Origin of the sequence: Bradyrhizobium sp. C9 (assembly GCF_002532045.1) — a bacterium.
Taxonomy (GTDB): Bacteria; Pseudomonadota; Alphaproteobacteria; order Rhizobiales; family Xanthobacteraceae; genus Bradyrhizobium.
Genome location: NZ_NWTG01000010.1, coordinates 164,435 through 221,805, shown reverse-complemented (window position 1 = coordinate 221,805; position 57,371 = coordinate 164,435). Strand labels below are relative to the sequence as shown.

The window sequence follows — 57,371 nt, the reverse complement described above, 5'->3', positions numbered from 1 at the left end:
GTCTGGCAGATCTATGTCGCGCATGTCTTCCTGTTCACGATCTTCCTCGCCGAGATCTCCTATGTCGCGACCTCGTTCGAGAACCCGCTCTACTCTGAAGAGATGGGGATCATGGACTTCCTCAAGCAGCCCGACGTCACCATCGTGCAAGCGTTGCTGCTGCGCTTCCGCCCCGTCAACATGGACGTGCTGCCGCTCTACATCGTGCTGATGCTGTTCCTGCCGCTGATCCTGTGGCTGATGAAGTGGAAGCCCGATGTCACGCTCGGCCTGTCGGTCCTGCTCTACGCGCTGACCTGGCAGTTCGATCTTTATCTGTCGGCCTATCCGAACGGCTTCTGGGCGTTCAACCCGTTCGCCTGGCAATTGCTGTTCGTGTTCGGCGCCTGGTGCGCGCTCGGCGGCGCGCGGCGGATGTCGCGCATCCTGTCGTCGAACATCACGATGTGGATCTGCATCGCCTATCTGGTCGCCGCGTTCTTCGTGACGCTGACCTGGTACGTGCCGCAGCTTGGCCACATCATGCCGAAGGTGATCGAGCAGTGGATGTATCCGATCAACAAGACCGACCTGGACGTGTTGCGGTTCGCGCACTTCCTGGCGCTCGCGGCCCTCACCGTGCGCTTCCTGCCGCGGGACTGGCCGGGGCTGAAATCGCGCTGGCTGCGACCATTGATCCTGTGTGGCCAGCATTCGCTTGAGATATTCTGTCTCGGGGTCTTCCTCGCCTTTGCCGGACACTTCGTGCTTGCCGAAGTCTCGGGCGGTGCCGCACTGCACGCCTTGATCAGCGTCTGCGGCATCCTCATCATGTGCGGCATGGCGTGGATTATTTCGTGGTACAAGCACTCCGCCGACAAAGGCGCCTCGAAAAAAGGTGCCGCCGGCAACGCCGATCTGGCGGGAGGGGGAGCATGAAGTCCGCGCGGACGATGCTGGGCCTGATGTTGCTGGCCGCCTGTTTGGCGGCTGCGCCCGCGCGCGCCGGCGATAGCCCCGAGCAGCCTGCACCGGCGCCGCCCTGCGACGTACCGGCCTATCTGCTGGCAAGCGAGAGCTCGCTGCCGAAGGTCACCGACGCGGTGAAGGCCAACCAGCCGCTCAACGTGCTGGTGGTGGGCAGCCGCTCTTCGACCATTCCCGGCAACGAGGCGAGCGCCTATCCGGCCACGCTGCAGGCGGCGCTGAAGGAGGCATTTCCGGCGGCAACCATCGATCTATCCGTAGAATTACAGGGGAAGAGCACTGCCGAGGAAACCGCGGGAACCCTTGTTAAGCTTGTTGAAGCAAAAAAGCCTACTTTGGTGATCTGGCAGACCGGGACCGTCGATGCTATGCGAGCAGTCGATCCTGACGATTTCCGCACCGCCATCAACGATGGCGTTGTTGCGTTGCGGGGCGCCGGGGCCGACGTGGTGCTGGTCAATCTGCAGTACAGCCCGCGTACGGAGACGATGATCTCTGCGCCGCCATATCTCGACAATATCAAGGTGGTGGCGCAGCAACACGACGTTCCGCTGTTCGACCGGTTCGCGATTATGAAGCAGTGGAGCGACGCCGGATATTTTGACCTGTTCAGCACCTCGCACGGTGTCGATCTGGCCAAGAAGGTTCATGCCTGTCTCGGCCGCGCACTGGCGAAATTCGTGATCGATGCGGCCCATCTGGGCCCGGTGCAGCAGAATTAGAGGAAGCCGAGTTGATGCGTTTTGCCTTCCCTTTTCGCTCTATCTCAGGGCGGAGTCTGTGCGCCGTTGCGGCGCTGGTGCTGCTCGCGCCGCTCTCGGTCGTGCCGTTGTGTGCGCAGACCGGCCAGGCCGACCAGCATGCGGCGTTGTCGTCAGGGGCAAAGACTGAAGCCGCCAGGCCGGATGCTGCGAAGCCCGCCGCGGTCGAAGCGGATGCGGCCAATCCGCAGCCGGGCGTCGCCGCCAAGGCGCTCGACAAGGTGAAGCAGGTTGCGAAATCCGCCAGCGACATCTTCCACCGCGTGCCCTGTCATCAGCCTACCGGTGTGCCGAACTCGACCGGCTCGCTGCCGCATGTCGCGGCCAAGCTCGCCGCCGGCAAGCCTGTCGTCATCATCGCGTTCGGCTCGTCCTCGACCCAGGGCTACGGTTCGTCGGCGCCGGAATTCACCTATCCGAGCCGGCTCGCCGCGCAGTTGCGCCGGCAGTATCCCTCCGCCGACATCACCGTGCTCAATCGCGGCAAGGGCGGCGAGGATGCACCCGAGATGATGAAGCGGTTGCAGACCGAAGTGCTCGACATGCATCCCGACATGGTGATCTGGCAGGTCGGCACCAACGCGGTGCTGCGCAACCTCGATCCGTCGGAGACCGCCAAGCAGGTCGAGGACGGCGTCGCGCGCATCCAGGCCGACGGCGCCGATATCGTGCTGGTCGATCCGCAATATTCGCCGCGCGTCACCGAGCGCCCCGAGAGCGCGCGCGGCATGGTGAAGCTGCTCGGCCGTATCGCCGCGCTGCGCCATGTCGGCATCTTCCCGCGCTTCGAGGTGATGCGCGACTGGCACGAGAAACAGGCGATCCCGATCGACGATTTCGTCATCGCCGACGGCCTGCACATGAACGATTGGGGCTATGCCTGCTTCGCCCAGCTGCTCGGCGACGACATCATCCGCTCGGTCGGCGCCATCAAGATCGGCGTCAACGTCCCCAGCGACGTGCGGACCTACCGGCCGATGTGATCGGCGCCGTCCTCTTAGTCCCGTCATCCCCGCGCAAAGGCGAAGCCTTTGCGCGGGGATGACGGGACTGACGGCTGAACGGCACGCCACACGCACCAGCAATCTTGACCTTGCCGCGGTAATCCGCTCCCTTGGCGCCTGTTACGACGCCTAAAGGGAAACGCTCATGTCTTTCGTGCTGGCCATCGATCAGGGCACCACATCGTCGCGCGCGATGGTGTTTCGCAGCGACATCTCCATCGCCGCGGTCGCGCAGCAGGAGTTTCCGCAGCATTTCCCGGCCTCCGGCTGGGTCGAGCACGAGCCGGAGGACATCTGGACCTCGACCGTGATGGTGTGCCGCGAGGCGCTGGAGAAGGCCGAGCTTAAAGCGCGGGACATCGCCGCGATCGGCATCACCAACCAGCGCGAGACCACCGTGGTGTGGGACCGCGCAACCGGCCAGGCCGTGCACCGTGCCATCGTCTGGCAGGACCGCCGCACTGCCGACATCTGCGCCAGGCTCAAGGCCGAAGGCCATGAGCCCTTGATCTCGGCCAAGACCGGACTCATCATCGACCCCTATTTCTCGGGCACCAAAGTCGCCTGGATCCTCGATCACGTGCCGGGTGCGCGCGAGCGCGCCGAGCGCGGCGAGCTGCTGTTCGGCACCGTCGACTGCTACCTGCTGTGGCGGCTCACCGGCGGCCGGGTGCACGCCACCGACGCCACCAACGCCTCCCGCACGCTGCTGTTCAACATCCACACCGGCGCGTGGGACGACGACCTCATCAACCTCTTGCGCGTGCCGCGCTCGATGCTGCCCGAGGTGAAGGATTCCTCCGCCCGATTCGGCGAGAGCACGGCTGATCTGTTCGGTGGCCCGATCGCGATCTCCGGCATCGCCGGCGACCAGCAGGCTGCGACCATCGGCCAGGCCTGCTTCGAACCCGGCATGATGAAGTCGACCTACGGCACCGGCTGCTTCGCACTGCTCAACACCGGCACCACGCCGGTCGCCTCGAAGAACAAGCTGCTCACCACGATCGCCTACCAGCTCAATGGCCAGCGCACCTACGCACTGGAAGGCTCGATCTTCGTCGCCGGCAGCGCGGTGCAATGGCTGCGCGACGGGCTCGGCATCATCAAGCACGCCGCCGAGACCGGGCCGCTTGCCGACAAATCCGACTCGATGCAGAGCGTCTATCTGGTGCCGGCCTTCGTCGGCATGGGTGCGCCGTACTGGAATCCGCGGGTGCGCGGCGCGCTGATCGGGCTGACCCGCAACACCGGCCCGGCCGAGATCGCGCATGCGACCTTGGAGAGCGTCTGCTACCAGACCTTCGACCTCTGGGCCGCGATGCGCACCGACTGGCCGGAGGCCAATGCCGCCAACACCGTGCTGCGCGTCGACGGCGGCATGACGGCATCGGACTGGACCATGCAGCGGCTCGCCGATCTGCTCAACGCACCGGTCGATCGTCCGATGATCCAGGAGACCACGGCGTTAGGGGCGGCCTATCTCGCCGGCCTCGAGGCCGGCGTCTATCCGGAGCCCGCGAAATTCGCCGACAATTGGCGGCTCGAGCATCGCTTCCGGCCGGCGATGAGCGAGGCCACGCGTGAGCGCAAGCTCGCCGGCTGGGCGCGCGCGGTGAAGGGCGTGCTGGCGAGCGACGAGGGGGAGTAGTGAAGCTTGAATCGCTTTGGCGGCAGACACGCTGCACCTCTCCCGCTTGCGGGGGAGGTCGGATCGCATCGTCAGATGCGATCCGGGTGGGGGCTCTCTCCACGCAATGACTGACCCCATCGCTGCGATACCCCCACCCCAGCCCTCCCCCGCAAGCGGGAAAGGGAGCACATCACCGCCGCGGCTGCCAACTTCCAATCAATAACAACCATCGGAGAACAACATGAACACGGATCTCAACCGCGTCGCGAAACTACTCACCGCCGCGCTGTGCACCGCGATGCTCGCAGCACCCGCCATCGCGCGCGAAAAGCCGAGCGCGCTGGTCACGGCGCGCGAGGTCAAGAGCGACGTCGCAGGCCTGAAGGCGCCGGGCCAGATCCTGGTCGATGTCTGGGGCATCCCGCACATCTATGCCGGCAACGAGCACGACCTGTTCTTCCTGCAAGGCTTCAATGCGGCGCGCGACCGGCTCTGGCAGATCGATCTCTGGCGCAAGCGTGGCCTCGGCCTGCTGGCGAAGGATTTCGGCCCCGCCTATGCCGAGCAGGACAAGGCGCTGCGGCTGTTCCTCTATCGCGGCGACATGAACGCGGAATGGGCCGCCTATGGCCCGAAGGCGAAAACCTATGCCGAGGCGTTCGTCGCCGGCGTCAACGCCTATGTCGCCGACGTCAGGGCGGGCAAGCGTCCGCTGCCGATCGAGTTCAGGATCGCGGGGACGACGCCGGACCTGTGGTCGGCGGAGGATGTCGTGCGCGTGCGTAGCCATGGCCTGACGCGCAACGTCGCCTCCGAGGTGAAGCGTTCGCTGGTGGCCTGCGCCGCAGGCCTCGATGCCGATCGCTTCCGCGTCAAGCTGGAGCCGGCCTGGACCACGAAGATTCCCGATGGCCTCGATCCCTGCAGCGTGCCGAAGGGCGTGCTCGCGGCCTACGACCTTGCGACGCGCCCGGTGAAGTTTGCTGCGCCGAAGGACCAGAAGGCCGCACTGGCGCATGATCCCGACAAGTTTTTGGCCGAGGCCGACCAGCAGCGCGACACCATCGGCTCCAACAATTGGGTGATCGCGGCCTCGCGCACCGCGACCGGACGGCCGATCCTCGCCAACGATCCGCATCGCGAGCATTCGGTGCCGTCGCTGCGCTACATCGTCGGCCTCAACGCACCCGGCATCTCCGTGATCGGCGCCGGCGAGCCGGCGCTGCCTGGCATCTCGATCGGCCACAACGACACCATCGCGTTCGGCCTCACCATCTTCAACGTCGACCAGGAAGACCTCTACGTCTACGAGCTCAACCCGGATAATCCGAACCAGTACCGCTACGGCACGGGCTGGGAGGACATGCGCATCGTGCACGAGAAGGAAGCGGTGAAGGGCGAAGCCGACCGCGACCTCGAGCTGAAGTTCACCCGCCATGGTCCGGTGCTCTTCGTCGACGCCGACAAGAAGCATGCCTTCGCCGTGCGCTCGATCTGGTTCGAGCCGGGCACCTCGGCCTATTTCGGCTCGTCCGACTATATGACCGCGAAGTCGTGGAACGGCTTCCTCGGCGCGATGCGGCGCTGGGGTGCGCCGTCGGAGAACCAGGTCTATGCCGACACATCAGGCAATATCGGCTGGGTCGCCGCCGGCAAGACGCCGCGCCGCACCAGCTTCGATGGCCTGATGCCGGTGCCCGGCGACGGCCGCTACGAGTGGCAGGGTTTCCTGTCGCTCGACGCGTTGCCGAAGCAGTACCAGCCGAAGCAGGGCTTCATCGCTACCGCCAACCAGATGAACCTGCCGGCGGATTATCCGGTCAACGAGCGCAGGGTCGGCTTCGAATGGGCCGACAGCGCGCGCTGGCAGCGCATCACCGAGGTGCTGCAGGCCAACAGCAAGGTGACGCTGGCGGACGCGATGGCGTTGCAGAACGACGACACCGGCATGCTGGCGCGGCGCCTCGTCGCACTGCTGAAGCCGCTCACGTCTGACGACGCCAACGTCAAGAAAGGCCTCGATCTCCTGAAGGCGTGGGATGCGCGTGACGCCGAGGACAGCGCCGCGGCCGCGGTCTACGAGGTCTGGATCGCGAACCATCTCGGCCCGGTGCTGCTCAAGACCACGGCGCCGAAGGCGGCCGAACTGATCGTGCCGGAAGCCTCCAGCATCTCCGCCATCGTCGACTATCTCGAAAAGCCCGACGCCGCGCTCGGCAGCGATCCCGCCGGCGGACGTGACCGCGTGCTGCGCGACAGCCTCGGCGAGGCGGTTGCCGACGTCGCCGGCAAGCTCGGGGGCGATGCGTCGACCTGGCGCTGGGGCCGCCTGCATGTCGCCAAGTTCGACCATGCGCTGATGCCGCTCGCCGACAAGGCGACCGCGGCGCAGATGTCGGTCGGTCCGCTCGCCTATGGCGGCGCCGCCAATGTTCCGCGCGCCGCCACCTATCGCCGCTCCGACTATCATCTCACTGCGGGCGCCTCGTTCCGCATGGTGCTCGATGTCGGCAATTGGGATGCGAGCCGCACCATCAACACGCCCGGCCAATCCGGCGATCCCTTCAGCGGCCACTACCGCGACCTCGCGCCGCTCTGGGCCACCGGCCAATATGTCCCGCTGCTCTACAGCCGCCCGGCGGTGGAAGCCGCCACCGCCGAGGCGATCTCGCTGACGCCGAGGTGAGGGCGCGGTAGCGGCCCAAAATTCTATGTCGTCCCGGCGAAGGCCGGGACCCATAACCACCAATGCCAATTGTTCTCGCGTGCTGGGGCCACAGCGCCGTTCAATAACCCAGCCCTGTGGTAATGGGTCCGGCCTTCGCCGGGACGACACGGAGTGTGTGGCGCGCTCCCTCTATCTCTCCTGCTTCTCCTGCACCTCCAGCATCGCGCGCAGCGTGTCGTCGCTGAGCTTGCCGTTCGGAGACGGCGTGCGCCGCTCGACGGTTTCGACCGGGCGCGCATGCTGCGGAAGCACCGGAGCGCTGCGCACCGGTGCGCCGTCCTCGATGTCTACGGCCTCATCAGTAGCACTCGCACCATAAGCGTAGCCGATGGCGCGCCGGCGCCGCGTGGGCTTCGGCTTCGGTGGGGGCGGCGTCATGATGATCGGCGGCAGCGTGTGATGGCGCGACACGATCGTTGCTCCGGTGACCTCACGACATGGAGCGCCTGATTCGCGAAAGCACCGACTGACAAATCGGTAACATTGTTACGCGGCGTTGCATTGCATCTGCCGCGACATGCGGATATTTCCCGCTGTAGTATGGAAACAAAGGTCGCGCGATGCTGCTGCCCGACGGTTATTCCGATATCCCCCACGGCAAGATCGCCGCTGTCGTCACGCATCTGGAAATGACCGAGCGTCCGCCCCTGCGCGACGATCCGCCGGGCGCGTGGCGCCTGCGCAAGGTCGAGCCGCCGGCGCTTGACTGGTACCGCGATCTCTACCGCCGCGTTGGCGAGGAGTGGCTGTGGTTCACCCGCACGGGGCTCGATGACGCCGATCTCGCCGGGCGGATTCACGCGCCCGGCGTCGAGCTCTACGGGCTGATCGTGGAAGGCCACGACGAGGGCCTGCTCGAACTCGACTTCAGCGTATCAGGTGAATGCCAGCTGCTCTATTTCGGCGTCACCGCAAAGCTCATCGGCACCGGTGCCGCGCGCTTCCTGATGAACCGCGCGCTCGAGATCGCCTGGTCGCGCGACGTCAGTCGCGTCTGGGTGCACACCTGCACCTTCGATCATCCCTCCGCGATCGCATTCTACCAGCGCTCCGGCTTCCGGGCGTTCAAGCGGCAGATCGAGGTGGCCGATGATCCGAGGCTCGACGGCAAGCTGTCGCGCGATGCGGCGAGGCATGTGCCGATGGTTGGGTAGCTCATGAGGCAACCGGATCATGATCCGGTTGCAACGCGGCGCAAGCTATCTAGGATGGTGCAAAGTGCAACCTCTGACCCGGCTCGGCCGCCCGACCTTCGAAAGCCCTGCTTTCGCGGCAACGGCCTGCCGCGGCATGACCGACGAGATGACGGATGTTTTTGATCGGCCAGTACGACTCGCCCTTTGTCCGCCGCACCGCGATTGCGTTGCGGCTTTATGGATTGCCGTTCGAGCACAAGCCGTGGTCGACCTTTGGCGATGCGGACAAGGTTGCGGCCTATAATCCGGTGCAGCGGGTGCCGACGCTGGTGCTCGACGACGGCGAGGCGCTGATCGAGAGCGGGGCGATCCTGGATTATCTCGACGAGTCGGTTGGGCCGGACAAGGCGATGATTGCGCGCTCCGGCATCGAGCGGCGCCGGCATCTGCGCATTATGGCGTTGGCGACCGGGCTCGCCGACAAGGCGGTGAGCCTTGTCTACGAGCGGGTGCTGCGCAAGGAGCAGCTCAAGCTGTGGGTCGAGCGCTGCGAGGGGCAGATCTCCCGCGTGCTCGCCGTGCTGGAGCAGGAGCGTGCAGCGGTCGAGACGCCGTATTGGCTGGGCGATCGCATCGGTCACGCCGACATCGCGGTGGCCTGCGCGCTGCGCTTCACCGGCGAGGCGCATCCGCATCTGTTCGACGCGCGCTATCCGGCGCTGCAGGCCCACGCCGCGCGCTGCGAAGCGCTGCCGCCGTTCCAGGAGATCGTGCAGCCGCTGGCGCCGCCGAGCGGTTAGGGGTGGGGTTCGAGGTGAGCTTGCTTCTCCGACTCCCGCAAGGGAGGAGGATAGCCCGCCCACTACTTCGCCCGCATTGCCTCGGGCGTATCCGGCTGCGCTGACGGATGCGCCTTGGCGAACGCCGGCAGCGCCATGGCGGTGTCGTGGATGCGCTTCACGGTCGGCCAGGGCGACAGGCTGATCTGCTGGTTGATTGCCGCCGTGACATGGCCGACCAGGCAGATGTCGGCCAGTGTCGGCGCATCGCCGTGACAGAACTGGCCGGTCGCCTTGTGGCCGGCGAGGTGGCCCTCGAGCGCCGCCAGCGTCTCGACCGTCCAGTGCCGCCGCCAGGCGCTCTGCTGGCTGTCGCGCAGATCGAGCTCGCGGTCGAGATAGCGGCGCAGGCGCGGCGTCAGCAGCGGATGGCCCTCGCAGGCGACGATCAACGCCAGCCCGCGCACCCGGGCGCGGCCGAGCGCATCTGGTGGCAGCAGCGGCGGGCTCGGGTAGGTCTCGTCGAGATAGTCGATGATCGCGAGCGACTGGAACAGCACCGTGCCGTCGTCGGTCACCAGCGCCGGCAGCGCCATCTGCGGATTGATCTTGCGATAGGCATCGGCGCGATGCGCGTCTGCATCGATGTCGACGAACACGGTCTCCGCCGGTACGCCCTTCAGATTGAGCGCGATCCGCACCCGGAAGCTCGCCAGCGATCGCCAGAAGGAGAAGAACTGCATGGTGTGGCCACTCCGCATTTCTTCCCCTCTCCCCTTGTGGGAGAGGGTGGACCCGATGCAATGCATCGCGGACGGGTGAGGGGTCCGTTTCCGCGGATAGGGATCCCTCATCCGGCGTGGACTGCGTCCACGCCACCTTCTCCCACAAGGGGAGAAGGGAAGAAAGAGCTACCCCGCACCCACCTTCTTCTTCCGCCAGGCGAGATGCACCGCGCAGGTGCAGCCCTGCGGATGCGATGCCAGTTCCTCGTCATTGGCGGGCGTCGCGGCGGGCGCGATGGCCTGGCCCTTCGCACCACCGTCCTGCGAGGGGATGTAGTTCAACACCGGCGCGAGCCAGCGCTCGATCTCGGCGACCGTCATGGCCTTGCGCGCGGCATAGTCCTCGACCTGGTCGCGCTCGATCTTGCCGACGCCGAAATAGAAGCTTTCGGGGTGCGAGAAATAAAGGCCCGAAACCGATGAACCCGGCCACATCGCGTAGCTCTCGGTCAGCTTCACGCCGGACGTGTTCTCGGCGTCGAGCAGCGCGAACAGCGTCCGCTTCTCGGTGTGGTCGGGCTGCGCCGGATAGCCGGGCGCGGGACGGATGCCGTCGTATTTCTCGAGGATCAATTCGTCCGCCGAGAACGTCTCGCCGGGCGCATAGCCCCAGAACTCCTTGCGCACGCGCTGGTGCATGCGCTCGGCAAAGGCTTCCGCAAGGCGATCGGCCAGCGCCTTGCACAGGATTGAGGAGTAATCGTCATTGGCGTTCTTGAAGCGGTCCGCGACCGCATCCTCGCCGATCCCGGCGGTGACGACGAAGCCGCCGACATAGTCAGGTACGCCGGTCTCCTTCGGCGCGACGAAGTCGGACAGCGCGGCGTTGAAGCGGCCCTCGCGCTTCTCCAGTTGCTGGCGGAGCGTGTGGAAGGTCGCGATCTTCTGCTTCCGCGTCTCGTCGGCATAGACCTCGATGTCGTCGCCCACGGCGTTCGCCGGCCAGAAGCCGATGGTGGCCCGCGCCGTGAACCACTTCTCCTGGATGATCGTGTCCAGCATCTTGCGCGCGTCGGCATAGAGCGAGCGCGCGACCTCGCCGACCTTGGGGTCGTCGAGGATTGCCGGGAAGCGACCGGTCAATTCCCAGGTTTGGAAGAACGGTGTCCAGTCGATGTAATCCGCGAGCTCGGCGAGATCGTAGGCGTCAAAACTCTTCAGCCCGAAGAAGGCCGGCTTCTTCGGCGGCACTGCCGCAAAGTCGATCGCGACCTTGTTGGCGCGGGCGTCATTGAGCTTCAGCCGCTTCTTGTCGGCCTGGGCGCGGAAATGCGCCGTCGAGATCTTTGCGTATTCGGCGCGCACCTCGGCGGCATAGGCCTGCTTCTTCTCGGCCGACAGCAGCGAGGAGGCGACGCCGACGGCGCGGCTCGCGTCATTGACATGCACGACCGGGCCGCCCGGATAGTTCGGGTCGATCTTCACGGCGGTATGCACGCGGCTCGTCGTGGCGCCGCCGATCAGCAGCGGCACGTTCATGCCCTGCCGTTCAAGTTCGCCGGCGAGGAAGCTCATCTCGTCGAGCGAGGGCGTGATCAGGCCGGACAGGCCGATGATGTCGGCGCCCTCGGCCTTCGCGGTCTCGATGATCTTGTTGGCGGGCACCATGACGCCGAGGTCGATCACCTCGAAATTGTTGCACTGGAGCACGATGCCGACGATGTTCTTGCCGATGTCGTGGACGTCGCCCTTCACCGTCGCGAGCACGATCTTGCCCGCGGCGCTGCGGCCGCCGGTGATGCCGTTGGCGAGGTTGCGCGCCTTCTCCTCCTCCATGAACGGCATCAGATAGGCGACCGCCTGCTTCATCACGCGAGCCGACTTCACGACCTGCGGCAAGAACATCTTGCCGTCGCCGAACAGGTCGCCGACTACGTTCATGCCGGCCATCAGCGGCCCCTCGATGACGTCGAGCGGCCGCGTCGCGTTCTGGCGCGCGGCCTCGGTGTCCTGCTCGATGAATTCGGTGATGCCGTGCACCAGCGCGTGGCTGAGCCGCTTCTCGACCGGCCATTCGCGCCAGGCGAGATCCTGCTCCTTGGTCTGCTTCTCCTTGCCGCGGAATTTCTCGGCAAGCGCCAGCAGCCGCTCCGACGCGCCCGGATCGCGGTTGAGGATCACGTCTTCGCAGGTCTGGCGCAGCTCGGGATCGATGTCGTCATAGACGATCATCTGCCCGGCATTGACGATGCCCATGTCCATGCCGGCATGGATGGCGTGATACAGGAACACCGAATGCATCGCCTCGCGCACCGGCTCATTGCCACGGAACGAGAACGACAAATTGGAGACGCCGCCGGAGATGTGGGCGCCGGGCAGGTTCTGCCGGATCCAGCGCGTCGCCTCGATGAAGTCGACGCCGTAATTGTTGTGCTCTTCGAGGCCGGTCGCGATCGCGAAGATGTTCGGATCGAAGATGATGTCCTCGGGCGGGAAGTCGAGCCGGTTGACCAGCAAGTCGTAGGCGCGCTTGCAGATCTCGGTCTTCCGGGCGAACGTGTCGGCTTGGCCGGTCTCGTCGAACGCCATCACCACCACGGCGGCGCCGTGCCGCTTGGCGACCGTCGCCTCGTGCAGGAATTTCTCCTCGCCTTCCTTCATCGAGATCGAGTTCACGATCGGCTTGCCCTGGATGCATTTCAGGCCGGCCTCGATGACGTGGAATTTCGAGGAGTCGACCATCACGGGCACCCGCGCGATGTCGGGTTCGGCGGCGACGAGGTTGAGGAACGTCACCATCGCCGCTTCGGAATCGAGCAGGCCCTCGTCCATGTTGACGTCGATGACCTGGGCGCCGTTCTCGACCTGGTCGCGTGCGACCTGCAGCGCGGCGGTGTAGTCGCCGGCGGTGATCAGCTTGCGGAAGCGCGCCGAGCCGGTGACGTTGGTGCGCTCGCCGACGTTCACGAAGGGGATCGCGTCGGTCAGCGTGAACGGCTCGAGGCCCGAGAGCTTGAGCCGCGGTTCGATCTCGGGCACCACGCGCGGCTTGTGCGGGGCAACGGCCCTGGCGATCGCTGCGATATGGTCGGGCGTGGTGCCGCAGCAGCCGCCGACGATGTTGACGAGGCCGGCGGCAGCGAATTCGCCGATCAGCCGCGCCATGTAGTCCGGCGTCTCGTCATACTGGCCGAACTCGTTGGGCAGGCCGGCGTTCGGGTAGGCACAGACCAGCGTGTCGGCGACCCGGCCGATATCGGCGATGTGCGCGCGCAGATCCTCGGCGCCGAGTGCGCAGTTGAAGCCGATCGTGATCGGCTTGGCGTGCCGCACCGAATGCCAGAACGCCTCCGGCAACTGGCCGGAGAGCAGGCGGCCGGACTTGTCGGTGATGGTGCCGGAAATCATCACGGGCACGTCGATGCCGCGCTCCTCGATGATCTCGGCGATCGCATACAGCGCCGCCTTGGCGTTCAGCGTGTCGAAGATGGTCTCGACCAGCAGCAGGTCGGCGCCGCCGTCCAGCAGGCCCTTGGCCTGTTCGCCATAGGCCTTGCGCAGATCGTCGAAGGTCACCGCGCGATAGCCGGGATTGGAGACGTCGGGCGAGATCGAGGCGGTGCGGTTGGTCGGGCCGAGCGCGCCGGCGACGAAGCGTTGCTTGCCGTCCTCGGCGCTGACCCGCTCCGCGGCCGCACGCGCCAGCCGCGCGCCCTGCAGGTTCAGCTCATAGGCGAGGTCCGACATGTCGTAGTCGGCCTGCGCGATCGAGGTCGAGGAGAAGGTGTTGGTCGCGACGATGTCGGCGCCGGCACGCAGATAAGCCGCGTGGATGTCCGTGATCGCCTCGGCCTGGGTCAGGATCAGGAGGTCGTTGTTGCCCTTGATGTCGCGGTGGAAGTCCGCAAAGCGCGCGCCACGGAAGGCGGCTTCGTCGAACTGCAGGCCCTGGATCATGGTGCCCATGGCGCCGTCGAGCACCAGGATGCGCTCGCGGGCAGCCGCGAGCAAAGCGTTACGCTTGGGGGAAACCGGTACGGACATCGATCGCTTTCTGGGTCAGGCAGCTTTTTGGGCACCGGTCGGCCGGATGCCGAGCAGGTGGCTGATCGCGAACACGAGGTCCGCGCGGTTCATGGTGTAGAAGTGGAAGGTGTCGACGCCGTGCTTGAACAGCTTCTGCACCTGGCCGGCCGCGACGGTCGCAGCCACCAGCTTGCGGGTCTCGGCGTCGTTGTCGAGGCCATCGAACTTCTCGGCCAGCCAGTCCGGCACGCTGGTGCCGGCGCGGGTGACGAAATTGCGGGCCTGCTTGAAATTGTGCATCGGCATGATGCCCGGCACGATCGGAATCTCGATGCCGCGTGCGCGCACCCTGTCGACGTAGCGATGATAGAGGTCGTTGTCGAAGAACACCTGGGTGATCGCGCGCGTCGCGCCGGCGTCGACCTTGGCCTTCAGCGTGTCGATGTCGGCGTCGAAGTCCGCGGCTTCCGGATGCTTCTCCGGATAGGCGGACACCGAGATCTCGATGTCGGCGTGGCGCTTCTTGATGGCGGCGACGAGCTCGGCGGAGCTCTGGTAGCCGTCGGGATGGGTGAAGTAGGGCGTGCCGATGCCGCCGGGCGGGTCGCCGCGCAGCGCCACGATGTGGCGGACACCGACCTCATGATAGCGGTCGACGATCTCGTCGATCTCGCCGCGCGAGGCGCTGACGCAGGTCAGATGCGCGGCCGGCAGCAGATCGGTTTCGCGCAGGATGCGGCTGATGGTCGAATGGGTGCGCTCGCGGGTCGAGCCGCCGGCGCCATAGGTGACCGAGACGAAGTTCGGCGTCAGCGGCGCCAGGCGATTGATGGTCTCCCAGAGATTGCGCTCCATCTCCTCGGTTTTCGGCGGGAAGAACTCGAAGGAGATTTTCGGCACTTTCGGCGCGCGCTGCCCGTTCGGCAGGGAGGAAATGGTCTCGGTCATGATACGCAAGGGCTCCGTAACTGGAGGGCAGACGTCCGGCCTGGATATGGAGCCTCCAAGATAAGCCAAACCGGTGGGCCAAAATAGCCCATCGAACATGGGAAATTGCCCATTAGCGGCGAATATATGGTCAAAATCAACGATCGAGGATAAACAGTGGGCTGTGGTGACGATTGGTGAAATCTGAGGTTATAATATTGAATTATAATAATAAAATTTGATACTTGAGGCCGCTCGGATATCTGAATCGATTGTGGGCAGGGTGAATTGGCGGCGAATCTTCGTATTTCGTCCCAATGATCGAGATGGCCGACGCCGACTTTCCGGTGCGGGACTGGTCTGCGCGGCCGAGGTCTTTGTCGCCTCGTGACGCCACACTAGGTTGGCGGCCATGATCCCGCTCTCCGTCCTCGACCTGTCCGTCGTCACCACAGGCACCAAACCGGCCGCTGCACTCCGCAACAGCATCGATTTGGCGCGCCATGTCGATGGTCTCGGCTACGTCAGATATTGGCTCGCCGAGCACCATAACCTCGCCTCGGTGGCAAGCCCTGCGCCCGATTTGATGATCGGGCAGATCGCGGCGGTGACGCAACATATCCGCGTCGGCTCCGGCGGCGTGATGCTGCCCAACCACGCGCCGCTGGTGGTTGCCGAGCGCTTCAAGATGCTGGAGGCGCTGTTTCCCGGACGCATCGATCTCGGCCTCGGCCGTGCGCCCGGCACCGATGGCGCCACGGCCTACGCGCTGCGCAGCCGGCTCGATCGCCGCGAGGGAGACGACTTCCTCGAGCGGCTGCATGAGCTGACCCTTTGGGAGACACGCGATTTCCCGGCCGGCCATCCCTACAACAATGTGGTGGCGATGCCGGACGATTCGCCGCTGCCGCCGATCTGGCTGCTCGGCTCGAGCGACTATTCCGCCGAACTCGCCGCGCAGGTCGGGATGGGCTTTGCGTTCGCGCATCATTTTGCCACTCACGACGCAATCGCGGCGATGACGAATTATCGCGCGCATTTCAAGCCGTCGGGCTGGCGTACGGCGCCGCAGGCGATCCTGGCGGTCGCCGTCGTCACGGCGGAGACCGATGCGGAAGCCGAGCAGCTTGCGATGTCGATGGATCTCAACCGGCTGCGCCGCGATCGCGGCCAGTATCTGCCGCTGCCGAGCGTCGAGGAAGCGCAAGCCTATCCCTACACCGACGCCGAGCGCGCCTCGATCGCGCGCAACCGCGCGCGAATTTTCGTCGGCAGCCCCGCAACCGTGATGACCAAGCTCGAGCCGCTGATCGCGGCGAGCCAGGCCGATGAGCTGATGGTGATATCAGCGGTCTACGACCACGCGGCGCGGAAGAAGTCGTACAGCCTGCTCGCGGAGGCGTTCAGGCTTGCAAAGAGCGCAGCCACAGCATGATTGTCGTCCCGGCCTTCGCCGGGACGACGCGTGGAGAGACTGCGCTCGCTCCGCCTAGTCCTGCGTTTCGCTAAAGGTCGCGCGGAACGGGTGGCCGGGATAGACGCCGACGATGCGGAATTCGCGCGAGAAGAATTTCAATTCCTCCAGCGCAAAGGCCAGTCCGCGATCGTCGGGATGGCCGTCGACATCGGCATAGAATTGCGTGGCGAAGAAATTGCCGTCGACCATGTAGCTTTCGAGCTTGGTCATGTTGACGCCGTTAGTGGCGAAGCCCCCGAGTGCCTTGTAGAGCGCGGCAGGCAAATTGCGCACCCGGAAGACAAAGCTTGTGACCAGCGGCCCGGAGCTCTGCGCGGCCCATTTGGCCTCGCGCGCCAGCACCACGAAGCGGGTGGTGTTGTGGGCCTCGTCCTCGATGTCCTCGGCCAGAATGTCGAGGCCATAGATATCGGCGGCGAGGCGCGAGGCGATCGCCGCCACGCTCTTGTCGCCGCGCTCGGAGATGTCGCGGGCGCTGCCGGCGGTGTCGCCGGCGACGATCGGCCGGATGCCGAGCTTGCGGATGATGCGCCGGCACTGGCCGAGCGCGTGGACGTGGCTCTCGACGCTCTTGATGTCGGCGAGCTTGGTGCCCTTCACCGCCATCAGCTGGTGGCGGATCGGCAAGAACCATTCGCCGACGATGAACAGGCCCGAGGCGGGCAGCAGGTGGTGGATGTCGGCGACGCGGCCGGCGACCGAGTTCTCGATCGGGATCATGCCGAGATCGGCCTCGCCGGAGGAAATCGCGGCCAGCGCGTCCTCGAAGGTTGGGCAGGGCATCGGCTCGGCGTCGGGATAGGCCTCGACGATCGCGATATGGGAATTGGCGCCAGGCTCGCCCTGGAACGCGATTTTCAATTTCTTGGTCATGGGTTCTTTCCTGGCGGGCCTTTTAGCACCCGGTCAGGCTTTGGAAAGTATTCTGCGGGCGGTTTCGAGGTCGGCCGGGGTGTCGACGCCGCGGGGAACGGTGTCGACGATGGTGATGTCGATCCGCATCCCGGCCTCCAGCGCGCGCAGCTGCTCGAGCTTCTCCTGCTGCTCCAGCGGCGAGGGCGGTAGCGCTACGAACCGCTCCAGCGCGGCCCGGCGGTAGGCGTAGAGGCCGATATGGTGGTAGCGCGGCCCGTCGCCATAGGGCGCCGTGGCGCGGGTGAAATACAGCGCGCGGAGCCGGTTGGCGCCGATCGGCGAGCCGACCGCCTTGACGACGCTGGGGGCCTGATCCTCTTCCTCGGTATGGATGCGTGAGGCCAGCGTCGAGATGTCGACGGTGGGGTCGGCCAGCGGCGGCATCACGCTCTGGATGGTCTCGGGCGTGATGGTCGGGAAATCGCCCTGCAGATTGACCACGATCTCGGCCACGCCGTCCGGATCGAGGATCGTCATCGCCTCATGGATCCGGTCCGAGCCGGACGGATGGTCGGGGCGGGTCATCACGACCTCGCCGCCGGCAGCCTGCACCGCGGCTGCGATCTCGGCCGTGTCGGTCGCGACCGCGACCCGGCCGATCCCGGCCGCCTCGGCCCGCCGCAGCACATGGACGATCATCGGCGCGCCCGCGATGTCGAGCAGCGGTTTGCCGGGGAGCCGCGTGGCGGCCATGCGGGCCGGAATCAGCACCAAGGTACGGGGTTGGGTCATGGGTGTCGGGGCCCGTCCGGCCTGCGGAAATTGGCGGGGAGGAGGTTGAATTCGGCGCGTTTATACGGGTTGCCAGAGCGCGGGCAAACCGATATCTCAACCCTGCCTGGGGGAGGCACGAAAGGTCGATTCCCGGGTCTTTCCCCGCGGCCGTATTCCCGGCCTGAAGTCGACATTCAAGGCCCGGAGCCTGACCGAAATGGACTCCTTCGAACTCAACAAAATCCTCGGTGCGGTTCTCGGCACCTGCATCGTCGTCCTGGTGATGAGCTTTACCGCCGGATCGGTCTTTTCGGCCAAGATGCCGGAGAAGCCGGGTTTTGAGATCGCGGTGAAGGAAGAGTCCCATGGCGGTGGCGGCGAGGCCGCTGCGGCCGCCTCCGAGCCGATCGAGAAGCTGCTGCAGACCGCCTCCGCCGAGAAGGGCGCAGCCGCCGCCAAGAAATGCCAGGCCTGCCATACCTTCGAGAAGGGCGGCCCGAACCGCGTCGGTCCGAACCTCTACGGTATCGTCGGCGAGAAGAAGGGCGAGGGCCGTGGCTTCAATTTCTCGGCCGCGATGAAGGGCAAGGGCGGCGACTGGTCGTTCGACGACCTGAACAAGTTCCTGACCAACCCGAAGGGCTTCGTCCCGGGCACCGCGATGGGCTTCGCCGGCGTGCCGAAGGACAGCGAGCGCGCCGACATCATCGCCTATCTGAATTCGAACTCGGAGCACCCGGCTCCGCTCCCGACCGCTTCGAAGTAACGAATTGCTTCGCGCAAGCATGTGGATGAAACGGCCAGGCACTGCCTGGCCGTTTTCGCATGGGGAATCCGCTGTCGCGGGGTTGTTATCGGGACGTTTCGCCGCACCGATATTGTTCCCGGGCCAATATCATGAGGAAAAAGCAACGTAATTTGTCGAACCGTTGCCTTATATTGGGTCCCATGTAACCGGGGCCGCAAGCAGGAAGAGCGAATTTGGCGATCACCCGACGACACCTCCTTCAAGGCAGCGCACTGGCGGCACTCGCTCCGGCGCTCGGATTCAACTCCAGCCTGTCGGCGATCACGCCGGCCCTCGCCGACGACGCCCCGAACGGGCTGAAATGGCGGCACGGCCTCTCCACCTATGGCGAAATCAAGTACCCGGCCGACTTCAAGCGCTACGATTACGTCAAGCCGGATGCGCCGAAGGGTGGCGTGGTGCGGCTGTTCCAGCCCGGCACCTATGACAGCTTCAACCTGGTCGTTGCGGGATTGAAGGGCACGGTCGCCGCGGCGGTCACCCGCATTTACGACTCGCTGATGGAAGCCTCGCTCGACGAGCCCGATACCTACTACGGCGAGCTCGCCGAGGGCGCAGCCTTCCCCAACGATTTCTCCTACGTGATATACCGCCTCCGTCCCGGGTCGCGCTGGCACGATGGCAAACCGGTCACGCCTGAAGACGTGATCTTCTCCTTCGAGGCGCTGAAGGCGAACAGCCCGATGTTCAGCGCCTACTACCGGCATATCGCGAAGGCCGAGAAGATCGGCGATCGCGACGTCAAGTTCACCTTCGACAGCCCGGGCAACCGCGAGCTGCCGATGATCACCGGCCAGCTCATCATCCTGCCCAAGCATTGGTGGGAAGGCACCGACGCGCAGGGCAAGAAGCGTGACATCACCGCGAGCACGCTTGAGCCGCCGCTTGGGTCGGGCCCCTACAAGATCAAGGAGTTCGTTGCCGGACGATCGGTCGTGCTTGAGCGCGTCAAGGATTACTGGGGCAAGGACATTCCGATCGCGATCGGACAGAACAATTTCGATGAGCTGCGCTACGAGTATTTCCGCGACGACACCGTCGCGCGCGAGGCGCTGAAGGCCGACGGGTTCGATTGGTACAACGAGCGCAGTGCCAAGGAATGGGCGTCGGCCTATGACGTTCCCCCGGTGCGCGAGAAGCGGCTGCTCAAGGAGCTCTTCACCGTCCGCAATCAAGGCCGGATGCAGGGCTGGGTATTCAACCTGAGGCGTCCGAAATTCGCGGACCCCAGGCTGCGCCGCGCCTTCAACTACGCATTCGATTTCGAAGAGATGAACCGCGTGCTCTCGACCGGGGAGTACCATCGCGATTCCAGCTATTTCGACGGCATCCCCGATCTGATGGCGACCGGCCTGCCGGAGGGCAAGGAGCTCGAGCTCCTGGAGACGGTGCGCGACAAGGTGCCGCCGGAAGTCTTCACCACGCCCTACACGAACCCGGTCGGCGGCACGCCGGAAAACGTCCGCGCCAATCTGCGCGAGGCGACGCGGCTGCTGAAGGAAGCCGGCTTCGAGATTCGTGATCGCAAGCTGGTCGATTCCTCGGGCCAGCCGTTTACGGTCGAGATCCTCGGCAACAGCGGCGATTCCGGCATGGAGCGGATCACGCTGTTCTACAAGCCGAGCCTGGAGCGCCTCGGCATCACCGTCAATTTGCGTGCCGTCGACACCGTGCAGTACCAGAACCGGGTACGCGATTTCGATTTCGAGATGGTCACCCAGGTGTGGGGACAGTCGATCTCGCCCGGCAACGAGCAGCGCGACAATTTCGGTTCGCAGGCTGCCGACCGGCCGGGCTCGAACAATCTTCCCGGCATCAAGAATCCGGCCGTCGATGCCATCGTCGAGCGCATCATCTTCGCCAACAGCCGCGCCGATCAGATTGCGGCCGCCAAAGCGCTGGACCGGGTTCTGCTCTGGAACTTCTATTGCGTTCCACACTTCAACTACGACAAGCAGCGCTATGTCTATTGGGATCGCTTCAGTCATCCCGATCCGCTGCCGAAATATGCAGTTTCAGGATTCCCAAATCTTTGGTGGTACGACGCCGACAAGGCGGCCAAGCTCAAGCGTTCATAAAGCTCAAGGATCCGCGCATGGCGCTATTCTCCCGTCGGCACGCACTCGGCCTCGGCATCGGTGCGTTGGGTGCTGCAGGCATGCGTGCTGCACCGGCGGCAGCCGACAACGGAACCGAGATGCACGGCATGTCGGTGTTCGGCGATCTGAAATATCCCGCGGATTTCCAGATTTTCGACTACGTCAATCCGAAGGCGCCGAAAGGCGGCGCCTTCTCGGTGATTCCGTGGGTGCGCGCCTACAACCAGTCCTACTACACCTTCAACTCGCTGAACGCCTATGTCCTGAAGGGCGAGGGCGCGCAGGGAATGGACATGACGTTCGCGGCGCTGATGTCGCGCGCCAACGACGAGCCAGACGCGATGTACGGCTTTGCCGCGAAATCGGTACAGATCTCGCCGGACAAGCTGATCTACCGCTTCACCATGCGCCCCGAAGCGCGCTTCCATGACGGCTCGAAGCTGACCGCGCAGGACGTCGCCTTCTCGCTCAATACGCTGAAGGAAAAGGGCCATCCGCTGATCCAGGTGCAGCTCCGCGACTTCGTCAAGGCCGAGGCGCCGGACGATGCAACCGTGGTGGTGACCTTCGCGGCGGGGCGCGCGCGCGACGTGCCGCTCTATGTCGCGAGCCTGCCGATCTTCTCCAAGGCGTACTATGCGACGCGCTCGTTCGAGGAATCGACGGTCGATGCGCCACTCGGCTCGGGGCCGTACAAGGTCGGCCGGTTCGAGGTCAATCGCTACGTCGAATACGACCGCGTCAAGGACTGGTGGGGCGCCGATCTTCCGGTCAATCGCGGCAGCTACAATTTCGACACCGTCCGCTACGAATTCTATCGCGACCGTGACGTGGCGTTCGAGGGCTTCACCTCGAAGAGCTATCTGTTCCGCGAGGAGTTCACCGCGCGGGTCTGGGCGACGCGCTACGATTTCCCCGCGGTCAAGGACGGACGGGTCAAGCGCGAGACGCTGCCCGACGACACTCCGTCCGGTGCGCAGGGCTGGTTCATCAACATGCGCCGCGACAAGTTCAAGGATCCACGCGTGCGCGAGGCGCTGATCTGCGCCTTCGACTTCGAGTGGACCAACAAGACCATCATGTACGATGCCTATGCGCGCACCGTCTCGCCGTTCCAGAACTCGGACATGGTGGCGGAGGGGCCGCCTCCGCCGGAGGAGCTTGCGTTGCTCGAGCCGTTCCGCGGCCAGGTGCCCGACGAGGTGTTCGGCCTGCCGTTCGTGCCGCCGATGTCGGACGGTTCCGGTCAGGATCGTGCGCTGCTGCGCAAGGCGGTGCAGCTGCTCAACGAGGCCGGCTGTGTCATCAAGGACGGCAAGCGCGTGCTGCCGAACGGCGAAGCCCTGACCATCGAGTTCCTCAACGACGAGCCGTCGCTGCAACCGCACCATGGGCCGTACATCAAGAATCTCGGTACGCTCGGCATCGACGCGACATTCCGTCTGGTCGATGCAGTGCAGTATCGAGCCCGGGTCGAGGACTTCGATTTCGACATGACTATGGAGCGCTTCAGCGCCTCGGCGACGCCGGGCGACAGCATGCGTCCGTTCTTTTCCTCGCAGGCGGCGAAGACCAAGGGCTCCTACAATCTCGCAGGCATTTCCAATCCCGCGATCGATGCGTTGATCGAGAAGATCATCGGCGCCAACAGCCGCCATGAGCTGACGGTCGCTTGCCGCGCCTTCGACCGCGTGTTTCGCGCCGGTCGCTACTGGGTGCCGCAATGGTACCGCAACACGCATCCGATCGCCTATTGGGATCAGTTCGGACACACCGAGAAGCTGGCAAAGTATACCCAGGGCGTCGGAGCGCCGGAGAATTGGTGGTACGATGCGGCCAAGGCCGCGAAGCTCGAGCAGGCGAAGTAGATGAGCGCCTATATCGCCCGACGTATCCTGCTGATGCTGCCGACGCTGCTCGGCATCCTGTTCGTCTCCTTCGTGGTCGTGCAGTTTGCTCCCGGCGGTCCGGTCGAGCGTGTCATCGCGCAGATCAACGGCGCCGACACCGGCGGCACCTCGCGCGTCTCGGGTGGTGGCGGCGATTTCGGCGCGCAGCGCGGCCAGGGCGGCGGCGCAGCGGGCGGTGCGATCAATTCGAAATACCGTGGTGCGCAGGGGCTCGACCCCGACTTCATCAAGAAGCTCGAGGTGCAGTTCGGCTTCGACAAGCCGGCGCCGGAGCGGTTCGCGCTGATGGTCTGGAATTTCGCGCGGTTCGACTTCGGCGAAAGTTATTTCCGCAGCGTCAGCGTGCTCCAGTTGATTAAAGAGAAGCTACCGGTCTCGATGTCGCTCGGGATCTGGATGACGCTACTGACCTATCTGATCTCGATCCCGCTCGGCATCCGCAAGGCGGTGAAGGACGGCTCGCGGTTCGACACCTGGACCTCGGCCGTGATCATCATCGGCTTTGCGATCCCGGGCTTCCTGTTCGCGATCCTGTTGATCGTGCTGTTCGCCGGCGGCTCGTTCCTCAATATCTTCCCGCTGCGCGGCCTGACCTCGGACGGCTGGGCGCAATTCCCCTGGTATTGGAAGATCATCGACTATTTCTGGCATCTGACGCTGCCGCTGGTGTCGATGGCGCTCGGCGCCTTCGCGACGATGACCTTGCTCACCAAAAACTCGTTCCTCGACGAGATCCGCAAGCAATACGTGATGACCGCGCGCGCCAAGGGCTGCAGCGAGCGCCAGGTGCTGTACGGCCACATTTTCCGCAACGCGATGCTGATCGTGATCGCGGGCTTTCCGGGCGCGTTCATCCACGCATTCTTCTCGGGCTCGCTGCTGATCGAGACCATCTTCTCGCTCGATGGGCTCGGCCTGCTCGGCTTCGAGAGCGTGCTGAACCGCGACTATCCGGTGGTGTTCGGGACGCTGTTCATCTTCTCGCTGGTCGGACTGGTGGTCAATCTGCTGTCCGACCTCGCCTATATGTGGATCGATCCGCGGATCGACTTCGAGGCGCGGGAGGTCTGATGACGCTGCTCGCGCCCCAGCCGGTCGAGACCTCGACGCAATCGCCGATGGGCGAGGCGGTGCCCGCCACCCGCCACGCCTTCGCGCCATCGCCGCTCAACCAGCGACGCTGGCAGAACTTCAAGGCGAACCGCCGCGGCTACTGGTCGTTCTGGATCTTCCTCGTGCTGTTCGTGCTGTCGCTGTTCGCCAATTTCATTGCCAACGACAAGCCGCTGCTCGTGAAGTATGACGGCCATCTCTACTGGCCGGTTGTGGCCAGCTATGCCGAGACCACCTTCGGCGGCGATTTCGAGACCGCCGCCGACTATCGCGACCCCTATCTGCAGAAGCAGATCGCCGCCAAGGGCGGCAGCATGATCTGGCCGCCGATCCGCTATTCCTACGACACCCACAATCTGGATTTGCCGACACCGGCGCCGTCGAAACCGACCTGGATGCTGACCGAAGAGCAGTGCAAGGACGTGGTGCAGAAGAAGGGCCTGACCGGCTGCCGCGACCTCGAATACAACTGGCTCGGCACCGACGATCAGGGTCGCGACGTCGTGGCGCGGTTGATCTACGGCTTCCGCATCTCGGTCTTGTTCGGCCTGACGCTGACCATCCTGTCCTCGATCATCGGCGTTGCCGCCGGCGGCGTGCAGGGCTATTTCGGCGGCTGGATCGATCTCGGCTTCCAGCGATTCATCGAGATCTGGACCGCGATCCCTTCGCTCTATCTGCTGCTGATCATCTCGGCGGTGCTGCCGCCGGGCTTCTTCATCCTGCTCGGCATCCTGCTGTTGTTCTCATGGGTCTCGCTGGTCGGCCTGGTCCGTGCCGAATTCCTGCGCGGCCGCAACTTCGAATACATCCAGGCGGCGCGCGCGCTCGGCGTCTCCAACCGTGTGATCATGTTCCGCCATCTGCTGCCGAACGCGATGGTCGCGACCATGACGTTCCTGCCGTTCATCGTCTCGTCCTCGGTGATGACGCTGACGGCGCTGGATTTCCTCGGCTTCGGGCTGCCGCCCGGCTCGCCCTCGCTCGGTGAGTTGCTGTCGCAGGGCAAGGCCAATGTGCAGGCGCCGTGGCTCGGTCTCACCGGCTTCTTCTCGGTCGCGATCATGCTGTCGCTCCTGATCTTCATCGGCGAAGCCGCGCGCGACGCCTTCGATCCGCGCAAGACGTTCTCGAAGGGCTGACGCATGGACGCGACCAACCAGCCCCTGCTCGACGTCAGCGACCTCTCTGTCGCCTTCGGCCGCTCGCTTGCGGTCGATCGCGTCTCCTTCTCGATCAAGCGCGGCGAATGCACGGCGCTGGTCGGCGAATCCGGCTCGGGAAAATCGGTCAGCGCGCTGTCGGTGTTGAGGCTGCTGCCCTATCCGGCCGCCTCGCATCCCTCCGGGGCGATCCGTTTCAAGGGCCGCGACCTCCTGGGATCGTCGGAACGCGAGATGCGCGGGATCCGTGGCAACGACATCTCGATCATCTTCCAGGAGCCGATGACCTCGCTCAATCCGCTCCACACCATCGAATCCCAGATCGGCGAGATCCTGTCGCTGCACAGCGGCATCAGCGGGGCGGCGGCGCGGGCGCGGACGCTGGAATTGCTCGGCCAGGTCGGCATCCCCGAGCCGGAGACGCGGCTCAAGAGCTATCCGCATCAATTGTCCGGTGGCCAGCGCCAGCGCGTGATGATCGCGATGGCGCTTGCCAACGAGCCCGATCTCTTGATCGCGGACGAACCGACCACGGCGCTCGACGTCACCGTGCAGGCGCAGATCCTGGCCCTGCTGGCCGAGATCCGCGCGCGGCTCGGCATGAGCCTGTTGTTCATCACCCACGACCTCGGCATCGTCCGCCGCATCGCCGACACCGTCTGTGTTATGAACAACGGCAAGATCGTCGAGCAGGGCCCGGTCGAGCAGGTCTTCACCGCATCGAAGCACGCCTATACCAAGGCGCTGCTGGCGGCCGAACCGAAGCCTGATCCGGCCCCGCCGCAGCCGGGCGCGCCGGTTGTGATGTCGACCGACAATCTCAAGGTCTGGTTTCCGATCAAGCGCGGGCTGATGCGCTCGACCGTCGGCCACATCAAGGCGGTCGATGGCGTCAGCCTCGCCGTGCGCAAGGGCGAGACGCTCGGCGTCGTCGGCGAATCCGGCTCCGGCAAGACCACGCTCGGGCTGGCGCTGCTCCGGCTGATTTCGTCCGATGGACCGATCGTATTCCTCGGCAGGGACATCCAGGGCCTGCGCTTCAAGCAGATGCTGCCGTTCCGCCGCGACATGCAGATCGTATTCCAGGATCCATTCGGCTCGCTCAGCCCGCGCATGTCGGTCGCCGACATCATCGCCGAGGGACTCGAGGTGCACCAGAAGCAGCTGTCGCGCGAGGAGCGCGAGGTGCGGGTGATCAAGGCGCTGAAGGACGTCGGGCTCGATCCGGAGTGGCGCTTCCGCTATCCGCACGAATTCTCCGGCGGCCAGCGCCAGCGCATCTCGATCGCGCGAGCGGTCGTGCTGGAGCCGAACTTCGTCGTGCTGGACGAGCCGACCAGTGCGCTCGACATGCTGCTGCAGGCCCAGATGGTCGATCTGCTGCGCGACCTGCAGCGCAAGCGCGACCTCACCTACATGTTCATCTCGCACGATTTGCGCGTGGTGGCCTCGCTCGCCAGCCACCTGATCGTGATGAAATCCGGCAAGGTCGAGGAAGAGGGGCCGGCCTCCGAGCTGTTCAAGAATCCGAAGAGCGAGTACACCCGCGCGCTGTTCGCCGCCGCGTTCCACATCGAAGCGGCCGGCGACGGGACGGCGGCGACGTAATCCACTCATGTCGCCCCCGTCATCCCCGCGCAAAGGCGACGCCTTTGCGCGGGGATGACGGGGATGGATCTGCTACAGCCGCTTGATCGCGGCGACCTCGCTGCCGGCGGCCTTGATCCGCGCGATTGCAGCCTGCGTGTTTTCCACCACTGTTGCCATGTGATGCGCGTTGGCGTGCACGATCGTCGTCGCATCGCGCACGATGGCGACATGGCCCTTCCAGAAGATCAGGTCGCCGCGCTGCAGATGCTTTGCTTCCGCCGGCGTCAATTCGCGGCCGAGCCCGTCCTGCTGCATGTCGCTGTCGCGCGGGCAGCCGGTGCCGGCGGCGGTCAGCGCGATCTGCACGAGGCCCGAGCAATCGATGCCGAGGCTCGACTTGCCGCCCCAGAGATAGGGCGTGCCGACGAACTGCTCGGCGATGGCGACGAAATCCTGCGCCATCGTATCGAGAGCGGCGAGATGCCGGCGCGGCAGGTGCCAGCCCTCGCGGGTCAGCGCGAAGGGACCGTCCTCGCGGGTGATTGCGAGCTTGGTCCCCATCGTCAGCGCGTCGACCGGCGGCAGCTTGATCGACGGTCCCGGAAACGCCAGCGTGCGCAGCGCCGTCACCTTGTGCGTCGGCGCCGCGCCGGGCGTTGTCAGGGCGGCCTCGGCTATCCAGCCGACATAGCCGTCATCGGCGAGCTGGCCCCAGGCCCAGCCTTCACCGTTGCGGTCGTACACCGTGACGCGCTCGCCCCGGAGTGCCTGCGTCATCTGCTCGGCATCGGCCGCCGGCGCCCGGCGCAGCGGCGCGATGGCCTCAAAGACCTCGAAGGTCTCGCCGTCGACGAAGCGCGTCGCCTTCACCTTGCCTTCGAGATATTTCGCGGCGAGGTCGGCGCGGGCCGGCGTCAGTCTGGCATCATGCATAGCGCTGGCTCAGCAGTTTGTAGATCGCGCGCGCCGCCTGGCACTCGCCGCCCTCGGGGCGGCCGGGCTTCGCCGACGGCGTCCAGCCATAGATGTCGACATGCAGCCAGCTCCTGGCGTGCTCGACGAAGCGCTGCAGGAACAGCGCACAGGTGATCGAGCCGGCGAAACCGCCCGACGGCGCGTTGGTGATGTCGGCGGTCTTGGAGTCGAGCCAGGCATCGTAGGCCGGCCACAGCGGCATCCGCCACAACGGGTCGTTCTCGCTCCTTGCATATGCTGCGACGTCGCCGGCGAGCGCCTCGTCATTGGTGTAGAACGGCGGCAGATCCGGGCCGAGCGCCACGCGCGCCGCGCCGGTCAGGGTGCCGAGATCGACCAGCAGGTCCGGGGTCTCCTCGTCGGCCAGCGCCAGCGCATCGGCGAGCACCAGCCGCCCCTCGGCGTCGGTGTTGCCGATCTCGACAGTGATGCCCTTGCGCGACTTGAAGATGTCGAGCGGGCGGAACGCATTGCCGGCAACCGCGTTCTCGACCGCCGGGATCAGCACGCGCAGCCGCACTTTCAGCTTCGCGTCCATCACCATCTGCGCCAGCGCCAGCACGTTGGCGGCGCCGCCCATGTCCTTCTTCATGATCAGCATGCCGCTCGACGGCTTGAGATCGAGCCCGCCGGTGTCGAAGCAGACGCCTTTGCCGACCAGCGTCACCTTCGGATGGGCCGGATCGCCCCAGCTCAGATCGATCAGCCGCGGTGCACGCGTCGATGCCATGCCGACGGCATGGATCAGCGGGAAATTCTGCGCGAGCTCGTCGCCATCGATGCAATTGAAGGCGGCGCCGAACCGCGCTGCGAGGTCGCGCGCGGCCTCGGCGAGCTCGGCCGGGCCCATGTCGTTGGACGGCGTGTTGATGAGGTCGCGCGCCAGCGCCGCGGCATCCGCCATCCGCGCGATCTCGGCCGTGTCGACGCCATCGGGCGGCACCAGGCGGACCTCGGGAGCCTTGTTTTTACGATAGCGGCCGAAGCGGTAGCAGCCGAGCGCGAAGGCGAGCGCGGCAAGCCGCGTGTCGTGTGGCGCATTGGCGAAGCGGTAGACGCCCGGCGGCAGCAGGCCGGGCAGGGCGCCGGCACGGAACGGATCGCGCGCCTTGTGGTCTGCATCCTCCAGTCCGAACAGCACCTGCGCGATGCCGCCGTCGGCTGCTGGCAAAGCGAGGGCCTTGCCGGGCTTGGCCGCAAAGTCATTGGCTTCCGCGAACTGGCGCGCCGGCGCCGGCAGCTCGCTCCGGATCGCGTCCCATGTCGCCTTGGTGACGAAAGTGATCGGCGTGACGGCGGTCGTGGGTGCTGTCTCGAACACGGATGGCATGCGGCTCTCGGCTGTTCTGGCGTCGTTGCTGGTGACTAACACGGCTTTCGCGGTGGATGGTAGCGCGCCCGCGGTTGATGCGACCCGCGGCGATTGGAACCGGCGCGCCGGTTGCGGGTGCCGCCAGTTAACCAGACGTTAGGGTTAACAGTCTATTGCTGGCACGCTCGGCTCGATCCATTTGCCCGATTTCGTGAGTCACAGTGCCATGCGTCGACAGTCCATTTTGACCCGGCATCTTACGTCCGCAGCCCTCGTGGCGGTCCTCGCCGCCGGGCTTGGCGGTTGCCAGACCATGTCCGATGTCACCGGATCGATCGCGTCCCGGTCCGATCCGGTGCCGGATGATCCGCGCCGCAATCTCGATGTCTATGGCGAGCGCTATCGCAAGAATCCCAAGGATGTCGACGCTGCGATCGCTTACGGCCAGGCGTTGCGCATGTCCGGACAGCGTTCGCAGGCCTGCGCCGTGCTGGAGCAGGCCACGCTCGCCAACCCCGGCAGCAAGCCGCTGCTCGCCGCCTATGGCCGTGCGCTCGCCGACAACGGCAATTCGCAGGCCGCATTCGACGTGCTGAGCCGCGCGCACAGTCCGGACAATCCGGACTGGCGGATCCTGTCGGTGCAGGGCACCACGCTCGACAAGTTGAACCGGCACGACGAAGCGCGGCGCTATTACGCCAGTGCGCTTCGACTGGCCCCGGACGAGCCCTCGGTACTGTCCAATCTCGGCCTGTCCTACATGCTGACCAAGGAATTGCCGAAGGCGGAAGAGACGCTGCGCAAGGCCTATGCCAGCGCCCGCGCCGACACCCGGATCCGGCAGAACCTTGCGCTCGTCGTCGGCCTGCAGGGCCGTTTCGCGGAGGCCGAGACCATCGTCAAGGCCGACCTGCCGGCGGATGAGGCGGCGGCCAATGTCGCCTATCTCCGCGACATGCTGAACCGCAAGGACGGTCCGCGGATTTCCTCGCGCGCCGCGCCTGTCGTCGCCAAGGACGACTAAGCCGACACGGCAGATCCAAACGTCCCTTGAAAAGCGGAGGCCGCTTTGCTCGCCGGAGCAAAGCGGGTGGGGATCTGCTCTCTCCACATGAAGCGTCGTCTGCGGTTGATCTCCATCCTGACCTTCCCCCTTTCAGGGGGAGGAGGAGGCCGACGCGGCGGCGCGGCTCAATGCATCGTGGCGATCTTGATGTAGGACGGCCCGAGGATCACGATGAACAGGCAGGGCAGGAAGAACAGGATCATCGGCACGGTCAGCTTGGGCGGCAGCGCCGCCGCCTTCTTCTCGGCCTCGTTCATGCGCATGTCGCGATTTTCCTGCGCCATCACGCGCAGGCTCTGGCCGAGCGGCGTGCCGTAGCGTTCGGATTGCTGCAAGGCCATGCACACCGACTTCACGCCCTCGAGCCCGGTGCGGCGCGCCAGGTTCTCGTAGGCGGACTTGCGGTCCTGCAGATAAGACAGTTCCGCGGTGGTCAGCGCGAACTCCTCCGACAGCGCGATCGACTGTCCGACGATCTCGTTGGCGACCTTGCGGAACGCGACTTCGACCGACATGCCCGACTCGATGCAGATCAGCAGCAGGTCGAGCGAATCCGGGAAGGCGCGCTTGATCTGGAGCTGGCGCTTGGAGATCGCGTTCTTCAGGAACAGCATCGGCGCCTGCAGGCCGGCATAGGTGGCACCGACGCAAATGCCGATCTTGAGCGTGAGCGACCAGTTCGCGCCCGCGATGAAGAACGTATAGACGATGGCGCCGAGCAGCAGCACGATCGGCGTCACCGCGCGGGCGAACAGGAAGGTGACGTAGGGGGCGTGACCGCGATAGCCCGCCATCACGAGCTTCTCGAGCGCCGCTTCCTGGGCGAGCCATTTCGTGAGGTTGAGATCGTCCACCACCCTGGAGACGACCTGCTTCGGGGTCTGCCGCAGCGCCACCTTCTCCGTCTTGGCAAGACGATCGCGCTCGCGCTGCCGGAGACGCTCGCGCTCGCTGGCGACCGCCTTCATACGCTTGTTGAGGTCGCCGCCGGCGAGCAGCGGCATCACCAGCGTGTAGACCGTCGCGCTTGCCGCGATGAAGGCAAGCAGCATCGTCATGAACCTGACGTCGTGGAGCTTGGAGACCAGAATATCAATCATGCCGCACCGTCAGAAATCGAAGTTGATCATCTTCTTCATCACCAGCACGCCCATCGACATCCAGACGGCGCAGGCAACCAGCATGAGCTGGCCCATCGAGTTCGTCCACAGCAGGGCGATGTAGTCCGGCGTCGTGAGGAACACGAGGATCATCACGATCGGCGGCAGCGAGCCGATGATGGCGGCGGAAGCTTTCGCTTCCATCGACATCGCCTGGATCTTCTCAGCCATCTTCTTGCGGTCGCGCAGCACCCGCGACAGGTTGCCGAGCGCCTCCGACAGGTTGCCGCCGGACTTCTGCTGGATCGCGATCACGATGCCGAAGAAGTTCGCCTCGGGCAGCGGCATGCGTTCGTAGAGCCGGGCGCAGGCCTCGCCGAGCGGCATGCCGATCGCCTGGGTCTCGATGATCGCAAGGAACTCGCTGCGCAACGGCTCAGATGCGTCGTTGACGACCGCCTTGAGCGATTCGAACAGCGGCAGGCCGGCCTTGATGCCGCGCACGATGACGTCGACGGCGTCGGGCAGCGCCTTCAGGAAGGCCTTTTCCCGCCGCTTCTTCAGGAAGCCGAGCAGCCAGCGCGGCAGGCCGAGACCCATGGCAAAGCCGATGCCGGCAGCGCCAAGCAGGCCGCCGCCGACCAAGAATGCCATGCCGAACCCGAACAGGCCGAGCGCGCCGGAGATCATCCAGAATTTCTGCTCCGACCACTCCAGCCCGGCCTGCGAGATGCGCACGCCGAGCGAGACCTTCTTGTCCTTCTGCCGACGCGCCTCGAGCTCCTTCAGCGATCCTTCGACTTGCTCGCGGCGGGAGCGCTGCGTGCGGTCGGTGGTTCGCGTCGTCGACGGTTCGCTGCGCGCCACCGATGCGCGGCGCGACTCGGCTTTCTTTTCCCCCGAAAGGTAGGGATAGAGGAAGACCCAGGCGATGCCGCCCACGGTGACGGCGGCGAGGAAGGCCAGGGCAAGGGTTTGCGTCTGCATCCTGAGTTTCCCTAGACCGGCGCCGGCGAGTCGGAGGCATCCAGCGCCGCCGCAAGCCGCTTCTCTTCATTGTAGTAGCGCGCACGCTCCCAGAAGCGCGGCCGGCCGATGCCGGTCGAGCGGTGCTTGCCGATGATCTTGCCGTTGGCATCTTCCCCGACCACGTCGTAGAGGAAGATATCCTGGGTGATGATGGTGTCGCCTTCCATGCCCATCACCTCGGTGATGTGGGTGATACGGCGCGAGCCGTCGCGCAGGCGCGCCGCCTGCACGATGATGTCGACCGAGGCGCAGATCATCTCGCGAATGGTGCGCGAGGGAAGCGAGAAACCACCCATGGTGATCATGGATTCGCAGCGCGACAGTGCTTCCCGTGGATTGTTGGCGTGCAGCGTGCCCATCGAGCCGTCGTGACCGGTGTTCATCGCCTGCAACAGGTCGAATGCCTCGGGCCCGCGGACTTCGCCGACGATGATGCGCTCGGGGCGCATACGCAGGCAGTTGCGGACCAGTTCGCGCATCGTGACCTGGCCCTCGCCCTCGATGTTCGGCGGCCGGGTCTCCAGCCGCACCACATGCGGCTGCTGCAGCTGAAGTTCGGCGGCGTCTTCGCAGGTGATGATGCGTTCGTCGTGCTCGATATAGTTGGTCAGGCAGTTCAGCAGCGTTGTCTTGCCCGAGCCGGTGCCGCCCGAGATGATCACGTTGCAGCGGACACGGCCGATGATCTGCAGGATGGTCGCCCCGTCCGGCGTGATCGCGCCGAACTTGACGAGTTGCTCCAGCGTCAGCTTGTCCTTCTTGAATTTGCGGATGGTGAGCGCGGGCCCGTCGATCGCCAGCGGCGGCACGATGGCGTTGACGCGCGAGCCGTCGGCGAGGCGAGCGTCGCAGATCGGCGAGGACTCGTCGACGCGCCGACCGACCTGGCTGACGATGCGCTGGCAGATGTTGAGCAGCTGCTGGTTGTCGCGAAAGCGGATGCCGGTGCGCTGGATCTTGCCGGCGACTTCGATGAACACGGTACCGGCGCCGTTGACCATGATGTCGGCGATGTCGTCGCGCGACAATAGCGGCTCCAGCGGTCCGTAACCGAGGACGTCGTTGCAGATGTCGTCGAGCAGCTCTTCCTGCTCGGCGATCGACATCACGATGTTCTTGATCGCGATGATCTCGTTGACGATGTCGCGGATTTCCTCGCGCGCCGATTCGCTGTCCAGCTTGGCGAGCTGGGCAAGGTCGATCGCCTCGATCAGGGCGCCGAAGATCGTCGCCTTGACCTGGTAGTAGTTGTCCGAGCGGCGGGCTTCGACGGCGGGAGCAGGCGGTGGCTTGGCAGGGGCCAGCGGCGGTGACGATATCGTCGGCGCGGCGGACTCGCGCGCGATCGGCGACGAGCCGGCAGGCTCCGGCGTCTGAAAGGCGGGCTTGGGTGCCCGCATATCCCCATCGTTTCCGCTACGCTTACCAAACACGACGACTTGACTCCACGCGGACCACTATTTGGACCGCAGCTTTTCGAGCAGGGGCGACAGGAAGGACCCCCTCGGCTTCTTGGTTTCGCCGCGGCCTGTCAGCCGCTGCGCCATCTGCAGAAACATCTCGACCGCCCGGTGATTGGCGGAGATTTCCGCGATCATCTGGCCGTTGTTGGCGGCCGAACCGAAGATCTGCGGATCGAACGGGATGGCGGCGATCGGCGGGCTTTCGATCGCCTTGGCGAATTCGCTCGCCGCGATCTCCGGCCGCTTCGGCACGCCGACCTGGTTCAGGCAGTACAGCGGCGCGCGGTCGTTCGGCCGTGATGCCTTCAAGAGGTCGAACATGTTCTTGGCGTTGCGCAGATTGGCGAGGTCGGGCGCCGCCACGATCAGGATGTCGTCGGCCGCGATCAGCGCGCGCTTGGTCCAGCCGGACCATTGATGCGGTACGTCGAGCACGATGCAGGGCATCGTGGTGCGCAGCGTATCGAAAATCGCGTCGAACGCCTCGGCGCCGAAATCGTAGACCTTGTCGAGCGTGGCCGGTGCCGCCAGCAGGCTCAGATGGTCGGTGCATTTCGACAGCAGGCGGTCGACGAAGGCGGTATCGACGCGGTCCGGCGAGAACACCGCATCCGCGATGCCTTGCGCCGGATCCTGGTTGTAGTTGAGGCCGGCGGTGCCGAATGCGAGGTCGAGATCGGCGACCACGGAATCGAGCGCCAGATCGCGGGCGATCGCCCAGGCGATATTGTGGGCAATCGTCGAGGCGCCGACGCCGCCCTTCGCGCCGACGACGGCGACGACGCGGCCGACCGCCTTGGCTTCCGGCGCCGAGAACAGGTTGCAGACCGCGCGCACCACGTCGATCGCATGTGCCGGCGCAATCACGTAGTCGCTGACGCCGCGGCGCACCAGCTCGCGATACAGCGTGACGTCGTTGACCCGGCCGATCACGACCACCCGGGTGCCGGCGTCGCACACGGTGGCGAGCTGGTCGAGCCCGGCCAGAATGTCGCTGCGGCCCTCGGTCTCGAGGATGATGACATTGGGCGTCGGCGCCGAGCGATAGGCCTCGATGGCGGCCGCCATGCCGCCCATCTGGATCTTGAGGTGAGCCTTGGCCAGCCGGCGATCCTCGCCCGCCGACTGGACGGCGGCAGCGGTCTCGACCGTCTCGCAGAACGCCTGGACCGAGACCCGCGGCGCCGGAGCAATATGGTCGTCCACGGCCTGCGGCGGGGCGTCCGTCTGCTCTTCGGAGTTTTGCTGCGCGTAGGTGATCATTTTCCTGTGTCGCTTAGCTTGGCCCTGTCGGACTCGGGATACGTCGTGGCGGTCGTGGTGCCCTTGCGATACTTCTCGAAGGCGATATTGCGGCGCGACGTGTAGGCAGGGGTCTCCGCGCGCGGCTGCACGAGATCAGTCGGGTCTTCGACCATGGCTGCGAGGTTGTGCTGATTGGCGCAGCCGAAATTGTAGTATTGCTTGTTCTGGATGTAGGATCCGTTGTGCATCGACGGGCCGAGATCCTCCGGCCACAGGCCGCACGGCCCGGCCTCAGCCTTCATCTTTGGATAGTTCACGCGGATCGCGGGCATCAGGCGCGGGTTCTCGGGATGGTATTTGCGCACGAGGATCCCGCGCGGCGGCACGCCGGCGGCGGCGAAGGTCGCCTGGATCTCGCGCAACGATTCCTGCGCGGGCCGGGCGTTCGGCGTGTCGGCGGGGACGTCGATGGTGACGGCGCCGGTGCCCTCGCGCATCCAGTCCTGCGCCATTCCCATCACCTCGGCGCGCTGCTCCGCAGTCAGCCCGCCGCGGCTGCGGCCGACGAAGACCACGATCGAGCGATCGGCCTCGGTCACCGCGATCGGGTGACGCTGGCGATAGTCGGCCGGCGAGTCCACCATCGCGAAGCTGTTGTCGGCGGCGTGCTGGCAGGCGCCGAGCGTCATGGCGAGGCCGACGAGCACGCCGGCGAGACCGGCGGTGCGCTTGTAATCGGCGGATGGTCTGGGTGTGGTCTGTGTCATCGTCCGCCTCAGTCGGTAATAAAGCCGTAGGTGCCGCGGTAATTCCGCGCCGGCTCGGTGCGGCCGGGCACGCCGTAGATGCGATTGAGGCTGCCGAGCAGGTCGGCCTGCGGATCGGATGCATTGGCAAAGCCGTCATCCGGACGCGACAGGTCCTTCTGCGCCACGGCGCGAACGACATAGGGCGTCACCAGAACCATCAGTTCGGTCTGGTTGTTGACGAAGTCGCGGCTGCGGAACAGCGTGCCGAGCACAGGCAGCGACGCCAGCCCGGGAAGGCCGTTGATCGCCTGCTTGGTCTGGTCCTGGATCAGGCCGGCCATCGCCATCGAGCCACCGGAGGGAATTTCCAGCGTGGTTTCGGCGCGGCGGGTCTTGATCGAAGGGATCGTCGTGCCACCCGCGCCGCCGGTCAGCGCGTTCTCGGTCGAGACTTCCGACACTTCCGTCATCACGCGCAGGCTGATGCGCCCTTCGGTCAGCACCACCGGCGTGAAGTTGAGCGAAATGCCGAATTTCTTGAAGCTGACAGTCTGGACGCAATTCCCGATCGCGCCCGTCGACGAGGTCTGACAGGTCACGCCGGTCGGAATTGGAAACTCGCCGCCCGAGATGAAGGTCGCCGATTCGCCCGAGATCGCAGTCAGGTTCGGTTCGGCAAGCGTCCGCACGACACCCGCGCTTTCCATGGCGCGGATCGTCGCCGACACCGACGATCCGAACGATGTGGTGAGATTGTTGCCGGACACCAGCGGTGAGCTGTTCGCGGTGAACGGGTTGCTGTTGGCGAATTTGACCACGGTCGTGCCGTAGTTGAGGTTCGCGGTGAGGTCGATGCCGAGCTGCTTGATCAGGCTGCGCGAGACTTCGGCAACCGTGACCTTCAGCATCACCTGGTCGCGGCCGCGAACCGCGATGGAGTTCACGACCTTCTCGGGGCCGCCGACCAGCCGCGCGGCGATCTCGCCGGCCTGCTGCGCCTCGACCGGGGTCGCCGCACTGCCGGTCAGCACGACGCCGTCACCGACGCCCTCGATCTGGATATCGGAATTCGGCATCGCCGCGCGCAGCGCAGCCCGCACGCCGTTAAGGTCGCGCTTGACGGCGATGTCATAGGCCGCGATCTGCTGGCCGGCGGCGTCGAAGAACACGATGTTGGTCTGGCCGACCGTCGCGCCGATGATATAGGCGCGTTGCGCCGAGCGAACCACGGCGTTGGCGATCTTGGGATCGGCGACCAGCACGTCCTTGATGTCCCGGGGCAGATCGATCACCACCGACTTGCCGACCCCGAGTGCGAGAAAGCGAGCGTTCATCTGGCCATCGGCCGAGGTGGGGGCCGGCGCGGCACGGTAGTCGCTCGCCACCACCGGCGTCAGCGCCGGATTGAGCGTGAGCGCCGCGACGGCCGAGAACGACAATGCGCGGACCATGAAGGCCCGGATCGTCCGTTGAGTTGCCCCGCGCTTCATCACGTGTGTCCTCATGGTCACTTCTGCATCGTCGCCTGGTTGGCAACGCCAAAGCGGATGACGTTGATCGTGTCACCGCGCCTCTGCCGGTTGTCGTCGATCTTGGTTTCGGGCGCGTTGTTGTCGGCGATGCTGCGCAGCGCCAGCGACAGGACGCCGCTCTGGCGCGCGCGCGCCAGCGTCTCGGTCTGTTCGGGCTTCAGCTCCAGCGTCACCGTCTTGCCGATCAGTGCGTTGGTGCCGTCCTTTTCCTTCGGTGCCTGGTCGATCGCGAGCACGCGGATATTGGTCAGGATCACTTCGGAGTTGACGATGTCGGCGCCGTTGCGATCCGGATTCTTGTCCCGCTTCGACAGCAGGACGTCGACCCGGTCATTCGGCAGGATGAAGCCGCCGGCGCCGGTCTCGGGTGAGATTTCGGTCGATACCGCCCGCATGCCGGTCGGCAGGATCGCGGCCATGAAGCCGCTGCCGTCGGCCTTGACGAGCTTCTGCTCGCGAATCGGTTCGCCCTGGATGAAGGGGGCCCGCGCGATCGAGCCGGTCACGTCCTTGATCGCTTCGGCGTTGCTGTCCCTGCGCATGAAGCTGGCGCTGGCGGTTGCCGCCGGCCAGGTCTGCCATTGCAGGTCTTCGGGCTTCACGGCCTGGCCGAGGCCGATGTCGGTTTTCGCGACCAGGATGTCGACGGTGGGCAGCTGCGCGACCGGCGGAGGCGGCGCCGGCTTGTCGTCGCTTCCGCTCGCCAAATAGAGCGCCGCAAGGCCGGCGCAGCCTGCGATTGCGAGGACCAGAATGCGGGCCTTATCCATTACGCTTCACTTTCCACATGACGCCGCGACGCTGCCGCCGCCGTGATGGGAGTTGACCAGCTATTCGTCAAAGCATGGTTAATGAGGCGTATCTAAATCGCCTTAACGCGCGGTTACCGCTGCTTTCTCAGCGCATCGCGAAGTGCGCGAGGTCGATCGTCTTGATCCAGTCCGTCTCGGGATAGATCAGCAGGGCGCCGAGGGCGAGTGCGATGCCGTAGGGAATTCCGGTCTGCTTGTCGTGCAGGCGGCTGAGCCAGGCCTGGTTCGCCAGCGCATAGGGCAGCGGCCACTGCCGGAGCTGCAGCAGCAGCACCGTCAGCGCGCCGCCGAACAGCGAGGCGAAGACCAGATAGGGGAGCAGATGCTCGAACCCGAACCACAGGCCGGCCGCAGCGGCGACCTTGGCGTCTCCGCCGCCGACCCAGCCCATCGCAAACATGCCGAATGCCACCACCAGAACCAGCGCGCCCGCGCCGGCATGGCTGAGGATGTCGTGCACGCCCATCCCGATCAGCGGCGCCAGCACGAAGAAGCCGGCCCCCAGCGCCAGGGAGATCCGGTTCGGGATCGTCATGGTCAACAGATCGCTCGCCGCCGCGAAGGCCATCAGGGCCGGAAACAGCATCAAGCGTGCGATGTCGAGGATCATGGATTCATGCCGTCAAGCTGGAGCTGCGGTCGAGACCCGACGCTAGCGGCCAATGGTGAACAATCGGGAAAGGCTGCCGTGGCCGCCCTCGAGGCGCCGGCGGCCGGTCCGCCAAATAGCAAAGGTCCCGGGGGTACCGGGACCTTTGATGCGAGTTCGTTGGAACTGGCTTACTTCAGCGAGCTGGCGACCGTGTTGAAGGTGCCCGAGAGATTCTTGCCGACGCCGTTGACCGCAGCGATGATCGCGATGGCGATACCGGTGGCGATCAGGCCGTATTCGATGGCGGTCGCGCCCGATTCGTCCTTCACGAAGCGCGAAACGAGGTTCTTCATAAGTAACTCCTGTGTGCACGTGGCTGGTCGAACTAGATTTGGTCTCGCCGGCGTTCTCAGCACCGTGACCATTGCGGCACCCTACGGTTCGACAATTTCGGTGCAGTTAATTTGATCGTAAAAACACAGCGGGAACCCGCAGTTGTTGTGCACAGTAAATTTGGAATTAAGCGGCCCGCTAGAATTGTAGACTGTTGCCGGGGCCCGCTATCGGCACCTGTTCACGGCTCCTTAAGCGCACATCTATACGCATGGGGCTTCCGTCGAATGAGGCCGTCATGCCCAGCCTTCCCTTTGAAGTCATCGAGATGATCGGCCAGACGATGATGAAGGTGGTGCCGATCACCATCGCGCTGGCGCTGTTCTTCACGGTGCTCACTCATTTCTGGGCCTGCAATCCCGGCAAGCCGTGGTGGCAGAAGCGTGAGCTGGTCACCGACATCTGCTACTGGTTCTTCGTGCCGGTGTTCGCCCGCGTGCTGCGGATCGGGCTCCTGGTGCTCGGCGCAGCCGTGGTGTTCAACGTTCACGACACCGACGATCTGATCGCGTTCTACGAGAACGGACATGGCCCTCTGGCGCAGCTTCCGCTCTGGCTGCAGTCCATCATCTTTCTCGTCGCCTCCGATTTCATGCTGTACTGGCTGCACCGGATGTTCCATGGCGGCGCCTTCTGGAAGTACCACGCCATTCATCATTCCTCCGAGGATCTTGAATGGATCTCGGCGGCACGCTTCCATCCCGTCAATCTTCTGATCGGCACGATCACTGTCGATGTGATCCTGCTGATGGCGGGCATCTCTCCGAACATCATGTTGTGGGTCGGCCCGTTCACCACATTCCATTCGGCGTTCGTGCACGCCAACCTGAGCTGGACGCTCGGCCCGTTCAAATACGTGATCGCGACGCCGGTATTTCACCGCTGGCATCACACCGGGCTCGAGGAAGGCGGCGACACCAATTTCGCGGGCACCTTTCCGCTCTGGGACATTCTGTTCGGAACGTTCCGGATGCCCGAAGGCAAGCTCCCGGAAGACTACGGGGTCGATGCCGAGCAGGGCGTGCCGTCCGAGATCGGCGGACAATTGGCCTATCCGTTCCGGCAATGACGCCGCCAGCCGGCCGGTGCCATCATGAGCGCTGAGACCGCGACCTTCCCGCGCGCGAAGGCTTCCAGGTTCGTTGAGCTCCCGGCCTGGTTCTGGGTGGCGTGCGGCGTCTATGCGCTGCTGCTGCTCGTCGGCGACAGGCTGCTCGCCGATTCCGACACCTATTGGCAGATTGCCGTCGGCCGCTGGATCCTCGATCATCACACGCTGCCGTCCGTCGACATCTATTCGTTCACCAAGGCCGGTGAGCCGTGGGTGTCGTCATCCTGGCTGGCGCAGGTGCTGTTCGCGAAGGCCTATGACCTCGCCGGCTGGACCGGCCCGGTGGCGCTGGCCGCCGCCGGCGCCGCCGCCAGCTTCGCGCTGCTCACCGCCATCCTCAACCGCGTGCTGCCGACGATGTGCGCGAGCCTGATCGCCCTCGCTGCGCTGGTTCTGACCTGCGGGCACCTGCTGGCCCGTCCGCACGTGCTGGCGATGCCGATCATGATCATCTGGGCGAACGGCCTGATGACCGCCAGCGAGCGCCGCGAGGCGCCCTCGTTCTGGCTGCTGCCGCTGATCGCGCTGTGGGCCAACCTGCACGGCGGCTTTCTGTTCGGTTTGGTGCTGGCCGGCGCATTTGCCCTCGATGCGATGTGGAATGCCTTGCCGGCCCAAAGGCTGGCGCTGGCGCTGCGCTGGGGGGCGTTCGGCATCGGCGCACTGGCGGCGTGCTGCGTCACCCCCTATGGCTGGGGCTCGATCCTCGCCTCGCTCAGGATTCTCGGCCTCGGTGAATTGCTGCATCTCATCACGGAATGGAGGCCGGCGACGTTCAGCGAGATCGACCCGTTCGGACTATCGATCCTCGGCCTGCTCGGCGCTGCGCTCTATTTCGGGGCGAGGTTGCCGCTGCCGCGAATCATCCTGGTGCTGGGCCTGCTGCATATGGCGCTGTCCCATGTCAGAAATCTCGAGCTGTTCGCCCTGTTGCTGCCGCTGGCCGTGCTGACGCCGGTCGCCACCCAGTTCGGGCTGCGTGCCGCCAGCGCCGTCCGCCCGAGAGTTGCTCCGGCCGCAATCCTGATCGTCGGGCTTTGCGCGTGGACCTCGGTCGTTGCCGCGCGCCAGGTCATATCGCCACCGCCGATCTATTCGCCGGCTGCCGCCGTCGACGCGATGAAGGCGCACAACGTCAAGCGCGTGCTCAACGATCTGCAGTTCGGCGGCTACCTGATCTGGCGCCAGATGCCGGTGTTCATCGACGGGCGTGCCGAGCTCTACGGCGAGGCGTTCGGCATGAGCATGGTCCGTGCGGTTCAGCTCAAGGACGTCAACGGCTTCCTCAATCTGCTCGCGACCCATGACATCGATGCGGTGATGCTCGATCCGACCACGCCGGCGTCCAGATTGCTGGATCACATCGCAGGATGGCAGCGGCTCTACGCCGATGACCGCGTGGTCGTTCACGTCCGCGCCGCCAGTTGAAGCCGCTGCGGACCCTTCCGCCCAATGACAGGACGACGGGGGCGGCGGCCGGATCGTCCTGCGCGAGCTACCCGCTCGGGAAGTCGTGACATCCGCGCAATTCGGCGGTCGATCTTTGCTCTTCCTAAATGAATTGCCGTCAGATTTGCCAGCGTCGGGCGCCGGTCCGCAGCGTATCGCCTTTGCCGGCCTGTTAACGTCCCGGGGTAGAGTATGTCGTTTCAGTCCCAGCGTATTCGCGCCGTCACGCGCATTGGTTTCATCTCGATGGCCGCAGCCTTGCTGCTGGGGCCGGCACTCGCAACGGCAGCGCCGGATCCCGACCGGATCGCGGTCAACGTCGATCAGGCCAAGCTCGTCAAGTTGCCCGGCGGCATTGCCACGATCGTGGTCGGCAATCCCCTGATCGCCGACGTCACCCTGCAGAATGGCGGGGTCGTCGTGGTCACCGGCAAGGGTTATGGCGCGACCAACTTCATCGCACTCGACCGCTCCGGCCAGGTGCTGGTGGACCGCCAGATCCAGGTCGAAGGTCCGACCGATCAGCTCGTCACCGTCTATCGTGGCATCGATCGCGAGACCTATAGCTGCATGCCGGTTTGCCAGCGCCGCATCACCCTCGGTGACGGTGAGGCCTACTTCAAGTCGACCATGGACCAGGCTGGTACGCTCAACAATCAGGCCAGCGGCTCGGGCGGTGGCGCGAAGCCGCAGAACTGACATGCGTCCGCCCGGGCGCTTCACACGCAGCCGCCTTGTGGCCTATCGCAGGCAGTCCACCCGACATGCTTAATAAAAGCCTAACGGATCGGGTCGCTCTGTCTCGATCCGGCGAAATACTTCGACAATGACTCTTGGGTAGTTGTTGCCGCCATGTTGATCCGGGGTCGTTGATGCCGCTGCCCGCTCATTCTTTTGCGCGCCTCCTCCGTCGCTTTGGCCGAAACCGCCGTGGTGTGACCGCGGTCGAATTCGCGCTGGTCGCGCCGCTGTTTTTCGCGCTGCTTTTTGCGATCATCGAGGTGGCGATGATCTTCTTTGCCAGCCAGGTGCTTGAGACGGCAACGCAGGACTCCTCGCGCATGGTCATGACCGGCCAGGCGCAGGGCGCAAATTATACCCAGCAGCAGTTCAAGGATTTCGTCTGCGGCCGGGTCAACGCGCTGTTCGATTGCACCAACGGCATTTACGTTGACGTGCGCAGCTATCCCGCGACGAGCTTTTCGACCGTCAACCTCACGCCGATTACCGATCCCACCCAGGTGAAATGGTGTCCCGGCAAGGACGGCGACGTCGTGGTGGTCCGCCTGTTCTATCAATGGCCGCTGTTTGTCACCAAGGTTTTCACCTCCAGCTTCCTCAGCAACGGCAAGCGGCTCCTGACCGCGACCGCGACGTTCAAGAACGAGCCCTCCGGAACCGCCGGGACCACATGCTCATGAGTAAGGTCATGAAAACCCTGCCCTCGGCCTTGCGGCGCTTTGTCGTTGCTTTCGGGCATGACCGCCGGGGTCTTGCGGCGGTCGAGTTTGCGTTCATCATGCCGTTGATGCTGGTGTTGTTCTTCGGCACCGTTGAGTTTTCATCCGGTGTCGCGGTCGACCGCAAGGTCACGCTGATGGCGCGCGCCGCATCGGATCTGACCTCGCAGGCGACGCAGGTGGTGGATGCCGACCTGCAGAACTTCTTCAGCGCCAGCGTCGGCATCATGACGCCCTACGATCCGTCACCGACCAAAGTCACGTTGTCGGAAATCTACGTCGATAACTCCAACATCGCGCACATCCAGTGGAGCAAGGCGGGGACGATCGCCTCGGGCGCCACGCAGGCCACGTTGACGGCCTCAACCCGCAGCCAGGGTGACATTGTGACCAGCGTCGTTCCGTCCGCGCTGCTGGTTTCGGGCACCTATCTGATCTTCAGCGAAGTGAGCTACAAATACGTTCCGACGATCGGCTATGTGATGGCCAAGGCCGGCATCACCTTCAGCGACGTTGCCTTCACGCGGCCGCGGCAGTCGGTCTGCGTGTTTTATGCCCCGACCTCCGCCACCATGCCGACGACCTGCTCGACTTACTAAGGCGTCTTCGCGCGAAGCGGACGCCGGTTCGCGTGAAGAAAATGCAGCCGGGCTGCGTCTGCCAAAGACGCGATCCAGACAAAAAGGGCCGCACCTGAAGGTGCGGCCCTTGATGCTTTGACGGCAATTTCCTGGAGCTTCGCGCTCCCGGGAAATCGGCTTATCCAGCGGCGCGCAGATTGTCGGCCGAGGATTTGCCGGAACGGCGGTCAGCAACGATCTCGTAGGAGATCTTCTGGCCTTCACGCAGAGTGCCAAGGCCGGCGCGCTCGACTGCACTGATGTGCACGAACACGTCGTTCCCGCCTTCATCCGGCTGGATGAAGCCGTAGCCCTTGGTCGCGTTAAACCACTTCACGGTTCCCATGCTCACGTGGGTAGTCCCTTCTCAGATATACAAGTTCAAGACCCGCTGATCGGCGGGGTGGTGAGATCGAATTTTTGGAAGGGTCGTCAGCGTCTGAACCGGCTGTACCGGTATTGGCTAATGTCGTCCGGCCGAAAATCGATGGGTAGGATATTATTCGATAGAAGGGCTCAAAACAATCCTGACGTGCGCGATTTTTTGGCCGGCGCAGCCGCCGGCCATTGTTGCGCAGGACATCAGGACGTCGTGCGCGCAACGGTTGCAATGTCCAGCCTAACGGCGGCGGAACTGGCCGCCGCGCTGTGCGCCGCCCCGCGGCGGACCGCCGGGTGCGCCGCTCGGACGTTCGTCCTTGTGCCGGAAAATCAGGCGGCCCTTTTCGAGATCGTAGGGCGACATTTCGATCGTAACGCGGTCGCCGGCCAGCGTCTTGATGCGGTTTTTCTTCATCTTGCCGGCGGTGTAGGCGACGATCTCGTGTCCGGCATCGAGTTGCACCCGGTAACGAGCGTCGGGGAGGATTTCGGTCACCAGTCCTTCGAACTGGATCAGCTCTTCCTTAGCCATATGTTTCTCCAGATCGAGCGACGGCTAGTGCTTCGGTCGGTTGTTGCGGTTGGGTTGCGGATTCGGCCGGCTCTCGCGATGCAAGAAGGCGACGCCCTGAATGCCTTCGCTGTTGCCGGCCTGCGACGGACGCGGCGACTCGCCCCGGCTCGTCTGCGGCGCGCCATTATTACCACCCCGACGGCGGCGGCGGCGAGGGCCTTTTGCACTTGGAGCGGCCTCATTCCCACGCACATTATGCGCGCGCGGCGCAGAGCGGCCGCCCCGGTGGGGGTGGGTCGCCGATGCGGGCGCGGCGGCTTCGCGGCTGCCAGGGGAGCCGCCTTGTGTGCGGCGGTCTTCCCGCGGCACGGTAATCCGGATCAGCCGCTCGATATCGCGCAGATAGCCCATCTCCTCGGCGCCGGCGACCAGCGAGATCGCGACACCGTCGGCGCCGGCACGGGCGGTGCGGCCGATGCGGTGGACGTAGGTTTCCGGGATGTTGGGCAGGTCGAAGTTCACGACATGGCTGACGCCGTCGACGTCGATGCCGCGGGCGGCGATATCGGTCGCCACCAGCGTGCGGATCTCGCCGGAACGGAACGCCGCCAGCGTGCGCTCGCGGTGGTTCTGCGACTTGTTGCCGTGGATCGCATTGGCCTCGATGCCGGCCTTGGCAAGGCTCTTCACCACCTTGTCGGCGCCGTGCTTGGTGCGGGTAAACACCAGGGCACGATTGACCGCTTCCTGCTTCAGAAGCTGGGCGAGAACCGCCGGCTTGGCCGCGAAATCGACCTGGATCGCGCGCTGGGCGATGCGATCCACCGTCGAGGCCACCGGCGTCACCGCCACGCGGGCCGGGTCGCGCAGCATCGCCTCGGCGAGCTCGGCGATGTCCTTGGGCATGGTGGCCGAGAAGAACAGCGTCTGCCGCCGGATCGGCAGCTTGGCGACGATTTTGCGGATGTCGTTGATGAAGCCCATGTCGAGCATGCGGTCGGCTTCATCGAGCACCAGGAATTCGACCTGGTTGAGCTTCAGCCCGTTGCTCTGCACGAGATCGAGCAGGCGGCCGGGGGTGGCAACCAGCACCTCGACGCCCTGCATCAGGGAGCGGACCTGGCGGCCCATCGGCACGCCGCCGATGGCGAGCGTCGAGGACAGCCGGATGTGGCGGCCATAGGTGTTGAAGCTGTCGAGGATCTGCCCCGACAGTTCGCGGGTCGGCGAGAGCACCAGCACGCGGCAGCTCTTGGGCTGCGGGCGGACGCGGTTCTCGAGCAGCCGGTGCAGGATCGGCAGCGCGAAGGACGCGGTTTTGCCGGTTCCGGTCTGGGCAATGCCGACGACATCGCGGCCGGCAAGTGCGAGTGGGATGGTCTGGGCCTGGATGGGGGTCGGCGTGAGATAATTTTCTTCTCGAAGCGCGCGGGCGATGGGATCGGCGAGGCCGAAATCCTGAAAGGAGGTCAAAAGGTGGTTCTTTCCATAAAAGCCGTCATCGTCCCGGCCAGTATCAGCCGGAATCGCATGAAAGCATTCGGGGACACCCGCGTGTCTGGGGCGTCAAGCTGGGTTAGCTGAAAGGCGAGCCAGAAGCCGCTTGGGGCAGCTTGAACACGCAGCTCGCGAAGGCACCGCGATGTCGCGGGCATGGCCAGCATATGGACCAGGAACTGGGCGGTTTCAAGATGATATCGCCGGGATTGGTGCGCTGAATGCGCCGAACCATCGCGCAAACTGTCACAAATCGCTGCCGGAAATTTAGCCAAGAAGGAAATTTTGCCTATAAAATAACCTGATTGCTCTTTCGGCAGCCAAGTTGACGGCTCAATGATTGGGCAGCCACTCTCCGTATTTGCCCGGAACTCATGAAATTATCCAGTTGGTTCATCGGCTTACGGTGCCCACGCACCGTGGCACAGTTCTTGCGATTCCCTTAACCGCAGGCGGCCAAGCGGCCGTTCGCAAGCGTTCCACGCCTGCGTCAGGGAGACGACATTTCATGCTTACTCAGCTTACTCACAAAATAACGACGATGACCCGCCGCCGCGCGCTCGCGGCGACTGCCGGCCTGGTTTTGGGTCTGGCTGCGTCCTCGCCGTTCGCGCCCGCCCAAGCGGCCGACGACACCATCAAGATTGGCATTCTTCACTCACTGTCGGGCACCATGGCCATCAGCGAAACCACGCTGAAGGACACGATCCTTTTCCTGATCGACGAGCAGAACAAGAAGGGCGGCGTTCTCGGCAAGAAGCTCGAGGCCGTCGTGGTCGACCCCGCATCGAACTGGCCGCTGTTCGCCGAGAAGGCCCGCGAGCTGATCACCAAGGACAAGGTCGCGGTCGTGTTCGGCTGCTGGACCTCGGTGTCGCGCAAGTCCGTGCTGCCGGTGTTCAAGGAGCTGAACAACATCCTGTTCTACCCGGTGCAGTATGAGGGCGAGGAATCCGAGCGCAACGTGTTCTACACGGGTGCTGCGCCGAACCAGCAGGCGATCCCCGCCGTCGACTATCTGATGAAGGAAGAAAAGGTGAAGCGCTGGGTGCTGGCCGGCACCGACTACGTCTATCCGCGCACCACCAACAAGATCCTGGAAGCCTACCTGAAGTCGAAGGGCGTCGCCCAGGACGACATCATGATCAACTACACGCCGTTCGGTCACTCCGACTGGCAGACGATCGTGGCTGACATCAAGAAGTTCGGCTCGGCCGGCAAGAAGACCGCCGTGGTCTCCACCATCAACGGCGACGCCAACGTTCCGTTCTACAAGGAGCTCGGCAACCAGGGCATCAAGGCGACCGACATTCCGGTGGTCGCGTTCTCGGTCGGCGAAGAAGAGCTCGCCGGCATCGACACCAAGCCGCTGCTCGGCCATCTCGCCGCCTGGAACTACTTCGAGTCGATCAAGACCCCGGCGAACGAGAAGTTCATCAAGGAGTGGCAGGCCTACACCAAGAATCCGAAGCGCGTGACCAACGATCCGATGGAAGCGCACTACATCGGCTTCAACATGTGGGTGAAGGCTGTCGAGAAGGTGAAGTCGACCGATCCGGACAAGGTGATCGACGCGCTCCCCGGCACCGAGGCGCCGAACCTGACCGGTGGCGTGTCGAAGATGCTGCCGAACCACCACATCACCAAGCCGGTGTTCATCGGCGAGATCAAGGGCAACGGCCAGTTCGACGTGGTCTGGAAGACCCCGGGTCTGGTGGCCGGCGATGCCTGGTCGAAGGAGCTCGAAGGCTCCAAGGACCTGATCGGCGATTGGGTCGGCAAGAAGTGCGGCAACTACAACACCAAGACCAACAAGTGCGGCGGCCAGGGCTCCTGATAGCGAGTTTGATCCGGAAAAGTGCGAAGCGGTTTTCCGAAAAGATCACGCTCAAAGAAGACTCCTGACCTCAACAACGACACAACACAACCTTCCGACACCGGAGAAGGCGGCATTACTCGTCGCCTTCTCCTCCACTCCTGCCGGGGTACTGACGTGTTTGCTATTTGTATTGATCGCTTTCGTGCGCTTTGTCTCTCGATCCTGCTGCTGAGCTGCCTTGCCGTGCCGGCGCTGGCCGGCCCGTTCGAGGATTCGGTCGCCAAATTCGCCAATGACGAGTTTTCCGACACCGAGGCCGCGATCGGCGAGATTGCCGCATCGGGCAACGCGCTGGCTCCGCGCATCATCGGCGCGCTGCAGGACGGCCGGCTGTCGGCCGATCCCGACAGCAAGAAGGTCTTCATCACGCAGACCGACGGCAAGATCATCGACGCCGCGACTGGCGCTGCCGTCGACAAGCTGCCCGACAATGCCGCCGCGGTTCGCCTCAACAACCGCCTGCGCCGTACCGTGGAAGCCGCGCTCGGCGGCCTGACGCTGCTGTCATCCGATCCGGCCAAGCGGCTCGCGGCGGCGCAATCGGTGTTCAAGAGCCACGAGGAGAACCTGCTGCCGACGGTGGAGGGCGCGCTCGCCAAGGAGAGCGTCAAGTCGATCAAGCAGGCTTTCGCCGAGGCGCGCGCCGCCATCATCCTGTTCAAGCCGGATGCATCCGACAGCGACAAGCTCGACGCCGTCGCCGTGGTCAAGGCCCGCGGCGACCAGGAAGCGCTGGCGCTGCTCACCGGGCTTGGCGACCAGCCGCCGTCGGTCACCAAGGCGGCGGCTGCCGCGGTCACCTCGATTCAGAGCAACCTTGCGATGTGGTCGATGGTGCAGAACGCCTGGTACGGCCTGTCGCTCGGCTCGGTGCTGCTGCTCGCCGCGATCGGGCTTGCCATCACCTTCGGCGTGATGGGCGTCATCAACATGGCGCATGGCGAGATGGTGATGTTGGGCGCCTACACCACCTTCGTGGTGCAGGAGGTGATCCGCACCCGCTATCCCGCGCTGTTCGACTATTCGCTGCTGATCGCGGTGCCGCTCGCCTTCCTGGTCGCGGGCCTGATCGGCGTCGTGATCGAGCGCACCATCATCCGCTTCCTGTACGGCCGCCCGCTGGAAACGCTGCTCGCGACCTGGGGCCTGTCGCTGGTGCTGCAGCAGGCGGTGCGTACCGCGTTCGGCCCGACCAACCGCGAGGTCGGCAATCCGTCCTGGATGAGCGGCGCCTTCGAGCTCGGCCAGATCACCATCACCTATAACCGGCTCTGGATCCTCTGCTTCACGCTTGCGGTGTTCGCTATCCTGCTCGCGATGCTGCGCTACACCGCGCTTGGCCTCGAGATGCGTGCGGTGACGCAGAACCGCCGTATGGCGGCCTCGATGGGGATCGCCACCTCGCGCGTCGACGCGCTGACCTTCGGCCTCGGTTCGGGGATCGCCGGCATTGCCGGCGTGGCGCTGTCGCAGATCGACAATGTCAGTCCGAATCTCGGCCAGAGCTACATCATCGACAGCTTCATGGTCGTGGTGTTCGGCGGCGTCGGCAATCTCTGGGGCACGCTGGTCGGCGCCTTCACGCTCGGCATCGCCAACAAGTTCCTGGAGCCGGTGGCAGGTGCGGTGCTCGGCAAGATCGCGATCCTGGTGCTGATCATCCTGTTCATCCAGAAACGGCCGCGCGGCCTGTTCGCGCTCAAGGGCCGGGCGGTGGAAGCATGACGCCGCATATCCTGACCCGTTCGCTCGACCGCGCCGCGACCGCGTTCGTGCTGCTCGTCGCCGCGGTCGGCGTGCTGATCCCGCTGTCGAACCTGCTGCTGCCGCAGGGCTCGATGTTCCAGGTGCCGACCTATCTGGTGGCGCTGTGGGGCAAATATGTCTGCTACGCCATCCTCGCGCTCTCGATCGATCTGATCTGGGGCTATTGCGGCATCCTCTCGCTCGGCCACGGCGCGTTCTTCGCGCTCGGCGGCTACGCCATGGGCATGTACCTGATGCGGCAGATCGGCAGTCGCGGCGTCTACGGCAATCCGATCCTGCCCGACTTCATGGTGTTCCTGAACTGGGACAAGCTGCCCTGGTACTGGTACGGCTTCGACAAGTTCTGGGTCGCCGCGTTGATGGTGCTGCTGGTGCCGGGCCTGCTCGCCTTCTGCTTCGGCTGGCTGGCATTCCGCTCGCGCGTCACCGGCGTCTATCTGTCGATCATCACCCAGGCGATGACCTATGCGCTGCTGCTGGCATTCTTCCGTAATGATTTCGGCTTCGGCGGCAACAACGGCCTGACCGACTTCAAGGACATCCTCGGCTTCAACGTGCAGGCCGAAGGCACCCGTGCCGCGCTGTTTCTGCTGAGCTGCCTGGCGCTGATCATCGCCTTCCTGATCTGCCGCGCGATCGTGACCTCGAAGCTCGGCAAGGTCCTGATCGCGGTGCGCGATGCCGAAAGCCGGACCCGCTTCCTCGGCTATCGCGTCGAATCCTACAAGCTGTTCGTGTTCACGCTGTCGGCCTGCATGGCCGGCGTTGCCGGCGCGCTCTATGTGCCGCAGGTCGGCATTATCAATCCGAGCGAGTTCGCGCCCGGCAATTCGATCGAGGCGGTGATCTGGGTCGCGGTCGGCGGCCGCGGCACGCTGGTCGGCGCCGCGCTCGGCGCCGTTGTGGTCAATTACGCCAAGACGTTCTTCACGTCGGGACCGCTGGCGCCGTACTGGCTGTTCATGCTGGGCGCGCTGTTCATCCTGGTCACGCTGCTGTTGCCGAAGGGCATTGTCGGCACCGTCAACAGCTGGTGGGAGACGCGGCGTAGCGCGGCCCTCGCGGCCGACCGGGACAGCGCGGCGCGCGAAGACGGCGTCGGCGCACCGAACCTGGCGGAGTAGGCAGATGAACGTCATGGATACCCGCGCCACTTCGGCCATGCTCTATCTCGACGGGGTGCACGTCTCGTTCGACGGCTTTCACGCCATCAACAATCTGTCGCTGACGCTCGCGCCCGGCGAGATGCGCGCCATCATCGGCCCGAACGGCGCCGGCAAGACCACGATGATGGACATCATCACCGGCAAGACCAAGCCGGACGAGGGCACCGTACTGTTCGACGGCACCGTCGACCTGACCCGGCTCGACGAGACCCGCATCGCCGAGCTCGGCATCGGCCGCAAGTTCCAGAAGCCGACGGTGTTCGAGAGCCAGACCGTGCAGGACAATTTGCTGCTCGCGCTCAATGTCGATCATTCGGTGCGCGGCACGCTGTTCTGGCGCGGCAGCAAGGCGGAGTCCGAGCGCATCGACAAGGTGCTGGAGACCATCCGCCTGACCGATGCGCGCAATCGCCTCGCCGGCAGCCTCAGCCACGGCCAGAAGCAGTGGCTCGAGATCGGCATGCTGCTGGCGCAGGACCCCAAGGTGCTGCTGGTCGACGAGCCGGTTGCAGGGATGACCGATGTCGAGACCCATCTGACCGCGGAGCTGCTCAAAGAGATCAACAAGAACCATACCATCATGGTGGTCGAGCACGACATGACCTTCGTGCGCGAGCTCGGCGTCAAGGTGACCTGCCTGCACGAAGGCACGGTGCTCGCCGAAGGTTCGATCGACCAGGTGTCGTCGAACGAGCGGGTGGTCGAAGTGTATCTGGGGCGCTAGGCGATGCTGAAGATCGACAACATCAATCTCTATTACGGCGCGGCGCAGGCGCTGCGCGGGGTGTCGCTGACCGCCGAGCCTGGCAAGGTCACCTGCGTGCTCGGCCGCAACGGTGTCGGCAAGACCTCGCTGCTGCGCGCCATGGTCGGCCAGTATCCGATCGCCTCCGGCGCGATCAATTTCGACGGCAAGGACATCACCGCGCTGAAGCCCTATGAGCGGGCGCGGCGCGGCATCGGCTTCGTGCCGCAGGGCCGCGAGATCTTCCCGCTGCTGACGGTGGAGGAAAACCTCAAGACCGGCTTCGGTCCCTTGAAGCGCGAGGACCGCAACATCCCCGACGACGTGTTCTCGCTGTTTCCGGTGCTGCAGACCATGCTGGGCCGCCGCGGCGGCGATCTCTCCGGCGGCCAGCAGCAGCAGCTCGCGATCGGCCGCGCGCTGGTGATGCGGCCAAAGCTTCTGCTGCTCGACGAGCCGACCGAGGGCATCCAGCCCTCGATCATCAAGGACATCGGCCGCGCCATTTCCTACCTGCGCAACCTCGGCAACATCGCAATCGTGCTGGTCGAACAATATCTCGACTTTGCCTGCGAACTCGGCGACAGTTTTGCCGTGATGGACCGGGGCGCGGTGAAATATGCCTGCGATCGCGCAAGCCTCGATCCCGCCGAGATCAGCCGCCAGATGGCGCTGTGAAGATGGTGTGACGCCGCCGCGCGCGGCGTGGGCCAAGGGAGCGTCGGGGGAATGCGGAGCGGGATCGCAGGCGCGGCAGCGGCGACGTTTGCGGCCAACCGCGCCCAGGGCGCTGTCAGGTTCGGCGTGCATCGCAAGGATGGCGCCACCCGCCGCGGCGACCTGCATGAGTCAGGCTCGCTGCGCGTCCGCTTCCCATCGCCGGAGGACGACGGCCTGTCGGCGATGTTCGTCAACACCGCCGGCGGAATTGCCGGCGGCGACCGCTTCGAGATTGCAATCACGGCCGGCGAGGGCGCCCGCCTGACGCTGACCACGGCGGCGGCGGAAAAGGTTTACCGCACGCCAAGCGCCGTGGCCCGGCTCGACATCGCGCTGAAGGTCGCTGATGGCGCGCATCTGTCCTGGCTGCCGCAGGAGACCATCCTGTTCGACCGGGCGCGCATTCATCGCGGCTTCGACATCGACCTGGCCGAGGGCGCTTCGCTCTTGCTGTGCGAGATCGTGGTGTTCGGCCGCGCCGCGATGGGCGAGACCATGCGCCACGGCGAGTTCGTCGACCGCTGGCGGATGCGGCGCGGCGGCCGGCTGGTGTTTGCCGAAACCATCCGCCTCGACGGCGAGATCGGCGAGCAGCTGGCAAGGCCCGCGGTCGCGGGGGGCGGCTGCGCGATCGGCACCGCGCTGATCGTGCCGGGCGACGAGGCGTTGATCGCGCGCATCCGCGAGGCGTCGGACAGCTTCGGCGGCGAGGTCGGCATCTCCGCGTGGAATGGCTTTGCAATGGCACGCTTCTGTGCCCAAGATGCGGCCCGGCTGCGCGCCGACATGATGGCTGTGCTCGGCCGCGCTTCCTTAGTCCCGCTGCCAAGACTCTGGCTTAACTAAAGGCCTGTGGCTCAACTAATCCTTTCAAGATCATCAGAGTGCTCGCATGAATTTGTCTCCCCGCGAAAAGGACAAGCTGCTGGTTTCGATGGCGGCCATGGTGGCGCGCCGCCGGCTCGAGCGTGGCGTCAAGCTGAACCATCCCGAAGCGGTGGCACTGATCACCGATTACATCGTCGAGGGCGCGCGCGACGGCCGCACCGTCGCCGAATTGATGCAGGCGGGCGCCAAGGTCCTGACCCGCGCGCAGGTGATGGACGGCATCCCGGAGATGATCCACGACATCCAGGTCGAGGCGACATTTCCCGACGGCACCAAGCTCGTCACCGTGCACGAACCGATCCGATAGGAGCGCGACATGATTCCCGGCGAACTCTTCATCAAGGACGGCGAGATCGAGCTCAATGCCGGCCGCAAGACCGTGACGCTCTCGGTCGCCAACACCGGCGACCGCCCGATCCAGGTCGGCTCGCACTACCACTTCTTCGAGACCAACCCGGCGCTGAAATTCGACCGCAAGAAGGCCCGCGGCATGCGCCTCGACATCGCCGCCGGCACCGCGGTCCGCTTCGAACCCGGCCAGACCCGCGACGTCCACCTCGTCGCACTCGCCGGCAAGCGCGTGATCTACGGCTTCCGCGCCGAGGTGAAGGGGAAGTTGTGATCATAATCCGACGAGTGTGATGGTGATGGTCGATAGTGAGGTGAGCACTCCGGTCAGGCTCCCTCCCCCCTTGCGGGGGAGGGTGGGGAGAGGGGTATGCCGCACACTCAAGTGAGCGACATCCAGCGCGATCGCGCCAAGCAGCTCCGCCGTGCGATGACGCGCGCGGAGACGCTGCTGTGGCGGCACACCAAGGCCGATCGCCTCGCCGGCCTCAATTTTCGTCGACAGGTTCCGATTGGCAATTACATTGCAGATTTCGTCGCGCATTCTTGCAAGCTGGTTGTTGAAGTTGACGGCGAAAGCCACGATTTCGATGAACGAGTTCGTCACGACGAGCGGCGAGATGTCTGGTTCGCGTCGCGCGGCTATCGTGTACTCCGCTTCACCAACAATGATGTGCTGAAGAATCTCGAAGGTGTCGCTCTTGCGATCCTTCAGGCGGCTGAGCAAGCGGCACCCCTCTCCCTAACCCTCCCCCGCAAGGGGGGAGGGAACCCTTCCGCCGGTGGCTCCCTTACGTCGGACATCGATGAAGCGGGGAAGTCATGATGCGAGTACGAGGAGTCGCAACGCGACGTCAGGTGAGCACATTCTTCAGACTCCCTCCCCCCTTGCGGGGGAGGGGTGGGGAGAGGGGTAAGCCCCGGGCGCCGGCAGAAATGATTTCTGAGTGCCATACCAATCGCAATTGCGACGGGAGCGCCGCAATCTGATGCTGCCCGCGCTCCGCATGGTCTCCGAAGCTGCCGAGCTTGCGGCGCGCCGTCACAACGGCATGGCGCGCAAGGGGCGGGGCAATGAGCCTTACATCAACCATCTGGCCGAGGTCGCCAACCTGCTGGCGCAGGTGACCGATGGCGCGGATGCCGAGCTGGTGGCGGCCGGCTGGCTGCACGACACCATCGAGGACACCGAGACCACACGCGAAGAGCTCGCGGAGAGATTCAGTGAGCGCGTTGCCGCGCTGGTGGTCGAATGCACCGACGACATGAGCCTGCCGAAAGCGGTTCGCCGGCAGAAGCAGATCGAGGACGCTCCGCACAAATCGCCCGATGCAAAATTGATCAAGACCGCCGACAAGGTCAGCAACATCGGCGCACGGATCGTGCCGCATCCGAGCAAGCACGAGCGCGACGATCTCGCCGACTATGCGGCCTGGGCCGACAAGGTCATCGCCGGTTGCCGGGGGATCAATCCGCGGCTCGACCGCATTTTCGACGACACCGTCGCGCGCGCCAAGGCCGCGCTGGCTGAAACTGGGGGCTGACATGTCCGTGAAGATCAAGCGTTCCGTCTATGCCGACATGTTCGGCCCGACCACCGGCGACAAGGTGCGGCTCGCCGACACCGATCTGATCATCGAGGTCGAGAAGGATTTCACGACCTATGGCGAGGAGGTGAAGTTCGGCGGCGGCAAGGTGATCCGCGACGGCATGGGGCAGTCGCAGGTGACGAACGCGCAGGGCGCGGCCGATACCGTCATCACCAACGCGCTGATCGTCGATCACTGGGGCATCGTGAAGGCCGACGTCGCGATCAAGGAGGGCATGATCGCCGCGATCGGCAAGGCCGGCAATCCCGACATCCAGCCCAACGTCACCATCATCATCGGGCCCGGCACTGACGTGATCGCGGGTGAGGGCAGGATCCTCACCGCGGGCGGATTCGACAGCCACATCCACTTCATCTGCCCGCAGCAGATCGAGCACGCGCTGATGTCTGGCGTCACCTCGATGCTGGGCGGCGGCACCGGCCCGTCGCATGGCACGTTTGCCACCACCTGCACGCCGGGCCCGTGGCACATGGGGCGGATGATCCAGTCGTTCGACGCCTTCCCGGTCAATCTCGGCATCTCGGGCAAGGGCAACGCCTCGCGGCCGGCGGCGCTGGTCGAGATGATCAAGGGCGGCGCCTGCGCGCTGAAGCTGCACGAGGATTGGGGCACCACGCCGTCGGCGATCGACACCTGTCTGTCGGTAGCCGACGATTACGACGTCCAGGTGATGCTGCATTCGGACACGCTGAACGAATCCGGCTTCGTCGAGGATACCGTGAAGGCGTTCAAGGCCCGCACCATCCATGCCTTCCACACCGAGGGCGCCGGCGGCGGCCACGCGCCTGACATCATCAAGATTGCCGGCCTGAAGAACGTGCTGCCGTCCTCGACCAATCCGACCCGGCCGTTCACCCGCAACACCATCGACGAGCATCTCGACATGCTGATGGTGTGTCATCACCTCGATCCGTCGATCGCCGAGGACCTCGCCTTCGCCGAAAGCCGGATCCGTAAGGAGACCATCGCCGCCGAGGACATCCTGCACGATCTCGGCGCGCTCTCGATGATGTCGTCGGATTCGCAGGCGATGGGCCGGCTTGGCGAGGTGATCATCCGCACCTGGCAGACCGCCGACAAGATGAAGAAGCAGCGCGGCGCGCTGCCGCAGGACAAGGGCAACGACAACGACAATTTCCGCGTCAAGCGCTACATCGCCAAATACACCATCAACCCGGCGATCGCGCATGGCGTGTCGAAGCTGATCGGTTCGGTGGAGAAGGGCAAGCTCGCCGACCTCGTGCTGTGGTCGCCGGCGTTCTTCGGCGTCAAGCCGGACTGCATCATCAAGGGCGGCTCGATCGTGGCGGCGCCGATGGGGGATCCCAATGCCTCGATCCCGACGCCGCAGCCGGTGCACTATCGGCCGATGTTCGCCGCCTTCGGCAAGGCGCTCACCGCCTCCTCCGTCGTGTTCACCTCGAAGGCTGCGGTCACCGGCGGCCTCGCCCGCAAGCTCGGGATCAGTAAGAAGCTCTACGCGGTGCAGAACACCCGCGGAAAAATCTCCAAGAAGAGCATGATCCACAACGATGCGACGCCCGAGATCGAGGTCGATCCCGAGACCTATGAGGTCCGCGCAGACGGCGAGCTCCTGACCTGCGCGCCGGCTGAGGTGCTGCCCATGGCACAGCGCTACTTTATGTTCTAAAACCGGTCCCGGTAACTGGAGCGTTTTCGAGCGAAGTGGAATTTCCGGTTCGCGGAAAGAAAACGCGTCACAACAAGACCTAAACCAGAACAGAAAACCGGGAGGAATTTCCGTGATTTACGTCGTTGCTACGCTGACCATCAAGCCCGAGACCCGCGCTGAATTCATCGCGGCGGCGACGGCCTGCATCAAGGAAACCCGCAAGGAGCCCGGCAACATCGCCTACGATCTGCACGAGAGCGTCACCGACCACAGCAAGATGGTGTTCGTCGAGCAGTGGGAGAACGCCGAGGCGCTGGTGCCGCATCGTACCGCCGAGCACATGAAGACGTTCGGCCGCGTCGCGGTGAAGTGCATGGCCGCGCCGCCGAAGATCGAGGTGATCACGCCCGAGAAGGTCGACGTCCGCTAACAAGAAAAAGAAGGGAGATCATCCATGATCTATGTCATCGCCACCACGCCGATGAAGCCGGAGAACAAGGACGACTTCATCCGGGGACACAAGGCGTGCATCGCTGAGACCCACAAGGAGAAGGGCTGCCTCTCCTACGAGGGCCATGTCAGCGTCAACGATCCCAATCTGTATGTGGTGGTCGAGCGCTGGGAAACCCGCGACGACCTCACCGCGCACAGCAAGGCGCCGCACATGAAGGTGTGGCGCGAATATTCCGCTGAAATGAAGACGGGCCCGACGGTGATCGAGATCATCAGCGACGCCAAGGTTCAGAAGATCTGAGGCAATCGATGATCCGCGCAACCAAGGTCCTGAGACAGCATCGCTGGACGGAAGCGGCAGCCGACACCGTCGTGCTCGATTTCGACGACC

At 64.9% G+C, this 57,371-nt stretch carries 54 protein-coding genes (2 of these 54 running past the window's edge); 34 read left to right on the top strand and 20 right to left on the bottom strand.

All coding sequences use genetic code 11. The annotated features are described in order from the left end of the window. The 5 genes from CO675_RS21360 to CO675_RS21340 form a co-directional block, all read left to right on the top strand. Positions 1-918, top strand: the 3' portion of a protein-coding gene (locus tag CO675_RS21360) for an OpgC domain-containing protein (protein ID WP_097673896.1). 342 nt of this gene lie to the left of the window's left edge; 918 of the gene's 1,260 nt are visible here — the last part of the coding sequence; its start codon lies off the left edge, out of view; the stop codon is at positions 916-918. After that, positions 915-1,688: an SGNH/GDSL hydrolase family protein gene (locus CO675_RS21355; protein WP_097673830.1), complete on the top strand. Its 774-nt coding sequence runs from the start codon at positions 915-917 to the stop codon at positions 1,686-1,688. Before CO675_RS21360 ends, CO675_RS21355 begins: the two co-directional genes overlap by 4 nt. A gap of 14 nt (positions 1,689-1,702) precedes the next feature. Next, entirely contained in the window at positions 1,703-2,710 is a 1,008-nt protein-coding gene (locus CO675_RS21350) for an SGNH/GDSL hydrolase family protein (protein WP_097673829.1), read from the top strand. A 166-nt stretch (positions 2,711-2,876) separates the two neighbouring features. Beyond that, complete coding sequence (gene glpK / locus CO675_RS21345) at positions 2,877-4,379, top strand: glycerol kinase GlpK (RefSeq protein WP_097673828.1); 1,503 nt, start codon at positions 2,877-2,879, stop codon at positions 4,377-4,379. A gap of 223 nt (positions 4,380-4,602) precedes the next feature. Continuing rightward, positions 4,603-7,047 (top strand): penicillin acylase family protein, encoded by a 2,445-nt coding sequence (locus tag CO675_RS21340; RefSeq protein WP_097673827.1) that lies wholly within the window; start codon positions 4,603-4,605, stop codon positions 7,045-7,047. A gap of 171 nt (positions 7,048-7,218) precedes the next feature. Here CO675_RS21340 and CO675_RS21335 read toward each other — a convergent pair whose 3' ends face one another. Next, complete coding sequence (locus tag CO675_RS21335; protein ID WP_097673826.1) at positions 7,219-7,500, bottom strand: hypothetical protein; 282 nt, start codon at positions 7,498-7,500, stop codon at positions 7,219-7,221. 149 nt (positions 7,501-7,649) lie between these two features. Here CO675_RS21335 and CO675_RS21330 point away from each other — a divergent pair, with 149 nt between their 5' ends. Together CO675_RS21330 and CO675_RS21325 are read left to right on the top strand one after the other, a co-directional pair. Then, complete coding sequence (locus tag CO675_RS21330; protein WP_097673825.1) at positions 7,650-8,243, top strand: GNAT family N-acetyltransferase; 594 nt, start codon at positions 7,650-7,652, stop codon at positions 8,241-8,243. 155 nt (positions 8,244-8,398) lie between these two features. Beyond that, entirely contained in the window at positions 8,399-9,025 is a 627-nt protein-coding gene (locus CO675_RS21325) for a glutathione S-transferase family protein (protein WP_097673824.1), read from the top strand. A 62-nt stretch (positions 9,026-9,087) separates the two neighbouring features. Here the strand turns inward: CO675_RS21325 and maiA are convergent, their stop codons facing one another. The 3 genes from maiA to metF form a co-directional block, all read right to left on the bottom strand. Then, positions 9,088-9,747, bottom strand: coding sequence for a maleylacetoacetate isomerase (maiA, locus tag CO675_RS21320; protein ID WP_097673895.1), 660 nt, complete (start codon positions 9,745-9,747; stop codon positions 9,088-9,090). A gap of 168 nt (positions 9,748-9,915) precedes the next feature. Continuing rightward, the gene (gene metH, locus CO675_RS21315) at positions 9,916-13,773 is read right to left on the bottom strand and encodes a methionine synthase (protein ID WP_097673823.1); all 3,858 of its coding nucleotides are present in this window, start codon (positions 13,771-13,773) and stop codon (positions 9,916-9,918) included. A gap of 15 nt (positions 13,774-13,788) precedes the next feature. Beyond that, positions 13,789-14,703 carry a methylenetetrahydrofolate reductase [NAD(P)H] gene (gene metF, locus CO675_RS21310; RefSeq protein WP_097673894.1) on the bottom strand — a complete coding sequence of 305 codons (915 nt, stop codon included), beginning with the start codon at positions 14,701-14,703 and terminating at the stop codon, positions 13,789-13,791. Positions 14,704-15,094: 391 nt separating this feature from the next. Between metF and CO675_RS21305 the strand changes: the two genes are divergently transcribed. Then, positions 15,095-16,117, top strand: coding sequence for an LLM class flavin-dependent oxidoreductase (locus tag CO675_RS21305; RefSeq protein WP_097673822.1), 1,023 nt, complete (start codon positions 15,095-15,097; stop codon positions 16,115-16,117). 54 nt (positions 16,118-16,171) lie between these two features. Here the strand turns inward: CO675_RS21305 and CO675_RS21300 are convergent, their stop codons facing one another. Further along, positions 16,172-17,032: a prephenate dehydratase gene (locus CO675_RS21300; RefSeq protein ID WP_097673821.1), complete on the bottom strand. Its 861-nt coding sequence runs from the start codon at positions 17,030-17,032 to the stop codon at positions 16,172-16,174. A gap of 33 nt (positions 17,033-17,065) precedes the next feature. Continuing rightward, complete coding sequence (locus CO675_RS21295; RefSeq protein WP_097673820.1) at positions 17,066-17,806, bottom strand: 3-deoxy-manno-octulosonate cytidylyltransferase; 741 nt, start codon at positions 17,804-17,806, stop codon at positions 17,066-17,068. Between the two features lie 199 nt (positions 17,807-18,005). Here CO675_RS21295 and CO675_RS21290 point away from each other — a divergent pair, with 199 nt between their 5' ends. The 6 genes from CO675_RS21290 (at position 18,006) to CO675_RS21265 (ending at position 26,489) form a co-directional block, all read left to right on the top strand. After that, positions 18,006-18,554 (top strand): c-type cytochrome, encoded by a 549-nt coding sequence (locus tag CO675_RS21290; protein ID WP_097673819.1) that lies wholly within the window; start codon positions 18,006-18,008, stop codon positions 18,552-18,554. Positions 18,555-18,769: 215 nt separating this feature from the next. Then, complete coding sequence (locus CO675_RS21285) at positions 18,770-20,674, top strand: extracellular solute-binding protein (RefSeq protein WP_097673818.1); 1,905 nt, start codon at positions 18,770-18,772, stop codon at positions 20,672-20,674. A 17-nt stretch (positions 20,675-20,691) separates the two neighbouring features. After that, entirely contained in the window at positions 20,692-22,563 is a 1,872-nt protein-coding gene (locus CO675_RS21280; protein ID WP_198964683.1) for an extracellular solute-binding protein, read from the top strand. Next, positions 22,564-23,676, top strand: coding sequence for a microcin C ABC transporter permease YejB (locus tag CO675_RS21275; RefSeq protein ID WP_097673816.1), 1,113 nt, complete (start codon positions 22,564-22,566; stop codon positions 23,674-23,676). Further along, positions 23,676-24,860, top strand: a complete 1,185-nt coding sequence (locus CO675_RS21270; protein ID WP_097673815.1) for an ABC transporter permease — start codon at positions 23,676-23,678, stop codon at positions 24,858-24,860. Before CO675_RS21275 ends, CO675_RS21270 begins: the two co-directional genes overlap by 1 nt. Positions 24,861-24,863: 3 nt before the next feature. Then, complete coding sequence (locus tag CO675_RS21265) at positions 24,864-26,489, top strand: ABC transporter ATP-binding protein (RefSeq protein WP_097673814.1); 1,626 nt, start codon at positions 24,864-24,866, stop codon at positions 26,487-26,489. A 72-nt stretch (positions 26,490-26,561) separates the two neighbouring features. Here CO675_RS21265 and CO675_RS21260 read toward each other — a convergent pair whose 3' ends face one another. Both CO675_RS21260 and CO675_RS21255 read right to left on the bottom strand, forming a co-directional pair. Continuing rightward, complete coding sequence (locus CO675_RS21260; protein ID WP_097673813.1) at positions 26,562-27,404, bottom strand: C40 family peptidase; 843 nt, start codon at positions 27,402-27,404, stop codon at positions 26,562-26,564. Then, positions 27,397-28,776, bottom strand: coding sequence for a leucyl aminopeptidase family protein (locus CO675_RS21255; protein WP_097673812.1), 1,380 nt, complete (start codon positions 28,774-28,776; stop codon positions 27,397-27,399). Before CO675_RS21255 ends, CO675_RS21260 begins: the two co-directional genes overlap by 8 nt. A gap of 208 nt (positions 28,777-28,984) precedes the next feature. On the opposite strand from CO675_RS21255, the gene CO675_RS21250 reads away from it, so the two are divergent. Next, positions 28,985-29,782 (top strand): tetratricopeptide repeat protein, encoded by a 798-nt coding sequence (locus CO675_RS21250; protein WP_097673811.1) that lies wholly within the window; start codon positions 28,985-28,987, stop codon positions 29,780-29,782. A gap of 167 nt (positions 29,783-29,949) precedes the next feature. On the opposite strand, the gene CO675_RS21245 is transcribed toward CO675_RS21250, so the two are convergent. From CO675_RS21245 to CO675_RS21205, 9 genes are all read right to left on the bottom strand, one after another. Continuing rightward, a complete protein-coding gene (locus tag CO675_RS21245) occupies positions 29,950-30,924 on the bottom strand; it encodes a type II secretion system F family protein (RefSeq protein ID WP_097673810.1) in 975 nt (324 codons plus the stop codon). Between the two features lie 9 nt (positions 30,925-30,933). After that, on the bottom strand, positions 30,934-31,911 hold the full coding sequence (locus CO675_RS21240) for a type II secretion system F family protein (protein ID WP_097673809.1): 978 nt from the start codon (positions 31,909-31,911) through the stop codon (positions 30,934-30,936). An 11-nt stretch (positions 31,912-31,922) separates the two neighbouring features. Continuing rightward, positions 31,923-33,386 (bottom strand): TadA family conjugal transfer-associated ATPase, encoded by a 1,464-nt coding sequence (locus CO675_RS21235; RefSeq protein WP_097673808.1) that lies wholly within the window; start codon positions 33,384-33,386, stop codon positions 31,923-31,925. A 24-nt stretch (positions 33,387-33,410) separates the two neighbouring features. Then, positions 33,411-34,679: a CpaE/TadZ family protein gene (locus CO675_RS21230; protein ID WP_097673807.1), complete on the bottom strand. Its 1,269-nt coding sequence runs from the start codon at positions 34,677-34,679 to the stop codon at positions 33,411-33,413. Next, positions 34,676-35,428 (bottom strand): CpaD family pilus assembly protein, encoded by a 753-nt coding sequence (locus tag CO675_RS21225; protein WP_097673806.1) that lies wholly within the window; start codon positions 35,426-35,428, stop codon positions 34,676-34,678. The genes CO675_RS21230 and CO675_RS21225 overlap by 4 nt, the downstream gene beginning before the upstream one ends. A gap of 8 nt (positions 35,429-35,436) precedes the next feature. Then, positions 35,437-36,915, bottom strand: coding sequence for a type II and III secretion system protein family protein (locus CO675_RS21220; RefSeq protein ID WP_097673805.1), 1,479 nt, complete (start codon positions 36,913-36,915; stop codon positions 35,437-35,439). Between the two features lie 2 nt (positions 36,916-36,917). Beyond that, positions 36,918-37,712 (bottom strand): Flp pilus assembly protein CpaB, encoded by a 795-nt coding sequence (gene cpaB / locus CO675_RS21215; protein WP_097673804.1) that lies wholly within the window; start codon positions 37,710-37,712, stop codon positions 36,918-36,920. A 127-nt stretch (positions 37,713-37,839) separates the two neighbouring features. Continuing rightward, the gene (locus CO675_RS21210) at positions 37,840-38,364 is read right to left on the bottom strand and encodes an A24 family peptidase (protein WP_097673803.1); all 525 of its coding nucleotides are present in this window, start codon (positions 38,362-38,364) and stop codon (positions 37,840-37,842) included. Positions 38,365-38,534: 170 nt separating this feature from the next. Beyond that, on the bottom strand, positions 38,535-38,699 hold the full coding sequence (locus CO675_RS21205) for a Flp family type IVb pilin (RefSeq protein WP_092119027.1): 165 nt from the start codon (positions 38,697-38,699) through the stop codon (positions 38,535-38,537). A gap of 278 nt (positions 38,700-38,977) precedes the next feature. Here CO675_RS21205 and CO675_RS21200 point away from each other — a divergent pair, with 278 nt between their 5' ends. From CO675_RS21200 to CO675_RS21180, 5 genes are all read left to right on the top strand, one after another. Continuing rightward, positions 38,978-39,808 (top strand): sterol desaturase family protein, encoded by an 831-nt coding sequence (locus CO675_RS21200; protein WP_097673893.1) that lies wholly within the window; start codon positions 38,978-38,980, stop codon positions 39,806-39,808. A gap of 24 nt (positions 39,809-39,832) precedes the next feature. Next, positions 39,833-41,278, top strand: coding sequence for a hypothetical protein (locus CO675_RS21195; protein ID WP_097673802.1), 1,446 nt, complete (start codon positions 39,833-39,835; stop codon positions 41,276-41,278). A 213-nt stretch (positions 41,279-41,491) separates the two neighbouring features. After that, positions 41,492-41,998 (top strand): pilus assembly protein N-terminal domain-containing protein, encoded by a 507-nt coding sequence (locus CO675_RS21190; RefSeq protein ID WP_198964682.1) that lies wholly within the window; start codon positions 41,492-41,494, stop codon positions 41,996-41,998. Between the two features lie 173 nt (positions 41,999-42,171). Beyond that, positions 42,172-42,720: a TadE/TadG family type IV pilus assembly protein gene (locus tag CO675_RS21185; protein WP_097673801.1), complete on the top strand. Its 549-nt coding sequence runs from the start codon at positions 42,172-42,174 to the stop codon at positions 42,718-42,720. A gap of 8 nt (positions 42,721-42,728) precedes the next feature. Beyond that, positions 42,729-43,358, top strand: a complete 630-nt coding sequence (locus CO675_RS21180) for a TadE/TadG family type IV pilus assembly protein (RefSeq protein ID WP_245452838.1) — start codon at positions 42,729-42,731, stop codon at positions 43,356-43,358. 160 nt (positions 43,359-43,518) lie between these two features. Here the strand turns inward: CO675_RS21180 and CO675_RS21175 are convergent, their stop codons facing one another. From CO675_RS21175 to CO675_RS21165, 3 genes are all read right to left on the bottom strand, one after another. Continuing rightward, a complete protein-coding gene (locus CO675_RS21175; protein WP_016842648.1) occupies positions 43,519-43,731 on the bottom strand; it encodes a cold-shock protein in 213 nt (70 codons plus the stop codon). A 267-nt stretch (positions 43,732-43,998) separates the two neighbouring features. Then, on the bottom strand, positions 43,999-44,292 hold the full coding sequence (gene infA / locus CO675_RS21170; protein WP_016842649.1) for a translation initiation factor IF-1: 294 nt from the start codon (positions 44,290-44,292) through the stop codon (positions 43,999-44,001). 24 nt (positions 44,293-44,316) lie between these two features. Then, positions 44,317-45,747: a DEAD/DEAH box helicase gene (locus CO675_RS21165; protein WP_097673799.1), complete on the bottom strand. Its 1,431-nt coding sequence runs from the start codon at positions 45,745-45,747 to the stop codon at positions 44,317-44,319. 532 nt (positions 45,748-46,279) lie between these two features. On the opposite strand from CO675_RS21165, the gene urtA reads away from it, so the two are divergent. The 14 genes from urtA to ureE all read left to right on the top strand — a co-directional run. Beyond that, positions 46,280-47,608 (top strand): urea ABC transporter substrate-binding protein, encoded by a 1,329-nt coding sequence (urtA, locus tag CO675_RS21155; RefSeq protein ID WP_097673797.1) that lies wholly within the window; start codon positions 46,280-46,282, stop codon positions 47,606-47,608. 171 nt (positions 47,609-47,779) lie between these two features. Further along, positions 47,780-49,375 carry an urea ABC transporter permease subunit UrtB gene (gene urtB / locus CO675_RS21150; protein WP_097673891.1) on the top strand — a complete coding sequence of 532 codons (1,596 nt, stop codon included), beginning with the start codon at positions 47,780-47,782 and terminating at the stop codon, positions 49,373-49,375. Further along, a complete protein-coding gene (urtC, locus tag CO675_RS21145) occupies positions 49,372-50,541 on the top strand; it encodes an urea ABC transporter permease subunit UrtC (RefSeq protein WP_097673796.1) in 1,170 nt (389 codons plus the stop codon). Before urtB ends, urtC begins: the two co-directional genes overlap by 4 nt. A gap of 4 nt (positions 50,542-50,545) precedes the next feature. Next, entirely contained in the window at positions 50,546-51,307 is a 762-nt protein-coding gene (gene urtD, locus CO675_RS21140; protein WP_050405363.1) for an urea ABC transporter ATP-binding protein UrtD, read from the top strand. A gap of 3 nt (positions 51,308-51,310) precedes the next feature. Further along, positions 51,311-52,006: an urea ABC transporter ATP-binding subunit UrtE gene (gene urtE, locus CO675_RS21135; protein ID WP_092119000.1), complete on the top strand. Its 696-nt coding sequence runs from the start codon at positions 51,311-51,313 to the stop codon at positions 52,004-52,006. A gap of 51 nt (positions 52,007-52,057) precedes the next feature. Next, the gene (locus CO675_RS21130) at positions 52,058-52,894 is read left to right on the top strand and encodes an urease accessory protein UreD (protein ID WP_097673795.1); all 837 of its coding nucleotides are present in this window, start codon (positions 52,058-52,060) and stop codon (positions 52,892-52,894) included. A gap of 46 nt (positions 52,895-52,940) precedes the next feature. Then, positions 52,941-53,243, top strand: coding sequence for an urease subunit gamma (locus CO675_RS21125; RefSeq protein WP_063695274.1), 303 nt, complete (start codon positions 52,941-52,943; stop codon positions 53,241-53,243). Between the two features lie 9 nt (positions 53,244-53,252). Continuing rightward, the gene (locus CO675_RS21120; protein ID WP_038387566.1) at positions 53,253-53,558 is read left to right on the top strand and encodes an urease subunit beta; all 306 of its coding nucleotides are present in this window, start codon (positions 53,253-53,255) and stop codon (positions 53,556-53,558) included. Between the two features lie 96 nt (positions 53,559-53,654). Continuing rightward, entirely contained in the window at positions 53,655-54,110 is a 456-nt protein-coding gene (locus CO675_RS21115; RefSeq protein ID WP_097673794.1) for an endonuclease domain-containing protein, read from the top strand. Positions 54,111-54,273: 163 nt separating this feature from the next. Then, on the top strand, positions 54,274-54,828 hold the full coding sequence (locus tag CO675_RS21110) for an HD domain-containing protein (RefSeq protein WP_198964681.1): 555 nt from the start codon (positions 54,274-54,276) through the stop codon (positions 54,826-54,828). Between the two features lies 1 nt (position 54,829). Beyond that, positions 54,830-56,545, top strand: coding sequence for an urease subunit alpha (gene ureC / locus CO675_RS21105; RefSeq protein ID WP_097673793.1), 1,716 nt, complete (start codon positions 54,830-54,832; stop codon positions 56,543-56,545). A gap of 112 nt (positions 56,546-56,657) precedes the next feature. Next, on the top strand, positions 56,658-56,957 hold the full coding sequence (locus tag CO675_RS21100; protein ID WP_024581875.1) for a putative quinol monooxygenase: 300 nt from the start codon (positions 56,658-56,660) through the stop codon (positions 56,955-56,957). A gap of 24 nt (positions 56,958-56,981) precedes the next feature. Beyond that, entirely contained in the window at positions 56,982-57,281 is a 300-nt protein-coding gene (locus CO675_RS21095) for a putative quinol monooxygenase (protein WP_097673792.1), read from the top strand. 8 nt (positions 57,282-57,289) lie between these two features. Then, positions 57,290-57,371, top strand: the beginning of a protein-coding gene (gene ureE, locus CO675_RS21090) for an urease accessory protein UreE (RefSeq protein ID WP_097673791.1). 563 nt of this gene lie beyond the right edge of the window; the window shows 82 of its 645 coding nt (coding positions 1-82); its start codon is at positions 57,290-57,292; the stop codon falls past the right edge of the window.

Bases quoted from the DNA above. Each gene is read 5' to 3' on its own strand.
- CO675_RS21355 (WP_097673830.1), top strand. From the start codon at position 915: ATGAAGTCCGCGCGGACGATGCTGGGCCTGATGTTGCTGGCCGCCTGT.
- CO675_RS21350 (WP_097673829.1), top strand. From the start codon at position 1,703: ATGCGTTTTGCCTTCCCTTTTCGCTCTATCTCAGGGCGGAGTCTGTGC.
- glpK (WP_097673828.1), top strand. From the start codon at position 2,877: ATGTCTTTCGTGCTGGCCATCGATCAGGGCACCACATCGTCGCGCGCG.
- CO675_RS21340 (WP_097673827.1), top strand. From the start codon at position 4,603: ATGAACACGGATCTCAACCGCGTCGCGAAACTACTCACCGCCGCGCTG.
- CO675_RS21330 (WP_097673825.1), top strand. From the start codon at position 7,650: ATGCTGCTGCCCGACGGTTATTCCGATATCCCCCACGGCAAGATCGCC.
- CO675_RS21325 (WP_097673824.1), top strand. From the start codon at position 8,399: ATGTTTTTGATCGGCCAGTACGACTCGCCCTTTGTCCGCCGCACCGCG.
- maiA (WP_097673895.1), bottom strand. From the start codon at position 9,747: ATGCAGTTCTTCTCCTTCTGGCGATCGCTGGCGAGCTTCCGGGTGCGG.
- metH (WP_097673823.1), bottom strand. From the start codon at position 13,773: ATGTCCGTACCGGTTTCCCCCAAGCGTAACGCTTTGCTCGCGGCTGCC.
- metF (WP_097673894.1), bottom strand. From the start codon at position 14,703: ATGACCGAGACCATTTCCTCCCTGCCGAACGGGCAGCGCGCGCCGAAA.
- CO675_RS21305 (WP_097673822.1), top strand. From the start codon at position 15,095: ATGATCCCGCTCTCCGTCCTCGACCTGTCCGTCGTCACCACAGGCACC.
- CO675_RS21300 (WP_097673821.1), bottom strand. From the start codon at position 17,032: ATGACCAAGAAATTGAAAATCGCGTTCCAGGGCGAGCCTGGCGCCAAT.
- CO675_RS21295 (WP_097673820.1), bottom strand. From the start codon at position 17,806: ATGACCCAACCCCGTACCTTGGTGCTGATTCCGGCCCGCATGGCCGCC.
- CO675_RS21290 (WP_097673819.1), top strand. From the start codon at position 18,006: ATGGACTCCTTCGAACTCAACAAAATCCTCGGTGCGGTTCTCGGCACC.
- CO675_RS21280 (WP_198964683.1), top strand. From the start codon at position 20,692: ATGGCGCTATTCTCCCGTCGGCACGCACTCGGCCTCGGCATCGGTGCG.
- CO675_RS21275 (WP_097673816.1), top strand. From the start codon at position 22,564: ATGAGCGCCTATATCGCCCGACGTATCCTGCTGATGCTGCCGACGCTG.
- CO675_RS21270 (WP_097673815.1), top strand. From the start codon at position 23,676: ATGACGCTGCTCGCGCCCCAGCCGGTCGAGACCTCGACGCAATCGCCG.
- CO675_RS21265 (WP_097673814.1), top strand. From the start codon at position 24,864: ATGGACGCGACCAACCAGCCCCTGCTCGACGTCAGCGACCTCTCTGTC.
- CO675_RS21260 (WP_097673813.1), bottom strand. From the start codon at position 27,404: ATGCATGATGCCAGACTGACGCCGGCCCGCGCCGACCTCGCCGCGAAA.
- CO675_RS21255 (WP_097673812.1), bottom strand. From the start codon at position 28,776: ATGCCATCCGTGTTCGAGACAGCACCCACGACCGCCGTCACGCCGATC.
- CO675_RS21250 (WP_097673811.1), top strand. From the start codon at position 28,985: ATGCGTCGACAGTCCATTTTGACCCGGCATCTTACGTCCGCAGCCCTC.
- CO675_RS21245 (WP_097673810.1), bottom strand. From the start codon at position 30,924: ATGATTGATATTCTGGTCTCCAAGCTCCACGACGTCAGGTTCATGACG.
- CO675_RS21240 (WP_097673809.1), bottom strand. From the start codon at position 31,911: ATGCAGACGCAAACCCTTGCCCTGGCCTTCCTCGCCGCCGTCACCGTG.
- CO675_RS21230 (WP_097673807.1), bottom strand. From the start codon at position 34,679: ATGATCACCTACGCGCAGCAAAACTCCGAAGAGCAGACGGACGCCCCG.
- CO675_RS21225 (WP_097673806.1), bottom strand. From the start codon at position 35,428: ATGACACAGACCACACCCAGACCATCCGCCGATTACAAGCGCACCGCC.
- CO675_RS21220 (WP_097673805.1), bottom strand. From the start codon at position 36,915: ATGAGGACACACGTGATGAAGCGCGGGGCAACTCAACGGACGATCCGG.
- cpaB (WP_097673804.1), bottom strand. From the start codon at position 37,712: ATGGATAAGGCCCGCATTCTGGTCCTCGCAATCGCAGGCTGCGCCGGC.
- CO675_RS21210 (WP_097673803.1), bottom strand. From the start codon at position 38,364: ATGATCCTCGACATCGCACGCTTGATGCTGTTTCCGGCCCTGATGGCC.
- CO675_RS21205 (WP_092119027.1), bottom strand. From the start codon at position 38,699: ATGAAGAACCTCGTTTCGCGCTTCGTGAAGGACGAATCGGGCGCGACC.
- CO675_RS21200 (WP_097673893.1), top strand. From the start codon at position 38,978: ATGCCCAGCCTTCCCTTTGAAGTCATCGAGATGATCGGCCAGACGATG.
- CO675_RS21195 (WP_097673802.1), top strand. From the start codon at position 39,833: ATGAGCGCTGAGACCGCGACCTTCCCGCGCGCGAAGGCTTCCAGGTTC.
- CO675_RS21190 (WP_198964682.1), top strand. From the start codon at position 41,492: ATGTCGTTTCAGTCCCAGCGTATTCGCGCCGTCACGCGCATTGGTTTC.
- CO675_RS21185 (WP_097673801.1), top strand. From the start codon at position 42,172: ATGCCGCTGCCCGCTCATTCTTTTGCGCGCCTCCTCCGTCGCTTTGGC.
- CO675_RS21180 (WP_245452838.1), top strand. From the start codon at position 42,729: ATGAAAACCCTGCCCTCGGCCTTGCGGCGCTTTGTCGTTGCTTTCGGG.
- infA (WP_016842649.1), bottom strand. From the start codon at position 44,292: ATGGCTAAGGAAGAGCTGATCCAGTTCGAAGGACTGGTGACCGAAATC.
- urtA (WP_097673797.1), top strand. From the start codon at position 46,280: ATGCTTACTCAGCTTACTCACAAAATAACGACGATGACCCGCCGCCGC.
- urtC (WP_097673796.1), top strand. From the start codon at position 49,372: ATGACGCCGCATATCCTGACCCGTTCGCTCGACCGCGCCGCGACCGCG.
- urtD (WP_050405363.1), top strand. From the start codon at position 50,546: ATGAACGTCATGGATACCCGCGCCACTTCGGCCATGCTCTATCTCGAC.
- urtE (WP_092119000.1), top strand. From the start codon at position 51,311: ATGCTGAAGATCGACAACATCAATCTCTATTACGGCGCGGCGCAGGCG.
- CO675_RS21130 (WP_097673795.1), top strand. From the start codon at position 52,058: ATGCGGAGCGGGATCGCAGGCGCGGCAGCGGCGACGTTTGCGGCCAAC.
- CO675_RS21125 (WP_063695274.1), top strand. From the start codon at position 52,941: ATGAATTTGTCTCCCCGCGAAAAGGACAAGCTGCTGGTTTCGATGGCG.
- CO675_RS21120 (WP_038387566.1), top strand. From the start codon at position 53,253: ATGATTCCCGGCGAACTCTTCATCAAGGACGGCGAGATCGAGCTCAAT.
- CO675_RS21115 (WP_097673794.1), top strand. From the start codon at position 53,655: ATGCCGCACACTCAAGTGAGCGACATCCAGCGCGATCGCGCCAAGCAG.
- CO675_RS21110 (WP_198964681.1), top strand. From the start codon at position 54,274: ATGCTGCCCGCGCTCCGCATGGTCTCCGAAGCTGCCGAGCTTGCGGCG.
- ureC (WP_097673793.1), top strand. From the start codon at position 54,830: ATGTCCGTGAAGATCAAGCGTTCCGTCTATGCCGACATGTTCGGCCCG.
- CO675_RS21095 (WP_097673792.1), top strand. From the start codon at position 56,982: ATGATCTATGTCATCGCCACCACGCCGATGAAGCCGGAGAACAAGGAC.